Origin of the sequence: Halomonas borealis (assembly GCF_004798905.1) — a bacterium.
Lineage (GTDB): Bacteria > Pseudomonadota > Gammaproteobacteria > Pseudomonadales > Halomonadaceae > Halomonas > Halomonas borealis.
On sequence record NZ_SDMO01000006.1, the window covers coordinates 57,672 to 109,970 of the forward strand.

The 52,299-nt window shown below is 63.9% G+C and carries 69 protein-coding genes and 2 tRNA genes (1 of these 71 cut by a window edge); 26 read left to right on the forward strand and 45 right to left on the reverse strand.

Annotated elements, in window-relative coordinates; genetic code table 11:
- The 4 genes in view from ETC07_RS16055 to ETC07_RS07695 are tightly spaced (at most 21 nt apart) and all read right to left on the reverse strand, a layout consistent with a single transcriptional unit that may run on beyond the window.
- Positions 1-39, reverse strand: the 5' portion of a protein-coding gene (locus tag ETC07_RS16055) for a DUF2335 domain-containing protein (RefSeq protein WP_368733076.1). The gene continues 330 nt to the left of window position 1, outside the view; 39 of the gene's 369 nt are visible here — the first part of the coding sequence; it begins with the start codon at positions 37-39; its stop codon lies off the left edge, out of view.
- A gap of 21 nt (positions 40-60) precedes the next feature.
- Positions 61-1,350, reverse strand: coding sequence for an ISL3-like element ISPpu12 family transposase (locus ETC07_RS07685; RefSeq protein WP_004574636.1), 1,290 nt, complete (start codon positions 1,348-1,350; stop codon positions 61-63).
- A gap of 21 nt (positions 1,351-1,371) precedes the next feature.
- Positions 1,372-1,884, reverse strand: a complete 513-nt coding sequence (gene lspA / locus ETC07_RS07690) for a signal peptidase II (RefSeq protein ID WP_004863699.1) — start codon at positions 1,882-1,884, stop codon at positions 1,372-1,374.
- Positions 1,885-1,887: 3 nt separating this feature from the next.
- On the reverse strand, positions 1,888-2,784 hold the full coding sequence (locus tag ETC07_RS07695; protein ID WP_136247921.1) for a cation efflux transmembrane domain-containing protein: 897 nt from the start codon (positions 2,782-2,784) through the stop codon (positions 1,888-1,890).
- 95 nt (positions 2,785-2,879) lie between these two features.
- On the opposite strand from ETC07_RS07695, the gene cadR reads away from it, so the two are divergent.
- Complete coding sequence (gene cadR, locus ETC07_RS07700; RefSeq protein ID WP_004364961.1) at positions 2,880-3,287, forward strand: Cd(II)/Pb(II)-responsive transcriptional regulator; 408 nt, start codon at positions 2,880-2,882, stop codon at positions 3,285-3,287.
- A gap of 81 nt (positions 3,288-3,368) precedes the next feature.
- On the opposite strand, the gene ETC07_RS07705 is transcribed toward cadR, so the two are convergent.
- Positions 3,369-3,686 (reverse strand): hypothetical protein, encoded by a 318-nt coding sequence (locus ETC07_RS07705; protein WP_136247922.1) that lies wholly within the window; start codon positions 3,684-3,686, stop codon positions 3,369-3,371.
- A 678-nt stretch (positions 3,687-4,364) separates the two neighbouring features.
- Here ETC07_RS07705 and ETC07_RS07710 point away from each other — a divergent pair.
- Positions 4,365-4,586: a DUF1654 domain-containing protein gene (locus tag ETC07_RS07710; protein WP_136247923.1), complete on the forward strand. Its 222-nt coding sequence runs from the start codon at positions 4,365-4,367 to the stop codon at positions 4,584-4,586.
- Between the two features lie 117 nt (positions 4,587-4,703).
- Here the strand turns inward: ETC07_RS07710 and ETC07_RS07715 are convergent, their stop codons facing one another.
- Positions 4,704-6,044 carry a hypothetical protein gene (locus ETC07_RS07715; RefSeq protein ID WP_136247924.1) on the reverse strand — a complete coding sequence of 447 codons (1,341 nt, stop codon included), beginning with the start codon at positions 6,042-6,044 and terminating at the stop codon, positions 4,704-4,706.
- 39 nt (positions 6,045-6,083) lie between these two features.
- Here ETC07_RS07715 and ETC07_RS15985 point away from each other — a divergent pair, with 39 nt between their 5' ends.
- Entirely contained in the window at positions 6,084-6,218 is a 135-nt protein-coding gene (locus ETC07_RS15985; protein WP_276605502.1) for a hypothetical protein, read from the forward strand.
- A gap of 73 nt (positions 6,219-6,291) precedes the next feature.
- Here ETC07_RS15985 and ETC07_RS07720 read toward each other — a convergent pair whose 3' ends face one another.
- From ETC07_RS07720 to ETC07_RS07890, 36 genes are all read right to left on the reverse strand, one after another.
- Entirely contained in the window at positions 6,292-7,008 is a 717-nt protein-coding gene (locus ETC07_RS07720) for a hypothetical protein (protein ID WP_136247925.1), read from the reverse strand.
- Position 7,009: 1 nt separating this feature from the next.
- Positions 7,010-8,653 carry a hypothetical protein gene (locus ETC07_RS15650; protein ID WP_168709197.1) on the reverse strand — a complete coding sequence of 548 codons (1,644 nt, stop codon included), beginning with the start codon at positions 8,651-8,653 and terminating at the stop codon, positions 7,010-7,012.
- Between the two features lie 70 nt (positions 8,654-8,723).
- Positions 8,724-9,071, reverse strand: a complete 348-nt coding sequence (locus ETC07_RS07740) for a hypothetical protein (protein WP_136247929.1) — start codon at positions 9,069-9,071, stop codon at positions 8,724-8,726.
- Between the two features lie 20 nt (positions 9,072-9,091).
- On the reverse strand, positions 9,092-9,601 hold the full coding sequence (locus ETC07_RS07745) for a hypothetical protein (protein WP_136247930.1): 510 nt from the start codon (positions 9,599-9,601) through the stop codon (positions 9,092-9,094).
- Positions 9,602-9,673: 72 nt separating this feature from the next.
- Positions 9,674-12,469 (reverse strand): phage tail tape measure protein, encoded by a 2,796-nt coding sequence (locus ETC07_RS07750; RefSeq protein WP_136247931.1) that lies wholly within the window; start codon positions 12,467-12,469, stop codon positions 9,674-9,676.
- Positions 12,470-12,659: 190 nt separating this feature from the next.
- Entirely contained in the window at positions 12,660-13,175 is a 516-nt protein-coding gene (locus tag ETC07_RS07755) for a hypothetical protein (RefSeq protein WP_136247932.1), read from the reverse strand.
- Positions 13,176-13,253: 78 nt separating this feature from the next.
- Complete coding sequence (locus ETC07_RS07760) at positions 13,254-14,246, reverse strand: hypothetical protein (RefSeq protein ID WP_136247933.1); 993 nt, start codon at positions 14,244-14,246, stop codon at positions 13,254-13,256.
- Positions 14,247-14,369: 123 nt separating this feature from the next.
- Positions 14,370-15,254, reverse strand: a complete 885-nt coding sequence (locus ETC07_RS07765; RefSeq protein WP_136247934.1) for an Lcl C-terminal domain-containing protein — start codon at positions 15,252-15,254, stop codon at positions 14,370-14,372.
- Positions 15,251-15,577 (reverse strand): hypothetical protein, encoded by a 327-nt coding sequence (locus ETC07_RS07770; RefSeq protein ID WP_136247935.1) that lies wholly within the window; start codon positions 15,575-15,577, stop codon positions 15,251-15,253. The genes ETC07_RS07765 and ETC07_RS07770 overlap by 4 nt, the downstream gene beginning before the upstream one ends.
- A gap of 18 nt (positions 15,578-15,595) precedes the next feature.
- A complete protein-coding gene (locus ETC07_RS07775) occupies positions 15,596-16,054 on the reverse strand; it encodes a hypothetical protein (RefSeq protein ID WP_240724592.1) in 459 nt (152 codons plus the stop codon).
- A gap of 29 nt (positions 16,055-16,083) precedes the next feature.
- A complete protein-coding gene (locus ETC07_RS07780; RefSeq protein WP_136247937.1) occupies positions 16,084-16,653 on the reverse strand; it encodes a phage tail protein in 570 nt (189 codons plus the stop codon).
- A 27-nt stretch (positions 16,654-16,680) separates the two neighbouring features.
- The gene (locus ETC07_RS07785) at positions 16,681-17,001 is read right to left on the reverse strand and encodes a head-tail joining protein (protein ID WP_136247938.1); all 321 of its coding nucleotides are present in this window, start codon (positions 16,999-17,001) and stop codon (positions 16,681-16,683) included.
- A gap of 11 nt (positions 17,002-17,012) precedes the next feature.
- The gene (locus ETC07_RS07790; RefSeq protein ID WP_136247939.1) at positions 17,013-18,005 is read right to left on the reverse strand and encodes a major capsid protein; all 993 of its coding nucleotides are present in this window, start codon (positions 18,003-18,005) and stop codon (positions 17,013-17,015) included.
- A gap of 65 nt (positions 18,006-18,070) precedes the next feature.
- Positions 18,071-18,430, reverse strand: a complete 360-nt coding sequence (locus ETC07_RS07795) for a head decoration protein (RefSeq protein WP_136247940.1) — start codon at positions 18,428-18,430, stop codon at positions 18,071-18,073.
- Positions 18,431-18,497: 67 nt separating this feature from the next.
- Entirely contained in the window at positions 18,498-19,700 is a 1,203-nt protein-coding gene (locus ETC07_RS07800; RefSeq protein WP_136247941.1) for a head maturation protease, ClpP-related, read from the reverse strand.
- Positions 19,701-19,703: 3 nt separating this feature from the next.
- On the reverse strand, positions 19,704-21,185 hold the full coding sequence (locus ETC07_RS07805; RefSeq protein WP_136247942.1) for a phage portal protein: 1,482 nt from the start codon (positions 21,183-21,185) through the stop codon (positions 19,704-19,706).
- 1 nt (position 21,186) lies between these two features.
- The gene (gpW, locus tag ETC07_RS07810; RefSeq protein ID WP_136247943.1) at positions 21,187-21,417 is read right to left on the reverse strand and encodes a gpW family head-tail joining protein; all 231 of its coding nucleotides are present in this window, start codon (positions 21,415-21,417) and stop codon (positions 21,187-21,189) included.
- A 9-nt stretch (positions 21,418-21,426) separates the two neighbouring features.
- Positions 21,427-23,505, reverse strand: coding sequence for a phage terminase large subunit family protein (locus tag ETC07_RS07815; protein ID WP_136247944.1), 2,079 nt, complete (start codon positions 23,503-23,505; stop codon positions 21,427-21,429).
- Positions 23,498-24,004, reverse strand: coding sequence for a DUF1441 family protein (locus ETC07_RS07820; protein ID WP_136247945.1), 507 nt, complete (start codon positions 24,002-24,004; stop codon positions 23,498-23,500). Before ETC07_RS07820 ends, ETC07_RS07815 begins: the two co-directional genes overlap by 8 nt.
- A 416-nt stretch (positions 24,005-24,420) precedes the next feature.
- Entirely contained in the window at positions 24,421-24,543 is a 123-nt protein-coding gene (locus tag ETC07_RS15990; RefSeq protein WP_276605503.1) for a hypothetical protein, read from the reverse strand.
- Positions 24,506-24,988, reverse strand: coding sequence for a DUF4200 domain-containing protein (locus tag ETC07_RS07825; protein WP_136247946.1), 483 nt, complete (start codon positions 24,986-24,988; stop codon positions 24,506-24,508). Before ETC07_RS07825 ends, ETC07_RS15990 begins: the two co-directional genes overlap by 38 nt.
- Positions 24,989-25,030: 42 nt before the next feature.
- Positions 25,031-25,528, reverse strand: coding sequence for a lysozyme (locus ETC07_RS07830; protein WP_240724593.1), 498 nt, complete (start codon positions 25,526-25,528; stop codon positions 25,031-25,033).
- A gap of 5 nt (positions 25,529-25,533) precedes the next feature.
- On the reverse strand, positions 25,534-25,806 hold the full coding sequence (locus ETC07_RS07835; RefSeq protein WP_136247948.1) for a hypothetical protein: 273 nt from the start codon (positions 25,804-25,806) through the stop codon (positions 25,534-25,536).
- Positions 25,807-25,935: 129 nt separating this feature from the next.
- A tRNA-Ile gene (locus ETC07_RS15655) sits at positions 25,936-26,010 on the reverse strand.
- 93 nt (positions 26,011-26,103) lie between these two features.
- On the reverse strand, positions 26,104-26,658 hold the full coding sequence (locus ETC07_RS07840) for a hypothetical protein (protein ID WP_136247949.1): 555 nt from the start codon (positions 26,656-26,658) through the stop codon (positions 26,104-26,106).
- Positions 26,648-27,229, reverse strand: coding sequence for a VRR-NUC domain-containing protein (locus tag ETC07_RS07845; RefSeq protein WP_136247950.1), 582 nt, complete (start codon positions 27,227-27,229; stop codon positions 26,648-26,650). The genes ETC07_RS07840 and ETC07_RS07845 overlap by 11 nt, the downstream gene beginning before the upstream one ends.
- Positions 27,226-27,351, reverse strand: a complete 126-nt coding sequence (locus tag ETC07_RS15995; protein WP_276605504.1) for a hypothetical protein — start codon at positions 27,349-27,351, stop codon at positions 27,226-27,228. Before ETC07_RS15995 ends, ETC07_RS07845 begins: the two co-directional genes overlap by 4 nt.
- 19 nt (positions 27,352-27,370) lie before the next feature.
- Positions 27,371-27,661 carry a hypothetical protein gene (locus ETC07_RS07850; protein ID WP_136247951.1) on the reverse strand — a complete coding sequence of 97 codons (291 nt, stop codon included), beginning with the start codon at positions 27,659-27,661 and terminating at the stop codon, positions 27,371-27,373.
- A complete protein-coding gene (locus ETC07_RS07855; protein ID WP_136247952.1) occupies positions 27,658-27,987 on the reverse strand; it encodes a hypothetical protein in 330 nt (109 codons plus the stop codon). Before ETC07_RS07855 ends, ETC07_RS07850 begins: the two co-directional genes overlap by 4 nt.
- The gene (locus ETC07_RS07860; RefSeq protein WP_136247953.1) at positions 27,984-28,187 is read right to left on the reverse strand and encodes a hypothetical protein; all 204 of its coding nucleotides are present in this window, start codon (positions 28,185-28,187) and stop codon (positions 27,984-27,986) included. The genes ETC07_RS07855 and ETC07_RS07860 overlap by 4 nt, the downstream gene beginning before the upstream one ends.
- Complete coding sequence (locus tag ETC07_RS15775) at positions 28,184-28,915, reverse strand: dATP/dGTP diphosphohydrolase domain-containing protein (RefSeq protein WP_205742520.1); 732 nt, start codon at positions 28,913-28,915, stop codon at positions 28,184-28,186. Before ETC07_RS15775 ends, ETC07_RS07860 begins: the two co-directional genes overlap by 4 nt.
- Positions 28,899-29,222: a hypothetical protein gene (locus ETC07_RS07870; protein ID WP_136247954.1), complete on the reverse strand. Its 324-nt coding sequence runs from the start codon at positions 29,220-29,222 to the stop codon at positions 28,899-28,901. The genes ETC07_RS15775 and ETC07_RS07870 overlap by 17 nt, the downstream gene beginning before the upstream one ends.
- Positions 29,215-29,553, reverse strand: coding sequence for a hypothetical protein (locus tag ETC07_RS07875; RefSeq protein WP_136247955.1), 339 nt, complete (start codon positions 29,551-29,553; stop codon positions 29,215-29,217). The genes ETC07_RS07870 and ETC07_RS07875 overlap by 8 nt, the downstream gene beginning before the upstream one ends.
- A gap of 2 nt (positions 29,554-29,555) precedes the next feature.
- Entirely contained in the window at positions 29,556-30,200 is a 645-nt protein-coding gene (locus ETC07_RS07880; protein ID WP_168709198.1) for a replication protein P, read from the reverse strand.
- Positions 30,187-31,365 (reverse strand): phage replication protein O, encoded by a 1,179-nt coding sequence (locus ETC07_RS15660; protein ID WP_168709199.1) that lies wholly within the window; start codon positions 31,363-31,365, stop codon positions 30,187-30,189. The genes ETC07_RS07880 and ETC07_RS15660 overlap by 14 nt, the downstream gene beginning before the upstream one ends.
- A 46-nt stretch (positions 31,366-31,411) precedes the next feature.
- Positions 31,412-31,711 carry a hypothetical protein gene (locus ETC07_RS07890; RefSeq protein WP_136247957.1) on the reverse strand — a complete coding sequence of 100 codons (300 nt, stop codon included), beginning with the start codon at positions 31,709-31,711 and terminating at the stop codon, positions 31,412-31,414.
- A 101-nt stretch (positions 31,712-31,812) separates the two neighbouring features.
- Between ETC07_RS07890 and ETC07_RS15780 the strand changes: the two genes are divergently transcribed.
- The 17 genes from ETC07_RS15780 to ETC07_RS07980 all read left to right on the forward strand — a co-directional run bounded on the left by ETC07_RS15780 (position 31,813) and on the right by ETC07_RS07980 (position 43,154).
- Positions 31,813-32,592 (forward strand): helix-turn-helix domain-containing protein, encoded by a 780-nt coding sequence (locus tag ETC07_RS15780; protein ID WP_205742521.1) that lies wholly within the window; start codon positions 31,813-31,815, stop codon positions 32,590-32,592.
- Between the two features lie 19 nt (positions 32,593-32,611).
- Complete coding sequence (locus ETC07_RS07905; protein WP_136247960.1) at positions 32,612-33,421, forward strand: HipA family kinase; 810 nt, start codon at positions 32,612-32,614, stop codon at positions 33,419-33,421.
- A gap of 11 nt (positions 33,422-33,432) precedes the next feature.
- Positions 33,433-34,281: a hypothetical protein gene (locus ETC07_RS07910; RefSeq protein ID WP_136247961.1), complete on the forward strand. Its 849-nt coding sequence runs from the start codon at positions 33,433-33,435 to the stop codon at positions 34,279-34,281.
- 463 nt (positions 34,282-34,744) lie between these two features.
- A complete protein-coding gene (locus ETC07_RS07915) occupies positions 34,745-34,975 on the forward strand; it encodes a CCDC90 family protein (RefSeq protein WP_136247962.1) in 231 nt (76 codons plus the stop codon).
- Between the two features lie 687 nt (positions 34,976-35,662).
- On the forward strand, positions 35,663-35,809 hold the full coding sequence (locus ETC07_RS15665; protein ID WP_168709200.1) for a hypothetical protein: 147 nt from the start codon (positions 35,663-35,665) through the stop codon (positions 35,807-35,809).
- 367 nt (positions 35,810-36,176) lie between these two features.
- Entirely contained in the window at positions 36,177-36,581 is a 405-nt protein-coding gene (locus ETC07_RS07920) for a LuxR C-terminal-related transcriptional regulator (protein WP_168709201.1), read from the forward strand.
- The gene (locus tag ETC07_RS07925) at positions 36,578-36,943 is read left to right on the forward strand and encodes a hypothetical protein (protein WP_136247964.1); all 366 of its coding nucleotides are present in this window, start codon (positions 36,578-36,580) and stop codon (positions 36,941-36,943) included. Before ETC07_RS07920 ends, ETC07_RS07925 begins: the two co-directional genes overlap by 4 nt.
- Positions 36,934-37,236, forward strand: coding sequence for a hypothetical protein (locus tag ETC07_RS07930; protein WP_136247965.1), 303 nt, complete (start codon positions 36,934-36,936; stop codon positions 37,234-37,236). The genes ETC07_RS07925 and ETC07_RS07930 overlap by 10 nt, the downstream gene beginning before the upstream one ends.
- Before the next feature lie 62 nt (positions 37,237-37,298).
- On the forward strand, positions 37,299-37,571 hold the full coding sequence (locus ETC07_RS07935; RefSeq protein WP_136247966.1) for a hypothetical protein: 273 nt from the start codon (positions 37,299-37,301) through the stop codon (positions 37,569-37,571).
- Positions 37,572-37,745: 174 nt separating this feature from the next.
- On the forward strand, positions 37,746-37,928 hold the full coding sequence (locus ETC07_RS07940; RefSeq protein WP_168709202.1) for a hypothetical protein: 183 nt from the start codon (positions 37,746-37,748) through the stop codon (positions 37,926-37,928).
- A 1-nt stretch (position 37,929) separates the two neighbouring features.
- The gene (locus tag ETC07_RS07945; RefSeq protein ID WP_136247968.1) at positions 37,930-38,865 is read left to right on the forward strand and encodes a recombination-associated protein RdgC; all 936 of its coding nucleotides are present in this window, start codon (positions 37,930-37,932) and stop codon (positions 38,863-38,865) included.
- Positions 38,866-39,099: 234 nt separating this feature from the next.
- Positions 39,100-39,528, forward strand: a complete 429-nt coding sequence (locus ETC07_RS07950; RefSeq protein WP_136247969.1) for a hypothetical protein — start codon at positions 39,100-39,102, stop codon at positions 39,526-39,528.
- The gene (locus ETC07_RS07955) at positions 39,515-40,120 is read left to right on the forward strand and encodes an HNH endonuclease signature motif containing protein (RefSeq protein ID WP_136247970.1); all 606 of its coding nucleotides are present in this window, start codon (positions 39,515-39,517) and stop codon (positions 40,118-40,120) included. The genes ETC07_RS07950 and ETC07_RS07955 overlap by 14 nt, the downstream gene beginning before the upstream one ends.
- Positions 40,121-40,380: 260 nt before the next feature.
- Positions 40,381-40,608 carry a hypothetical protein gene (locus ETC07_RS07965; protein WP_136247971.1) on the forward strand — a complete coding sequence of 76 codons (228 nt, stop codon included), beginning with the start codon at positions 40,381-40,383 and terminating at the stop codon, positions 40,606-40,608.
- Between the two features lie 2 nt (positions 40,609-40,610).
- Positions 40,611-41,438 carry a hypothetical protein gene (locus ETC07_RS07970; RefSeq protein WP_136247972.1) on the forward strand — a complete coding sequence of 276 codons (828 nt, stop codon included), beginning with the start codon at positions 40,611-40,613 and terminating at the stop codon, positions 41,436-41,438.
- Complete coding sequence (locus ETC07_RS07975) at positions 41,435-41,953, forward strand: hypothetical protein (RefSeq protein ID WP_136247973.1); 519 nt, start codon at positions 41,435-41,437, stop codon at positions 41,951-41,953. Before ETC07_RS07970 ends, ETC07_RS07975 begins: the two co-directional genes overlap by 4 nt.
- Positions 41,954-42,137: 184 nt before the next feature.
- Positions 42,138-43,154 carry a tyrosine-type recombinase/integrase gene (locus ETC07_RS07980; RefSeq protein ID WP_136247974.1) on the forward strand — a complete coding sequence of 339 codons (1,017 nt, stop codon included), beginning with the start codon at positions 42,138-42,140 and terminating at the stop codon, positions 43,152-43,154.
- 53 nt (positions 43,155-43,207) lie between these two features.
- Here ETC07_RS07980 and ETC07_RS07985 read toward each other — a convergent pair.
- A tRNA-Leu gene (locus tag ETC07_RS07985) sits at positions 43,208-43,294 on the reverse strand.
- Positions 43,295-43,450: 156 nt separating this feature from the next.
- Here ETC07_RS07985 and queA point away from each other — a divergent pair.
- From queA to secF, 5 genes are all read left to right on the forward strand, one after another.
- Entirely contained in the window at positions 43,451-44,491 is a 1,041-nt protein-coding gene (gene queA / locus ETC07_RS07990; RefSeq protein ID WP_136247975.1) for a tRNA preQ1(34) S-adenosylmethionine ribosyltransferase-isomerase QueA, read from the forward strand.
- A gap of 127 nt (positions 44,492-44,618) precedes the next feature.
- The gene (tgt, locus tag ETC07_RS07995; RefSeq protein WP_205742524.1) at positions 44,619-45,737 is read left to right on the forward strand and encodes a tRNA guanosine(34) transglycosylase Tgt; all 1,119 of its coding nucleotides are present in this window, start codon (positions 44,619-44,621) and stop codon (positions 45,735-45,737) included.
- Between the two features lie 81 nt (positions 45,738-45,818).
- Positions 45,819-46,154: a preprotein translocase subunit YajC gene (gene yajC / locus ETC07_RS08000; protein WP_136247977.1), complete on the forward strand. Its 336-nt coding sequence runs from the start codon at positions 45,819-45,821 to the stop codon at positions 46,152-46,154.
- A gap of 145 nt (positions 46,155-46,299) precedes the next feature.
- Positions 46,300-48,147 (forward strand): protein translocase subunit SecD, encoded by a 1,848-nt coding sequence (gene secD, locus ETC07_RS08005; protein WP_136247978.1) that lies wholly within the window; start codon positions 46,300-46,302, stop codon positions 48,145-48,147.
- 9 nt (positions 48,148-48,156) lie between these two features.
- Positions 48,157-49,080, forward strand: coding sequence for a protein translocase subunit SecF (gene secF, locus ETC07_RS08010; protein ID WP_136247979.1), 924 nt, complete (start codon positions 48,157-48,159; stop codon positions 49,078-49,080).
- An 80-nt stretch (positions 49,081-49,160) separates the two neighbouring features.
- On the opposite strand, the gene trpA is transcribed toward secF, so the two are convergent.
- Both trpA and trpB read right to left on the reverse strand, forming a co-directional pair.
- Complete coding sequence (gene trpA / locus ETC07_RS08015) at positions 49,161-50,000, reverse strand: tryptophan synthase subunit alpha (RefSeq protein ID WP_136247980.1); 840 nt, start codon at positions 49,998-50,000, stop codon at positions 49,161-49,163.
- Between the two features lie 13 nt (positions 50,001-50,013).
- Entirely contained in the window at positions 50,014-51,234 is a 1,221-nt protein-coding gene (gene trpB, locus ETC07_RS08020) for a tryptophan synthase subunit beta (protein WP_136247981.1), read from the reverse strand.
- Between the two features lie 115 nt (positions 51,235-51,349).
- Between trpB and ETC07_RS08025 the strand changes: the two genes are divergently transcribed.
- Positions 51,350-52,234: a LysR family transcriptional regulator gene (locus ETC07_RS08025; RefSeq protein ID WP_136247982.1), complete on the forward strand. Its 885-nt coding sequence runs from the start codon at positions 51,350-51,352 to the stop codon at positions 52,232-52,234.
- The last annotated feature ends 65 nt before the right edge of the window (positions 52,235-52,299 follow it).

The following is a 52,299-nucleotide window of genomic DNA, read 5'->3' on the forward strand; positions in this document are numbered from 1 at the left end:
GTGGGTATACGGATTTAATGGTTGATGGGGCACCTTCACCCCATCAATCTGATACCACCCTCAGATGGTTGATAGATCGACTCCGTAGTTGAGTTCCTCTGCGAAGTCCGGCAGTCCGTAACCGATGGTTTTCTTGTAGAAAGGAGAGACCTTCGCAGTCGGTGCCTTCTTCTTGTGCTTCGTGGTGTAGAGCATTCGTGCCCGCATCACCTCGAAGGAGTAACCGCGCCCTTCACGGTTCTTGTCCTTGGCCAGTCGGTTGATGGACTCCGTGTAAGCGTTGGTGACGGGCATGTCCGTCTCGAAGTAGGTCATGGTCTCTTCGCGCCAGTTTCCCACTGCCCTGACCAGATCGCTCCAGACTTCCTTTTGGCCCTTCGGGATGGTGGCTATCCACTCGTCCAGGGCGGCTTCTGCCTGGAGCCGTGTGGTGGCGTCCCAGATGCCGTAGAAGCGCTCCTTGTGCTCGTAGGCGGCCAGCAGTTGCGGGAACGCGCCTGTCCAGGTCTCCATGATGAGGCGCTCCCGGTCTGAGACTTCGTGAGCGCGTTTCAGCAGGATTTTCCGGTCTCCCTTGAGAGTCCGGCTCTGGGACGGTTTCAGCTCCTTTCTGAGGCCCTTGCGCACTCTCTCTAGGGCATCGTTGGCCATGCGCACCACATGGAACTTATCGACCACGATACGGGCCTGGGGCAGCACAGCCTTGACCGCTGCCCGGTAGGGGTTCCACATGTCCATGCTGACGATCTCGACCTTCTGCCGGTCTTTCAGCTTCATCAGGTAGTTGGTCACCACGTCCTGGCGGCGGGTGGCCAGCAGGTCGAGCAGGGTTCGCTCCTCAATGTTGGTCAGAATGCAGCGGTAGCGCTTGTTCAGGTATAGCTCGTCAATGCCCAGGATGCGGGGCGTCTCGAAGCGGTGCCAGCGCCCCAGGAACTCGGCGCGGGCGTTGAAGATGTCGCGCACCGTCTTCTCGTCCAGGCCGGTCTGTGCCGCCACAAAGGTGTAGGGGTGGTTGAAGGATTCCTTCTCCACGTACTCATGCAGCCGCAGTGTCATACGGAATCCGTCCACCATCTCCGGTAGCTGGGGCCTGAATGTTGTCTTGCAGGCCCGGCAGGTGTATCGGCGGCGGACCACCCAGAGAGTGACCCGCTTGCCGTGGATGGGCAGATCACGATAGGGAACGTCACGCTTGCCGAACCGTACGAACTCACCCTGCACGCCGCATTCCTCGCAGGCGATGGGATCGGGCACGTCCACCTGGAAGTGCATTTCGTCGTCGGTTGATTTGCAGCCCAGTACTTGGTATTGCGGCAGGTGAAGGATGTTGTCGGGAAGTTCGGTCATGGTGTTGTATAGGCGTAGGTGTCAGTCAGATCCATCCGGCTCGGCATTGGTGTTTGCTTTTTTACCCAACAAGCTGCTGGAAACGAAAAGTAAGGCACCGAGGACAATTGCAATATCAGCCAGGTTGAAGGCCGGCCAATGCCAGTCTCGCCAATAGAAATCAAAGGAATCCACAACATAGCCGCGAAAGACCCGGTCAATCAGGTTGCCCATGGCGCCACCGAGGATAAGACTGTAAGCGATGGCTTCTCCTTTATGACGATTTTCAAGGATCAGCTTGATCAGAAAAATCGAGACCACTACCGCGATTCCGATAAAAAAGTAGCGCTGCCAGCCTCCACCATTCGCAAAAAGACTGAATGCGGCACCGGTGTTCCATAGGTGCACCCAGTTAAAGAACGGGGTCACCGAAACATACTCGCCATAGGCCATTGATTGCTGCACCAGCCACTTTACAGCCTGATCAGACGCTGCCAGCAGGCCCGATATGGACAATAGGGCATACGGCGAGAGCTTTTTGCCAATAATGAGCATTATTTAACCCTTCAACGCCAAAATGCGTCTGGCACCGTTAAGTACAATGCCCCCCGCGATGGTGCCGATAATCAGATCCGGATAATTGGAACCGGTCCACGCGACCAGGGCGCCGGCGGTGATGACCCCCAGGTTGATCACCACGTCGTTGGCCGAGAATATCCAGCTTGCCTTCATGTGCGCCCCGCCTTCCCGATGTTTGGATATGAGCAGCAGACAACTGGTATTGGCAATCAATGCGACGAATGCGATAGCCATCATCACCAGCGATTCAGGCTCACTACCGAATACAAAGCGTCTCACCACCTCTACGAGCACGCCCACAGCCAAGATCAGTTGCAGTACACCAGCAAGATGCGCGGCACGTACCTGCATTTTCACGCTATGTCCAACCGCATAAAGGGCAAGCCCGTACACCGCCGCATCGGCAAAATTGTCCAGGGATTCTCCAATCAGGCCGGTGGACTGGGCGATCAGACCGGCAGTCATTTCCACCACGAACAGAAGTGCATTGATGCCGAGCAACCAGCGCAGGGTCCCGGATTCTTGCTTAGCAGAAGCTGCCGAAAACTCGGCGGCCTTGATGGTCTCCGGATTTGCAGCGACGGTTTCCTGAAGCGAGGCGCCTAGCCCCAAGGTCTTCAGTTTCGAGGTGACGGGCTCGACCTCGCCGTCATGCACGACCTTCAGCCGGCGGTTCGGCAAGTCGAAGGACAGCGCCCGAATCTCCTCAAAGCCGTTCAGGGCTAGGCGAATCATTCGTTCTTCTGATGGACAGTCCATCTTCGGCACGGCATAAACACTGACCCATCTCCCTGGCGCCTCGGAGGAGGCCTGTATATCGGTATCCGCTGCGGACGTTGCATCACCGCCACAGGCGCCACCACAGGATTTGCTCATGATACGACTCCACTTGAACAATGTTGTGGTACCATTTAAAACTATAAAGCTACTATAAGGTCAATAGAGTAAAGAATCCGTTGGGGAGGAGGCTGATGCGCATTGGTCAGTTGGCGCAGTTGGTAGGGGTCGAAACACAGACGATCCGCTTCTATGAACAGCAGGGCTTGTTGCCGCCGCCTGATCGGCAGGACAACGGTTACCGTGTCTATACCGAGAAGCATGGTGAGGGGCTGGCCTTCATCCGTCGCTGCAGAATCCTGGGCCTGTCACTGGCTGAGATTCACGAACTACAGAGCTATCAGGACGACCCTCATCAGCCTTGTACCGCCGTCAACGCCTTGCTCGATGATCACATCTCTCATGTGCGGTCGCAGATAACCGCTCTGCAAGCGCTTGAGAAACAACTCGTTTCACTGAGAGCGAGTTGCAACGATGACCGGGAAGTTGAGGCGTGTGGGGTTCTTGCTGGAATTAGCGAAGGAAACATGCACCAGCAGTAGGTGAAGCATCAACCAGATAATCCGATGAGATGCCGGTCTGTCTCACTCTCATGCAAAGGTAAGATCAACCATTTAATCCGCTTACCCATCATAGTTTGCCATGACCCCAGGAGGCGGCAGAGGGCCGCTGAACTGGGACACCTCTACACGTTCGATTCCCTGCTTCACATCGGAGCGATATTTTTCAAGCAGCTCATTTCGCAGTTCGATCTCGTCTGCTGTAAGCTCAGAGGCCTCTCTGTCCAACAGAGACTCTAGCTGCTCAAGGTCTCGGACCTTTTGTTCCTGCGCTTCCTGCCTTGTCTCTAGCTCCCCAGCTTCCTGTTCATCATTTTGCTGAGCCCCCTCACCTTCTGAGGGCTGTTCCGTGGTATCAGGTGCTACATCTTGCCTGGTCATCCCCATAGCTCCTCATGGCACGCTGAAGCTCTTCTCCTACACACTTCCAGTCCGCCTGCAGTTGCTCAGCATCCCTGCTGGATGCAGCTCTACGTGCACGGACACGCAGGAAGTGCGCGCGCATGGCTTTCTGGCGCCTGGGGTAAACCTCAAGAACGCTACCAGCCCCTAATAGGAGGTCTTGTTTACTGAATTTAGTGCGGATTCGCATATCTTGCCTCCCTAACACACTGATTTTGATAAATTTTTTTATCATGCTGTACATCACGTAACAGCCATCCAGCTCATGGTAGGAATTAGTCTCTTTGCTGCCCGTACTTTGCGGGCTTTGCTCTCCCTCCCCCCTGTGGATAGCCAGTGGACAGGGAGTACCTTGTAGGGTACCAGACAGTATAGACGAGTGACGGGGCCGTCAATACTCTGTCAAACAATGTGTGACCTCCAGCATGGCACTCCGAGCCAATGGCTGTAGCTCAATGGTAGAGCCACATCCGGGCCACAATCCCTTCCCATTCAGGGCTCTGCCCTACCCCCTGTCTCACTTTTCTGCCTCTGTCTCACGCTTCGGCTTGTTCGCGTTGAGTATCCCTGCGCGATTGTGGGGGTCATCACGGCCTTGCACCAAAGCGCCTACACCTCTATTACTGTCCATACATACAGTTATTGAGAGGCGCGACCATGGCTCAGGCATCCGACCATGACGAACTGGCCCAACGTATCCAGATCGAGATCCAAGCAGCGAATCGACGCCAGTCGCGACAGGTGCACCTGCGCCCACAGGAAGGCGATGACCTCGACGCCTGGGAGCAGATCATCGGCGAGATCGACGAGAATGAGAACGTCGACATCACGAGAACCCCGGAGGGCTGGCTTGTCAGCTGGGTGCCCGCGGAGGTCTGACGATCTGGATAGGTATCGTTGTCGGGGCAGGTCCATGCGCAAGACAGCACCTTCGAAACCAGTGCCGTGATTCCTTGGGCCGAGCTGTCCCAATCATGGTCCGTATATCTGGCAGTTTCACTTTTCACGATATGCAACGAATACATACTGTGACTCAAAATCGCCGGGTATTGCAATATCAGAAAAGGCAATCGGCTCCATGACTCTCGCACCACCAATGGCACCGTTAGGAAGGTCCGATAACGAAATGGTCATCTCCCCAGCAAGATTGAACTCTGATGCCTCATAACTGAAAATGAACTGGGCCTCCCCTTCCCTCGTATCATAATACCCATACCACACAGAATAGGCATACTCCGTTCTGACGTTAAGCTTCTTAAAAAAACCTGCCGGCTGCTTATTAAGAACATAATTATCCACCGCCCCCACCCCGTCAGGGAGAATCCTAATATTGTGGTTAATAATTGGCGAAGATGTATCGATTGGGCCCGCATAACCGACAAGATGATTCATTTCATTATAAATCCCCGAATAATTCGGAAATGCGTCTTGCAGACCTTCGTCCGGGGCAGGAAACTCTAAGCTCGAAGCAGAAAATGGCAACTCGACCGCTTCCATCAACTCTTCCGTTCGATCCAGAGGATAAAAAGTAGTAGTTAGCAAATATTGCTCAAACCTCCCTTTGAAAGCAAGGGCAGGCGGAGTCCCGAACCCAGGTGCTGCAGAAATAGCGTGGGTGGCGTAATTCTCACCGGGGGGTGGAGGATAATCCCCCGACACCGCTCCCCCGCCTACTACTACCCCCCCCAACAGGAAGGTTGCAATATTGAAGGGCACCAATACGATCTTCTGGCACGTCCGTGGGGCCTGTTCAAAGCCCACCACCACCGGCCGGTCCGCGTTGCCAGAAAACGCCACCAGCACTCGATCACCGTCCGCAAAGGCGTCGCCGTTGCAGTCCATGTACATGATGGGAACGCCGCTGTAACTCGACTGTGAGTTGACGCCGAGCCCCTGTTGGCTACTGGCCGACATGTCGAGGGATATGTCGCACAGGTCGTTGTTGACGTTGCTGACTGTTGCAATGCGAAACGTCGGGCGCCACTTCTGCCAGCCAGGCAGCATGGCTAGGTTGTAAAAAACGCTGGCCGGTGTGCCGGACAGTGCTGGCTGGATGACCCCGTCCGTAGTGGCAGACCACTGATTCCCCCCCTCGAATCCCGGGCTGATAACCACCTGGCCAACCTCACCCGGCACTTCCGCGGTCGCCACCTCGCCAGCAAGATCTTCAGTGTAATCCGCACACCAGGCATCAATCTGCCTCAGCGGCGGCAATGCATTGATGTGGTCGATGCGCGACTGAGCCGCAAGGCAATCCGCCCTCTTCTGCTGAAGGAGGATTCGCGCCCGGTCCCGCTCGGAAGCGGCTTCCATTACTGCAACGGCATAGGCTGCCAAGTCAATGTCGCTATCGCCGCCCTCGGCGCGATCCTGTTGGTGCTGTGCGATAGCCTGATCCTGTTCATCAGCTGCATCTTCTACGGCCTGCTGCAGAGCCGGCAATTGCTGCTCAATATCGGCAATATCCTGCCCGAGTCGCGCTACTCGCTGGATGGCAAGCGCTCGCGTTGACTCGGCGCGGGATCGATCCTCGACGATCTCCAACGTGTATCGCCCCTCGCCATGGGCAGTGAGAATGCGCCCCTTACCCACGTTCGACCACCTCCATCCATTCGTTGCGCGCATTGATGAAATACTGGATCTCGCCGACGATGAAAGTGGCGCCGTCGTTGTCCGTGGCCACATGCCCAGGGCGTAGCAACAGGTCGGTACTGCACCTCACCCTCCGCCGCCCTTGAGTAACGCTGCGGTAAGAAACTCCCTCGAGAGTTCGGGCCAGGCTTCCAGCTCCCGCCAGCTTCCCATATCCCGATACCGTCAATGTGTCGCCCGTGCCCCCTAGGTCGTGACGGATCGTCTGAGCCGGGGCAGACGCGATCTCTTCCAGAGCCGTCAGCGTGTCATCGGGGGCGAGATAGCCCATCAGCACGCGCAGCGCACCCTCCACGGCAACGTTAGCCACATGGGCTGAGCCGTCGGGGATGACCGCCTGGACGAACGACAGACCCTCCTCGCGTACCGTCGCCTGAAAGGACGACATGGGAATGCGTATCCCCTCGATCTCGAGCAGATAGACGCTGCGAAGCTCGAACTGGGGGACGATGATCTCGGCCTTGCCCGGCACATAAACCCGCTGGACCCTCGTGCCGTTGAGCGAGCGCGTATTGAGCGCCGCGCGGCCCAGCGCGCCAGGGCCAGGGCGCGTCACCCATGTGCCGTCGGCAGCGCCGCTGCTGTCTGTCTCCGGCGGTGGCGCCCCGTTGAGCGCCAGCGCGTTGAGGGGCTGGGCGTTGAGCGACATATCACAGCTCCATCACATAGCCACGCACCACCACCTTGGCCTGGTAGGCCGTACCGCTCCCGGCTGTGACCACCTCGGCGCGCACTGTTGTCACACCGTCAGAGATCAGCGGGGCGTGCGTCTCGCGGCTGCCCACTGCAGTCTTCCCCACGACGGTGGCAGCCAGAAGGTCCGCCGGCGTACCAGAATCGGTGCCGACTTGGATCTCGGGCGAGCCTCCTGCGGCATCACTGCCGGCGATCACGACGTCGACCGAGTCGATGAATAGCATCGCGCCGCTTGGGAGGTCGACGACTGCCGTGTCGCTCACAGTCGTGAGGTCAATGGGCGCCGATGCGATAACCACTTGTGAAGCCGATTGGCGCGTGGAATTTGCTGCCGAAAGATCGAGGCCATCCGGGTTGCTGGGGGATGTTTCAACGCTGGCCGAAGCGTATTCAGACGGCACATAACTCAGGGCGTTGATTTGCAAACCGCCCTCAACATTAGCCTCGGCCATAACCCCCAGGGCAACCCCCTCTTTGGCCGAAGTAGCAGCGCCGTACCCAAGAGAGGTTCCGTAGTCAGCATATGCATGGCCATCAACACCTACAGCGGTACCGCCATAGTTGTCGGTGGAGGACCACCCACCAATCGCAATTCCTCCGAACACCAGCTGCACGCCTGCATCGGATCCCACACAAACGGAGTGATTTCCCCAGGCACCCGAGTTGGCCCCTACACAAACAGCATTCGGGGCAGAGTGCGCAGGGGGGTCGTAACTGCCGGCCTGAGACTGGTAGCCGATCGCAATGCAGTTGGTCTCGGTGGCCGCCACCGTATTACCAACCGCCACAGCATTGTCTGCGATGGCTTTTGCCATCGAGCCGGTCGCAGTCGCCCCCTCTGCCAACGATTCAGCCTTGTTACCAAGTGCGACCGAGGATTTCGCCCCTCCGACAGCTTCTGCGCCAATGGCTACGCTCCTCAAAAACTTGGCTTCCGCGTAGTACCCCATCGAAACGGTATTTGAATCGTGTGAGCTAGTGCCGTACCCAACTGCAACAGAATAGGAGTTGAACCCGTCTACATTGTTGCTACCCCCTGCATATGCACCAGACCCGATGATAACCAACCCGTCGAAGTCGTATTCCTTGAATTCCTCAGAGGTAGAGGTGGATGAGTCGATATAAGCATTGTACCCAATGACAACACCGGCAGATCCGCTTCCCTCTGCCTCTCGCCCCACCGCCACAGTATTGCTCCACTCGGGATCAAAAGTGCTGGCGCCGTCCCCAATCGCAACGGCTTTGGCGTTCGACAAGACATATGGATCCAGATCCCCTGGCACCAAGAACCCTTCAGAAAGCACCCCCGCCGTCAGCCGATGGCTCACCCCATCGCCCGCCGCCCACGCCTGGGCGGTTGTGCCTTCCTGAGCCCGCGCCACGGTCAGCGTATCCCCGCTCACACCGGTGACATGAACGACTTCGCGGTCGGTCTCGTTGCCGTTGTTGTCGGTGCGGAACAGCGTCAGCACATAGACGAGATCGACGGCGGCATCGCCTATCTGGCTGCCGCCGCCATCCAGGGTGATCTCGATGGCAGTATCGCTCGCCGCGCCAGCGAGGATCTGCTCGAAGTTGTTGATGAAGCCGTATCGCATGGGAGTTTCCTTCGGGCATCAAAAAGCCCGCCGGATGGCGGGCTGGGTGGCAGTCGACTCGTATGAGGCGTCAGGCGGTGCCGCTGATCAGCACGGTCAGTTCCTGCCGCCGGTCGTTGTAATCGCTGAGCGTGGCGACATAGCAACCGTCGCGCAGCGACACCGTGACCTGGCCATGCAGGCGCAAAAGACGGCGGGCGCGCTCGATGACCCCTAATGGCTGGCCCTCGAGCGATAGCGTCACCGTGCGGTCGCCCGGGGCGTGACCGCGGTTTGTTATCGCCACCCCGCCATCAAGGGTCGCAGTACGCGTCACGCGACGGGAAAGGCTGGCATCTTCCGTTCCCTCGCGCCACGGCACCTGGAGTGCTCCCTGGGGATCGTAAGTGCGGGCCGCCAGGCCGATCAGATAATTCATAGGGTGCCCCTTTCAGGCGCTCAGTATATGAAGTCGGCAGGATTGCGCATCGCATCGGCCTGCTGATCCAGGCACATCTTCAGCAACGCATAGGAGCCGCCCACGCCCGTGCGGGCCAGATCCAAACAGCTCGAGCGAACAGGGACGGGGAAGCCGCTATACGTTCGCTTCAGCTGATCAAATGCCGCCTGCTGCTGATCCATGCACATATTGAAGAGCTTGGGGCTATACCCTGTCGCTACCGCGGCCAGGCCCCGGCAGCCATCCTCAACATTCAACCGTGGTATCGCAGCAGGCGGAGGCGAGCGGTCATTCGAGGCAACAGCAGTCGGCGGGGGTTCATCAGGAAGGGGGCGGCTACCCTCGGTGGGCTCCAGGTTATAGGCCTTCACGAACGAACCTTCAGGGCAGCCCGATCTCTGCCACACCTCATGGCCATCAACGCGACAGTGATAAATCACCCCCGGATCATCGGTAATCTCGGGCGTGCTATAGGCGACACCCACCATAGGCAGCAACGCGAATAGCACAGGAGCAACTCTCCTCATCCCCCCTCCCTTCCCTCTGGATTCGTCCCTGAACAGCAGATTAGCTCATCCTTTTTACAGACCCACGAGGAATTCAGCACCCTCGGCGTTGGCCCTAAGCTGCACTTTCTCCAACACTTCCCACATGATCATCTCGAGCGCCGGCTCAAGCCCAGAGGAATCGATCTTGATCAATCCATCGCCACTGCGTAGCGCCTCAGTCTTGGCTTTCAGGTTGGCAGTAGTCGCGTCCAGGTACTTGGACTGAGATTCGATCAGCTTGTCACGACGCTGGGACTCCTTCTCGGCCAGCTCATAGAGCTCACGGAAGCCACTGGATGTCGCCGAGTCGAACTGCCCCAGAATCCCGAACATCTCCGTCAACGACTCCCCGGTAGACTGAACGGCCACCCCGATGCTCTCGAATACCGCTTCCACCTTGCGCGCGCCGGCTTCTGCCTCGGCCACCTTGATGCTGGCCGTGAACTCCATGTTCTTGATGCGCTCGTTGCTGGCCAGCTCTTCCAGCGCCAGCTCCTGATCGAGCACCGCATCGCGCGCCTTGAGGATCGCCTCCTCACTGGTCAGCGCGGCGTCGGCCACCTTCTGCTGCGCTCGCTCCCCTGCATCGGCGCCACTCTTCATAGCGTCGTAGTACTCAGTCAGCTCATCGAACTGTGCCTGGGTAATCAGGCCTTTCTCGAAAGCTGCCCTCACCCGGCCATAAGCGTCCTCCAGCTCGCCCAGGTTGGAGACGTTCTCGTAAACGCCATCGCCCACTGCCTTCCAGGCATCCTCTACCGGGCCAATGGCCTCGAGCATATCCTGAAGACTCTCAGTGGTGGCCTCCTGCTCTTGACGAAACGACTCGCTGGAACGATAGGCCTGATCGACCACACTATCCCAGTCGGTGTACTGGGCAGCCGCCGAAGCCAGTGCGCGCTCCTGCCGCTCGGTGGCCGTCGATGTCTCGCCCAGTCCGCGAACCCACTCGGCTAACGCGGCCTGGCTGGCTGCCATTGCATCCTGCAAGGTCTCCTGGGCCTCACCGGCATCGACGTAGTCACCAATGGCATAGTCCCAGACCTTGCGGCCATCCTCTACGGCATGGGCCAGGTCGGCGTGGGCCTGGCGGCTCGAACTAATCGCCCGATTGGTCTCGAGCATCTGCTCGCCGGCCTTGAATACCGCAGTGCCCACAGCGCCCGCCGCCGCGACCAACCCCAGCGGTCCGGTCAGCGCGCCGACCATGCCCTTCAAGATTGGCGACGCCTTGGCTACCACGCCGCCGGAACCGGCCAACCCCCGCACTGCACCACTAGCGGCCAGCGAGGCGGTGGCTAGGGTATTAATCGCGATCGACAGGCCGCCGATGGTGCCGGCCACCTCGAAAACCGCCGGATCCAGCTCGAGGAACCACCCGGTGAGATCGGCTAGTTGCTCGAGGAACGGGCCGATACCCTCGATAGCACCGCCCACGTACTCGGAAAGCGCGCGAAAGCCCATCCCCAGGGTCTCGATCACCGATACCAGTCCATCGGTACTGGTCAGATCGGCACCATCGAAGAGGTTGCTCACCGCCTGTTCGATGGTCTCGATGCCTTCGAAGAAATCCGAGAAGTCGGCGGATTCCAGCGCTTCGGGCAGGTTCTGAGCCACGTCGCTCAACGTCTGCTCCATACCCTGGAACATGCTCTCGAGCTGATCGACGAACGCCTCGAGCTGACCGCCCTCCACCGACACCCCGATGGCGTTGAAGATGGCGGCGATGGCTTCCTGAATCCCTCCGAACTCATCGAGTATCGGCGTACCCACGCCCACAAACGCCGCTTCGAGAGCATTACGAATGCCTTGGCTGCCGTTCTCCACGGTGCCGCGCATCTTCTCGAATGCGTCTTCCGTGGCCCCGGCACTCTCGCCCATGGCGCCGATGGTCTCGGCGAACTTCTCGGCACCCAGGCCGGTCAACGTCAGCGAGCCATTCAAGGCCTCGACGTCACCGAACAGCAGCGACATCTGCTCGGTGCTTCCACCGGTGGCATCGCCCACATCGCGCATGAACTCGGCGAACCCCTTGGATTCCAACGCTGAGGCGTTGAACTCCAGACCCAACTCGTTCGCTAGGTCTCGGGCCTGGGACGTAGGCTTGAGGATATTGGAAATCGCCCCGCGTACCTGGGTGACCGCCTCAGCGGTGCCGGAACCGGTAGCGGTCAGCGTGGACACCGCGGCCAACAGCTCATCGAAACTGACGCCGGCCGTCGCCGCCAGACCAGTGACGGCCGCCAGCGAGTTACCCAGTTCGGGCAGCGTGGTCTGGCCGCTGCGCACGGTCTGAAATAGCAGGTCGGAGAAGCGCTCGGCATCCTCCATGCCCACACCATAGGCATTGAGAGACGACACCAGCACCGTCAGCGACTGGCCAAGATCAGCCTGGCCGGCGACGGCCAGTTTCTCCGCTTGACGCACCGCCTCGAGGGAGTCGGTGTACTCGACACCCGCTGAAATGGCGCTATACACCGACTGGTTGATCTGACCGAGCGACTGCGTGGAATCGCGACCGTAAGCCTGAATCTCCGCACGGAAGTCGCCCAGCGCCTCCACGGGTTGGTCGATGAGCGTGGCAATCTCGCGGAACTGGGCGTCGAAGTCACCCGCCAATTTCACCGCGAACGCCGTGGCCGTTGCACCACCGGCGATCAGTGCCGCCTCAAACTTGAACGCCGCCGATGTGGCGGCGGCCAGGGGCTGGGTAGCTCCCTCTACACTGCCGGCCAGGCTGTCAATCTTGCGGGTCGCCGAGTCCACGCCGGACCCCATGCGATCGACACCCTCGAAAATGATGGCGACGGTCTTATCGAGATCGGCCACGGCCACCTCCGGTCATCGGATACAGGAAAGCTCGACGCCTGACGACGAGCGAGGATGGATCAGGTGTTGGGCTGGCAGTCTTGGCGAGCCTTCTGTTCGTCAAAGAACAGTGACCACAGCTCGCATTCCAGCGGGGTCAGCATGGGCAGTGGAATCAAATCGGGCCGCACCCGAAACAGAAACTCGCCCTTCAGGTGGCAGAGGGTGAGCGCGAGCCGGACTTCTTCGTCCCTGAAGAGCGCTTGGGCTTTCCCGGCTCACCACCCAGGCCGGTCAACTGCATGATCTTGTTGGTCAGCTGGGTGAACTCGATGGGGAACGCCTCGGCGAGCTTCACCGCCAGCTGCCCCGTGCACCCGGGCGACACACTGCCGATGGTCAGCATCTCGATTCGCTTGGCCGTGTCATCCGGCACGGCGTCACCGTTGCCGATCAGCTCGCGCAGCGCCTCAGTGAGCTGCTGGTCCTTGCCGGCGGCCAATGCCTCGGCAATGGCCACGCGGTTGCGGTTCATCTGCACCGCTTCATTGGCCTTCGCCAGCTCGGCACCAGTCAGACCGCGTACTCGCCACAGCGGCGGCTTGGCGTTGCCGCTTTCGTCTTTCTCCGGCGTGCCGCTGAAGAAAGCGGCCAGGTCCGGCACCGGCACATCTTCTTCGCGTGGTGTGAACGAAGTGCTGGTGAACTTGCTGATGTCGAATTCCATGCCAGCTCCTGCCCGCATGTGGAAAAAGAGCGGCCCCGGATATTCCGGGGCCGAAGATTGGTCTAGTGCCGGCGAGCGTCAGCCGTCGAAGTCCTCGGTAGCCTGCTCGGCAGACACCGTCACCGGAATGTTTACGTGATCGCCGGCCGGGTAGGTGCGGCTGATGCCGACGATGCCCTGGGTCAGCGAGAACGGCGCCTTATTACGGTCCTGGTACCAGCGGAACCAAAGCCGCTGCCCCTTCTGCTTGATGATCGCGTCGGTGATGCCGTCTTTGCCGTAATAGGTGAATGAGGCCTGCCCGAGCGATGTGCTAACCGAGCCCAGGGTGCCGCCATAGATTTGCGTCGAGTTTACCGAGTTGGATTCGTCCGCCGGCACGAAGTCGGAGACGCTAGGAAGCTCGGCGAAAATAGGCACATACCCGCGCACATGAACCTGCTTGGGAACGTCGCCGGCATGGATGGCTGGTAGCGCAGTAGCAAAGATGACCTCGCCTGCGGTCGGATCCTCGGACCACACCGGCGAGTCATACCGCTCGGTATGCGTGCCCACTACCTGAAAGATTTCGGTGCTGCCCACCATTGCGGATCCTTGGCTGGAAAGCCGCACCTGACCGATCTCCACCGAATCAACGGGGATCAGCGGCGGCCCGCCGGAGTCGTCACGCGTCTCACTGAACGCAGTGCCCTCACCGCCGGCCACGGCCACCAGGGTGCCCGAGGCATCCACAGTGATGGAATGGACGATGTGCGTATCGCTCGCCGCGCGTGTCACGCTCACGGTGCCGCTGGCCACGCTGGCCTGGCCGTCAGAATCGGCAGCCATGGTTCCCGGCATGTAAGCAGTTAGCGCCGCCACATCGACCTCGTCGGCACTCGTCCCGGGGGTGATCGCGCCGCCAGTCGCCAGGCCGAACGGCAGCACGCTGGCTTCGAAGCCCGAGCGCCCGGACCACGGCGCGAACGATGCCTCGTATACGGTGGCATCGCCCGTGCTATTCATCTGCTCAAAGGCCTGAAACGCCTGACCAGACTCGTACTCGAGCTTCGGGTTGTTGGTGATGGCCATCAGGCATCTCCTCTGGTGTGACTGATGTGATGAGAGCCCGGCGGCCGGGCATGAAAAACCCGCCTAGCGGCGGGCTGAGATCGTGATGATGTAACCGGCAGCGCCTTCGGCGACGGATGAGAGTTAAACCGCGACCCTGCGGACGGGGCGGGCCCATACATCGCGTTCGTCCTTTCTGGTGCCGCCAAGGTCCCCGTTGGAGAGCCTTCGTGCCCAGGCGTTGCTCTGGGTGGCCTCCGTGGACGTCCAGGTCTGGTCGCCTGAACTGACGTTGTCTGCGAACTCGGCGTGCCCGGCCAGGTTGCTGTACATCAGCGTGAGCTGACTGCGTGCCGGTACGTGCCAGTCACTGTGCCCGCCACCCGTATAGCTGACGCAGTGCTCCGCCGCCGGGTGCTCCGCGACGCCGGCAGCGACCATGGCGTTGGTGTTGGCCAGGCCGTCGGTGTCGCTGCCCGTGCCCGCCGTGGTCGTTGCCGAGGTCTTCCACTCCAGCCCGTATGCCTCCGAAGCCGCATCGCCTGCGACGATGTGGTAGTCCGTGCCGTCGATGGTGTCGACGCCCGCATAGATACCGCCGCCGATCTCGTCGCCGATCTGGGCGGTGGAGAAGTCGGGCCCGGCAGGTTTCTCCACCACTGCCACCGAAACCTCGGCACTCAGGCGCATCAGGCTGCCGGTCACGCTGGCCAATCGATAGTAATAGGTGGCGCCGCCGGTCACGGCGGCATCGTCATCGGAGGCGGTGGCCGGCGTCAGCGTCGCCAGCGGCGCGGGCAGCGCGGCGGCATCGAGGGGCGAGGTGCTGCGGTAGACGCGCAGATCCTGGGCGTCGGCGGCCGGGTCGGTGATCTCGAGCGTCACCACCGGATCGTCGTCGGCACCCACGTAGCCCAGCGTCGCGGTGATGGTGGGAATATGTTGATCCCCGGTGACCACCACCTCGCCGGAGGTTCCGCCGCCGACACCGCCCCGCTGGCTCGCCCACAGGGGACGGCTGATCGTCATAGCGCCACCTCCCACTCGCTTGCCCCGGTGCTGAGCAGACGCAGGGCGCTGGCCGAGCCGGCGATGCCGTCCACGGTGGCCTCGGTGACCGAACCCGCGGGCCAGTCATGCCAGGTAGCGGTGACGTTTATCACGTCGGCATAGCTCGACAGGGTGTACTGCACGGTGGCGCCGGTTCCGGGTGTAACGGACACGGCGGCGTCACGCCCCAGGCTGGGCAGGATCAGTGGATCGCTGGTGGCATCCGTCACGGTCTCGGAGTGAAACCAGCGCACGTCGGTGCGGTGGGGGAGCGCGCGGCTCTGCATTTCGTTGTAGGCCATATCGTCGATCTCCGGGGATCAGCCCATGGAATTGGTAAAGGGGTCACCCAGGTCGTGGCGCCAGCGCACCTCGAGCACGAGGTCGATGCCGAGAATGTCGCTGCCGGGCTCCGGGTAATAAAGGGTGGTGCCGGCGTAACGCACGTCATCAGCCAGCCCGTCGAGCGTGCGATCGCCGCCGGTAGCGGCGCTGATCAGTTCGGCCAGCACTGTGTTCGCCTGGGCCGACCACGTCGCATAGTCAACGTTGGCCTGGTGGACGGTCTCGACGCCGACCTGGGTCGTCACCACCGCTTGACCGTATCGCTGGTCGGTCTCGACGCTGGCGTCACTGCCGTCCCACAGCGAAATCGCCGGCAGCTCGGTGATGTCGAGTTCACTGTTGGCCCGCTGGGCGGCGTGGCCGCTGAATGCCGGCTGCCCGCTGAGCTTGGCGACCAGCGCCTCGAGGATCTGTTCACGTATTGGGGCCGCCATGGGCATTCCTCTGCTTGGCTTCGGAAGGGCTACTGCTTGGCCATCAGGCGGCCGGCTTCGTAGTCCAAGCGCTGCATCAGGCGGTTACCGCTGGTCGCCTGTAGATCGTCCTTCACGTCGGTAAACACCTGGGAGACCGACGGCCCATAGAGCACCTTAAGCCCTTCGGAGCGGCCGAGGCCGGGGCCGCGCTTCGTGCGGATGGCAACAGCCTGGTTGCCGTTGGCGAAGCGGATGAAGAAGGCGCCGGGCATCTTCTGCTTTCCGCCGGTCGGCTTGACCTGCACACCGATGCCGCCCTTCTTGTACTGGCGGTTCGGATAGCGGGTCAGCAGGGTGCCGCGGGTTGGCGTCTGGATCGCACCCTGGGGCTTGCTGGTAGTGGCACGGCGGACCTTGAGCTTGTCGCGCACATAGCCGGCCTTGAGCTTGACCTGCTTGCGGACCTCTTTGCTCGCCTCGGTGCGGGTGACGCCGAGCGTGTGGTTGATCGCCCGAGACATCGCCTTGGGCGCGCCGTCCTTGATGTGGGCGAGATCATCATAGATCTCGCGCACGGCCTGTCGGTCGACGCGGATCTTGATCGGCTCGAGGGCCATGGCGGCCTCCTGTCTGTGCGATGCGGCTCAGCGGTCGGGTTTGACGATCCAGGTAACGAAGGCGCCGTCATCGGATTCCTTGGTGACAAGGCGCCAGGCCTCGTCCCCTACGGTCACCATCTCGCCGCGTTTGGCGCCAGCGAGATCAGTGGCGTAGGCGGCAAGTTCGGTGCGCCGTTCCATCACGACGCCCTGCATGCCAGGCACCGTGCGTTCGACGTCACGATCCACCATCACGGGGATCGTGGCCGGGTCGCCGGTGGCGGGGGTATAGGTGGCCGACTGGGTGTCGGCCAAGTGACCCATGACCGCCTCATCGAGGCGGTCGGCGTGGTCGGAAAAGCTCATGGGTCACCCCGTTATGCGGCAGTGTTCTCATAGAGCTTGATGTTGGCCTTGGGCCGGGTGCTGAGGTGCGCCGGGTTGGACTGCGCCTCGATACTCACGCCCTTGCCGTGCGGCAGCTCCTCGGAGGAGGCATAGAACGGCAGGCCGAGGGTGTTCACCGCGTCCATGTAGTCCGCAGGGGCAAATCGAGTGATGTGCAGATCCATCACGCCCTCGGGGGTGGCGTAGGCCTCGGCGTCCGGCACCTTGACCGTGCCGCCGCCGCGATAGCGCTCCCAGAAGATGCCGCCGAAGGGGAAGCCGTCACGCGGGTCGTCGCGCAGGCGCGCGCCGTCCTGGTATCGCTGGTATGCCTCCCTCACGGCCTTGTGGCTGATCAGCTTGCGCCAGAAGGTCTTGCCGCAGCGCACGGTGATACCGGTGTAGGAGAGCCCACCGAGGGCGTCTTCCACCGCCTCATGGATGTCCAGACAGATCGACTGTACGTCGGTGTTGGCGGTGTCGAGCTTCATCTCGACCGTCTTCTGGGTCATCCCGAAGGTGGAGAACAGGTCATAGAGCACGCTGGTGCCGTTGCTGTTCATTACCTTGCCCATGATGGCGCCGAGGCGGTGGTGCTCGTGAGTCATGTCAATGACGCGAGCCATCTTGGCAAGGCGACGGTTGACCACTTCCTGCACCGCCTGCTCATTGTCCTCGCTGCCGAAGGCGCGGACGTTCTGCACCTCATCGGCCAGCACGGTGGCGGTGGTCGGCAGGTGTGCAGCCTGGAAGCTGACGCCAGTGCGCTTGTTGGCGCCGACTACGGTGCCGGGGGCGCCGCGCGGCTTGGACTCGACCAGCCCCAGGGTCTCGCCGTCCGATTCGATGACGAGGCTAGTGGTGGAGATCCCCTCGGCGTCGAACAGGCCGGCGTCGCCGATCTGGCTCGGCGTGTAAGTCACTTGGTTGATGGAAGCGGTCAGGGACGACATGGTGAAGATGTCGGAATCGAAGATGCCCATGAAAAGGCTCCTATTCGAGATGAGTCAGTCGCCCGTCAGCGGGCACTCGGTGGGAGGTGAAGCGATCAGCGCGGGATGATACCGACGCCGATCAGGTCATTCAGGGCCGCGGTGGTCTGAGGCTCGGTTATGCCATCCGGCAGCGTCAGTGCGTCTTCCTGCACCTCGCAGGCGCGCACATGCACTGCGCAGGGCTGCGGACCGTCCGTGGCATCCACGGCGCCATACAGCACCGCCTTGGCGGCCTCGGTGCCGTCGGCGGCGCCCGGCGCCAGTTGGACGTAGTCGCCGTCGCCGTTCAGCGCCAGCACCGCGCCGGCCGGCAGGTTGCCGGCGGCCAAGGTGCCCTGCTCGCGGGAGCGCGCGCCATTGGTTTCGGAAACGATGTGCTCGCCGGTGTGCCGGCCTTCGGTGGAACTCGCCATGGTGGTTCTCCTTCAGTGGCGTGTCAGAGTGCCGAGCCAGAGGCGCGGCGGGGTGCAGGCCGGCCGGTCAGGCGGTGGCCTTGGTGCGGTTCTGGCGGGCATAGATGTCGGCGTAGTCGATGCCGGGCTTGTGCCCGCCTTCAGGGGAGTGGCTGTTGTGGATGCTGTGGCGATTGCCGCTGGCGGCGGCGACGTCGTAGATGTACTCGCTGGCCTGCTCTTCGCCCATGCCGTTGTCGATCAGCTTGTCGAGCAACTGTGTTTGGCCGGTGGTCTGGCAGGCCTTGACGATGGCGGTCACGCGCGAACGCTCGCGCCCGACTTCGGCGGTCAGGTCGTCCGCCGAGAAACTGCCGTTCTTGCGCAGATCCTGGAGGGTGTCGATCACCTGCTGAGGATTCGCACGCATCTCGGCCGGATCGAGCATCATGGCATTAGCCACTAGCGTGAGAGGCTCCAGGTCATCATCGACCGGAGTCCGCTTCTGCAATGCGATGATCCGGTCGCCCAGGTCGGCGGCCTGGGCCTCGGCCTCTTCGGAGGTGAGGTCGAAAGCCAGCGCCAGGGCGTCGGCGGCGGTCATGGTGGCGCCCTGCCCGCCCTGGCCATCAATCTGCGCCCGCAGCTTGGCGATCTCGCCATGCTGCTCGAGCTGCCTCATGAACAGCTTGGGATCAGCGCAGGCCACCGCGCGTAGCTCAGCATCGGCCTCGGTAGCGAAGCCCCACTCGATGGCCTCGTCGGCGCCGAGGAAGGTGTCTCCCTGGTCGAGCAGCGCAGTGATCTCGTCAGCGCTCTTTCCGGTGGCGCTGGTGTAGATGCTGACCAGCGAGGTGTCGATCGACTTGAGGTTGCGGGCGGTCTCCTCCATCTCGGTGGCATTGAAGAAGCCGACCATTAGACCGCTGGCCCGGTGGGTCATCATGGTGCTGCCGATGGCCATGGAGCGGGTGTCGCCGGCCATCATGATCACCGTGGCGATGCTGGCGGCGGTGCCGGTCACACGGGTATGCACCTTGGCCGAGTGGTCGCGCAGATAGTTGAAGATGCGCACGCCGGAGGCGACATCGCCGCCGGGGCTGTTGAGCTCGACGGTGATCTCATCCAGCTCGCCCAGGGCATCCACGGCGGCGATGAACTCGCGAGCTGGCTGCTCGCCGGTGAAATCGGCGATCCAGTCCGGTGCCCAGTCGGAGCCGATGGGTTTGTCGATCACGACGTGGGCGCGGCGCGGATCGTCCGCGAGGGCCTTAGCGGTAAACCATGTCATGGGTCAGTCCTCTTCGTCGGTGGCAGCCAGGGCCGCGAGGGCCTGGTGGAGGGTGCCGTTCTTGGCCATGTGGCGCGGATCGGAGTCGAGAAACAGACCGTTCTCGTCGGCGCTGGCGTGGCCCTTGGCGATCTCGGCGTCGAGCTGCTCGATCGACCACCCGCGTTCACCGGCGGCCTCGCTGCGCGGCTTGAAGCCGGCCCGCACCTCGAGAAGATCGGCGGTGCTTTCCTTGAGCGGGTCCACCCAGGCCCATTTCGGCGCGATCCATTCGACGGCCAGGGCGCGCTCGCGCTCGCCCTGCCAATACCCGGGGATCGTCAGGGCGCCGGAGGTGACCGCCACATCGAGCCACTTGGCTGCGATACGGCGGCACCACTGATGCACGAGCAACATGGCCTGCAAGGCCTCGGCGCGGCGGCGGAATTCGATCACCCCGGCACGGATGCTGGAGTAGTTGACGCCCTTGAGGTCGCCGGTGAGCTGCTCGTAGGTGATGCCGGCGCCAGCGGCCACGGCCAGCAGCTCGGAACGCAGCCACTCGGTGTACTGACCCTGGATGTCCGGCGGGTTGGAGAACTGCACCTCTTCGTCGTCTTCGAGGTAGTGGATGCCGCCGGGGGTGAACTCATCGAGCGGCTCGGCGTCGCCGGGCATGCTGACGAGATCGCCGAAGGTCGGGCCATCATCCTCGGGGTCGTGGGCGGTCTTGCGCTTGACGAACACGCCGAACAGCTGGGCTAGCTTCTGCCGGGCCAGGGTGGCGTCCTGCATCTCGTCAATCTCGTAGAGCCGCACGATGACGCTGGTCAGCTCGGGCACGCCGCGCAGCTGGCCGGGCCGACCGCGCCGGTACATATGGACGACGCTGTCGGCGGGCACCGGCACTCGCTCGTTGACCGCGCTGGTCAGCCGCTCTTGAGGGTGGTAGCGCCACAGGTGATAGGCCCGGCGCTGGCCGATGCCGTCGAACTCGATCCCCATCTTGATCAGCCGGCTGCCGAAGGCGCGGGAGAAGGTTGGGTCGAGGTGCTCGGGCTCGATCACCTGCAACTGCATCGGCACCGCCAAGCCGTCGCTGGCCCGACGGTAGCGGATGCGCGCCAGCGCCTCACCGGCCTCGAACTGGCTTCCGGCGGCCAGCGATTGCAGGCCATAGAAGTTGTCGACGCCATCGGCGTCGCACTCGCCGACCCAACGATCCCACAGCGCCTGAATGCGCTGATCGCCCCACTGAGGCTTGATGCCGGTGCCGACTAGGTTGGCGATGTATGACTCTTTAGCTTTGGCGGCGTAGGCGTTGTTACGCACGGCGTTGTGGCTGCGTGCCACCAGGGTCGGCAGGTGACGCTCGATCGGTGCGTTGGGCCCGCTGATCGTCGTGCCCTTGCCGGCCATGCGCCGCTTGGTGCTCGCGCCTTCGTACTGGGCGCGCACGACGGTGTTGCCCCGATAGCGCAGGCGGGGCTTCATCGATACGGTCATCTCAGAGCCCCTTGGATGTCACGGCGTAGCGAGTGCGGCTGCGCCGCCTGGTGCCGTCCTGCGACTGCAACTCGGCGGCGATGGTGCGCTCGAGGTCGCGCAGTTTGTCGATGTCGGCGCGGGCGTACTGCACCGTGCGGCCGTCCTTGGTGACCATGGTCGCGCGGTTGCCCGTGGCCAGGTCGAGAATGGCCTGGCGCACCTGAGCCAGCTCGGCGGTGGTGTAGGCCATGCGGATCTCCTAGATTCGGGGCTTGGCCACCTTGCGGCGGCGCGTCTTGGGGGCCTGTTCGCGCTGCTTGTAGGCCGGCTCAGCAGGGTGTTGATCGGCGTGAGGATCGAAGACCAGCGGGTTATCGTCCCATTCGCCAGCCCAGGCCGGTGGCGCCGCCCAATCGATCTTCTCGGCGCCCAGGATGATCCCCAGGGCGCTGTCGTAGACCAGCAGGTCGAAGGCCTCATTGGGGCGCTTGCCGGGGCGCGACCACTTGCCGGTGGCGGGGTCGCGCACCTCGTAGGTCAGCTCGTCGTACCACCAGCGTCCTAGCCAGCGCGGCACGTGCATGTAGCCGGCGCCGGGATTGTCGCGATCCATCATCGCGGCCACGGCGTCCTTGAGGAGGTCGGTACCAAGGCTGTAGAGGGGCACGTCACCGCGGGCGCGACTCTTGCGGCTTTTGCGACCGGTGTTGTCGGGCCAGCTTTTGCTGACGCGGTTGGTGGTCTTGCTGCTGCCGCCCTTAACCAGGTAGGCACGGCTCTGCAGGCCGTCCTTACGCAGGCGGCGGAACCAGTCGTAGGCCTGGCTGGTGACCGATTCACCGTCATCGCCCTTCTCGCCGCCGGTGTCGACGGCGACGGCAAGGATCGGCATGCGCCGCCCGCTGCCATCGGCGAGGCGGTAGGATCGCCGGAGTACGTCGCGAGTCAGCAGGTCCCAGTCTTCGGGTTGAGTGGCCGGGCTGACCTGGCGCGGCGGCTGGTCGTTCTCGGGGCCTCGGTCTTCCTTGATATTGAAGCGGTCGATGACCCATTTCTCGCGGTTCACGCCGGTGCCATGGATCTGCACGACGAAGCGTCGATGCTTGCCGCCCTGAACGTCGACGGTGGCGGTCAGGAAGCGCACGCCGTGGGGCACGGTGCGTCGCTCGGTCTCTTCAGCGCGGTCCATCAACTGCTGGCTGGAGCGCTGCACCTCGCTGCGGCGATGCAGGTAGGGCCTGCCCCAGTCGGTGTTGATGATGCTTTTGAGGGTGTCCTGGCTGCCGGTCTGCTGGTAGCTCTCTTCAGCGCGTGCCAGCTTTTCAGCCAGGCTCGCCCAGCTCTGAAACGCGGCGGCGGGCCCCTCCATCCAGAACGAAGCAATACGCGTCTGGCGTGGCGTGCCGACCAGTTCGCCATCGAGAGTCAGCTCACAGCCCTCGGGCACCCAGCGGCCAGCCAGGTTCAAGTCGCGCTTCGCCTTGGGGTTGATCTCGCTCGCACAGTGCGGGCAGAACAGGCGAGCGCTGGCCTGGCTGAAATGATCCATGGTCGGCGTGAACCATCGCCGACAGACGGCCTCGGGGCACTGCCAGTAGAGCAGGCGACGGTCACCCTGGTTGTAACGGTCGAGGATGCCGGTGGTCGGCGGCGCCATGTGCGGCGCGTCGGCCGGCTGCTCCCAGTCGGCATCGGTGATCTCGCGGCCCGGCGAGCTCTCGGCGAGCGTCATGCCGGTAGACCCGAAGGTCTGGGTGCGCTTGCTGGCGAGGGTGAAGGGGTCGCCCTCGCCATCGATGTCGTCACCCATCCGCTCGTAGTCGGTGAGCAGCACGAACTGATAGTCGGAACTGGCCATCACGTTCTTCGACGGCCACTTGATGCCCAGGTAGTTGCCGGCGCGAAACGTCTTGTCGTGGACGTTGTTGTCGTGGCCGCGCGGGCTGAGCCGGGCAGACAGCGCGGGCGAATGCTGCAGCATGCGATCGATGCGCTTCTTCGAGAACTCGCGGGCCTTGTCCTCGCTGATCTGCACGATCAGACCATCGCCGGGGTCGCAGTCGATCTTGTAGGCCACGAAGCCGTCGACCAGGGCGTTGGTCTTACCGGTCCGCGCGGGGCCAACGAAGATCACCGCGTCGTAGCGGCGGCTACCCATGCAATCGAGCGGCTCGACCATGTAGGGCGTGGCCTCGGGGCTCCAGTCACGCACTGTGCCGTCGCCGCCTACCACCTTCATACGTTCGGCAGCGGCCTGGCTGGCCCGAATCCGGCGCGGCGGACGGATCAGCTCGGCGACGTCGCGGCGGATGGCGGAGGCGCTGGCGGTGCTACCCATCGGCCAACTCCCCCTCGCCATCGTCTTCGATGATCGCCTGATACATCTGTTCGCGTAACGCGTCTGTGGTTGTCTCCACCAGCTCGATGGCCTCTGGCGGCAGGCCGGCGTCACGCTCGAGCATATCGGCCAAGCTATCCAGTCCGCTCGCCACCGCCTTGGACAGACGGCTCATCTCGCGGTGCGCCTCCTCGACCGGCACCAGCAAGCGCATCTCCTTCTCAAGCTTCACGCGGGAGAGCTCGGACTGGTACCACGCCTGACGATCGGTCGGGTGCAGCTGGTCGGGGTTCTCGCCCCAGCCGCCCTGGGTATCCCCAAACAGTGCCGGACCGGCGTCCTTGAGGGCGTAGACATTGGCGCCGTTACGGGTGGCCGCCGGCACCACGCCCGCCGCCTTCAGCCGCTTGCGGACCGTGTCGCGGTGCAACCCGAAGGCATCGCCGAGGCGGCTGATATTCCACTGGTAGGCCTCCTCGAGGCGATTGATCTCGGCCACACGCTGGTCATCCTATGTTCGGCACCTCACCCCTCTGCGCGTCGGCACCTTCGGCACCACGAAAACCAGCAGCCATGCGGGATAGACCTCGGTGCTGCTGCCGACCGGGAAAACCCGAAAAAATGTCGAAATCCGGGACTCTGCGCCCTCGTGGCTCCCGGTTGGGGCCCCGGAAGGACCCGCGTTTTCCGTGCTGGCGGCCACAGAAAGCACCCCAGCTGGAGTCATCCAGCGCCCTCGTCGCGGCTATCGTCACTGCCGGATCGAGCAGGATCATTCACTGACGTGGTCGGGTGGTACAGCGACGGCGGCGGAACTCCCCGCGTAGAGCGCCGAGCATCCAACACAGCACCAAGGCCAAGACACCAAGAGCAGCGAGCGCATTGCGGCAACGCTGCACGACAGGGCCCCGCCGCTCACTCATCGTCGCCAGCATCATGGGCCAGGATCTCCACCACCGCGGCCCGATCGGCGTTGGCACGACGGCGCAACGACTCGTAGTCAGCCAGCAGACCGAGCAGGTTGCGATGCTGACTCACCCTCCCCTCGGGAGCTGGCAGCGGATCCGTCAGCGTCGCCGGCACCGCTGGTGTCACCAGGATCGGCATCGTGCGGACCTCGGAGCTGGCGCACCCAGTCAGCCACGCCACCAGGAACAGGATCAGACAGCCAGTCACGGACCTCTGCATCATCATCCTCCAACCGGTCGAGCGCCTCGCGGTGCCCCCGGATCGTTTCGCGCGCCGCGGTCAGCGCCTGTTCACGCTGTTCGAGAGCTGCCATCAGACGGCGGGCGTTCTCGCGCCGCCACTCCAGCCCGCTCTCCAGGGCGGCGATCTCTCCTCGAGTGCTGTTCAGTTCGGCGAGGGCGGCGTCACGCTGGGCAGTCACCCGCTCCAGCTGCAGCCAGCCCAGCCAGGTGAGGACAATGGCCAGCAAGCCAACCCAAGCCCACCCGGGCACCAGACGCAGCCAGGCAGTCACGACCACCCCACTTGTTGGGGCGGACACAGAACGGCAGCATGATCATTCATCGTCAGACCTCGCCAACTGAGTGGGCGCAGGCTCCATCAGGCACAACTGCCGCTCGGCACGGCGGCGTCGGTCCAGCCCTCGCAGCCACTGACCATCGGCATAGACCCAGCGCAGCAGCTCATCGCAGGCATCACGCCATCGACCGGCATTCAACCGGCGCAACAGGGTCGAACGCTGAAACGCCCCCTCCCCCACATTGAAAACGAACGACGCAAGCGACGCCCGGCGAGTGGCCGGCATTTCAACATCGACATGGTCGTCGACGGCATCGAAGGCATCGCCCAGGTCGCCCGCCAGTAACTCGCTACAAGTCTCGTCACTCAATGACTGCCCGATCCGCGCGGTGGCCGTGTGGCCATAGCAAATGGTCACCACGCCAACCGGATCGCGATAGGCGGCGTTCTCCTTTCCCTCGAAGTGGCTCACCACGCCGAGTGCTAAGGACATCGCCGAGGCGCTGCCGATGGCGGCCACGCCCGCCTTTTTCATGAAGCTCATGCCCCACCCCCGCCCCGGATTTCCTTATCAACGTCGACACCCTGCTGGGCTAACTGGGCGAGATGCTCGCGCTTTATCATCGCCAGCTTCTCGTCCTCGATGCGCGCACGGCGCCAGATCCACCACAGCTGACCCACCATGTAGAGGCAGGTCAGTACCCCGGCAGCAATGCCCACCTGGGTCGCCGGGTCGGCATTCATGATGGTGGCCCAGCCGATGCCCACAGGGGCGATCCGGGCACCCTCTTCAAAGGCAATGCGTGAAGACATAAGGCTCATCGTCTGGGCATGGAGAAAAAAAGGCCCGGCATGCCGGGCAGCGCTATCAGGTGGCGTCATCGCGAATAGGGAGCCGCCCTCGGGGGTGGCGCGACAGGGAGGACGCCGGGCGGCATAAACTGGTAGCAGGCCCTGGAGTCGAACCAGGTCTCTCCGGGTTATGAGCCCGGCGACTTGCCGTCTGTCTCGCCTGCTGTAAACGCAAACGCCCCGCCGGGTAACCGGCAGGGCGTCGATAGAGGGTGGCTTTCAGCGCATAGCGCGATCAGCCTACTACATAAAGTAGCGCTAACCGGACACCGCGTCAATATGTTGTTTGTGAGTCTCGTCGGCCAACCATTCACGAAGCCGGTTTCGGGCTCGCTGAGCCGCCTTTTGAAGATCCTCAACACTGGCGAATGGCGTCGGCACCAACTCCGCCATGCCCAAATCACGCAGTAACAGCACCTGACGATCGACCATCTGAGATGCCGTCACCGCCCACATCGATGAGCCCAACTTTTCCGGACGCACCCGAGCCGCCTGCATCATCATCGCCGCCGCCTGGCGCCGAGGCAGCATCCCGAGCAACCACGAGCAGGCGTGGTGCCACTCACTTTCGGGCCGATAGCGCTCGGCGGCCAACATGGCCTGATCGATATTCCGACCAGATCCAGGCATCGGCACATTGCCAGTCACCGAAAACGGCTGATAGCCCACGCTGTCATGCCGCCGCACCAGCTGCTGCTCGAGGCAGGTGTCGATGATACGGATCACTGCCGCATCCCGGGCCGCTTCATCGGTGGCGGCTGCTGCGAGAACCCGCCAGGGATTTTCCACCCGCTGCCAGTCGTCACGCTCCATCATCACACTCCGTACCTGTGTTCTCAGTGCCAGTGCTGCCATCGCTGCCATCATCGCCTCCCCGTTTCCATTCCGAACTACTCTCCAGCACCACGCACTCGCCGCGGTGAAACTGCGTGGGCTGCAAGGCCGCATATTCCGTCAGCACCCGCCTCGCCTCCTCGAAGCCCAGCGCCAGCCCAGCGCAGTAGCCCCGGGCCTCCGCCAGCGACAGCCAATCCCGCTGGCTCTTGGCAAGATCGGCGTCCCGGGGCGGCGTGGCCTTGAACTCGAGATAGAGCCCAAACCAGCCACCCCGCGCATCCATCACCACCAGATCGCTAACCCCGGCTTTCACGCCCTGCTGCTTCATCCGCCCCGCTTCCTTCCCGAGCCTGTAGCCGCCGTTCGGCACGTGATAGGTGGCGTCGTAGAGCTCCCCCACCGCGGTGCCGCGCATCTTTTCGCCCAGCAGCCAGCGCATCACCACCGCCTGCTCTTGCCCTTCCCAGTCCACCGGTTTGCGCCGTGGCTTGCCGGAGGCCGTGGGTTTGCGCCGGGCGGGGCCTCGACCATAGGTGCGTGAGCTCATCCGCATGTCCCCCAGTTACCCAGCGCCAGCGTCCACATGTCGATCACCAGAAGCAGCCACAGTGGCGCCACAGCCAGGAAGATCAGCAGCCACCAGAGATTCGCCTTCAGCCATTTCTTCATGCCATCACCCTCCCTCGCGCTACGCATCTCGCTCCATTTTTCCCTTCCACTTCATGAAGTCAGCGACGATCCGACGGAGCATCGCCGCGGCCTGCTCGTCGTGATCGATCTCGGCGCGGCTGACGATCCCGCAGGCCTCGCGTATCGCGTCGGCGGCATCCGTCGAGGTGTGGGTGCCGTCCGGCAGTTGGGCCTCGGTCATGCCATGCTGGCGCCGACGGCGGGCATCCAGATAGCGGCCAAACAGCGGAAGTTCGCCGAGCATCGCCGCTTCCCGCGCCAGCCGGCCGCCTTTCATCTCGGCCGTCATGCCGGCACCTCGCCAGGCTGGGTGACGGCGCTGGGCATCCAGCCGGTGGACTCGCTCAACCGGTGCCAATCGGCATCGTCGCCCTCATCGAGCTTGCGCCAGAGCCGAGGCTTGCCATAGGCGACCCCGTTGGGGTTCTCCACACGAATGGCACCCTCAAAAACGCTCGACATCCCCAGCACGACACCCGGGCACGCGGCGTCTTCATCGACCCTTTCCGGCGAGATGCCGGGCTCGACCCGATCACCCTTGCGCAGCGGCTTGCCCAGGCAGTCGCGACCCAACACCCCGGTCAGGCGGTCGCAGATTCGACGGATAGCGTTCATGCGCCCTCCCCAAACAGGTCGAATTGATCCTCACGGGCCGGACGCTCAATCTCGCCATTCATCCAGCGCTCCCAGGTTGCCCCGTCGATCAGCTGGCCCTCGTATTCGTGGCCTTTGCAGGCGTGACAAAAGGTGTGCGGGTGGCCCTTCTGGCCGAATCCGCTGGTGTTACCCGAGCCGCAGAGCTTGCAGCCGCTCATGCCGCACCGCCTTGGCCATCCCGCAAGGCCAGCTCGAGCCGAAATAGATCACAGCAGATGCTGTGCGCGAGGTGGTGGCAGTTCGTCTCTGCATCGCGCTGCTGCCCCTGGGCCAATGCCAGCTCATGGCGCAGCGTGGCGGCGAGGTAACAGCGCGAGGCATCGGGCACCTGCTGCCAATTACCTGCCGCATACTTGCGAGCGCCCTGGGTCAACACGTCGACGACCTCGCCCAGCGCCAGCGGCATGTCCATGAACAACAGATCCATGCGCGGCTTCTCACCGTCGTCCTTGCGCCCCGCCACATCACCAGAGGCGGGCTCCCGAGAAGGCGCCGGGTCAGCGACAGGCGTCGCCGTGCTGGCGCCAGGTCTCGTCACCGGCTTGGGCGCACCCCCAGGGCGGGGGCTCAGGGTGTCACGGCGCTGGGGGCGCACCGACGGCACCGGCGCGTTGGCGGCGGCGCTGCCCCGCTCATCGCGGGTGGCCGGAGGCGTCGGCGCCTTGATGGCCTGACTCGTCGGCACCCAGGCATCGCCATGCTGTTCGATCAGCTGCTGGCGCTTCAGCTCCGCCAGGATCACCACCACCATGGCGCGATCACGGGCACTGCTCGCATTCAATGCGGCCTGCACGATCAGGGTCGCCACAGGACGATGGCTCTCTCTATGCTGATCGACCAGCGCCAGCAACACCTCGCCCTCCTGATCCTTATGCACGTTCGCCATGGCGGAACTCCTCAAGGCCCATCGGGCGCCGCTGTTGGGATTGATGGGCCAGCGCACGACCGGCACCGGTGAGCGAGAACAGCGGGTGGCAGTCCTCGCTCACCTGCTCGTCGACCAGGGTCTCGATATAGCCCTGCCGCTCCAGCCGGGTGACGGTGTTGGCCACCTGGCGCCAGCTCGGCCCGGCGCCGCCGGCATTGGTCAGCCGCCGCCACAGGTAGTTGACGGTCAGCGCGGTGTGCGGGCCGCCGGCACGCGCCAGCGTCAGCAGAATCGCGCGGTCCAGCGTGATGGCCAGATCATTCATCGCCACGCCCTCCCCGACTCTTCACGTAGGCGGCCACCTCGGCACAACCGTTCTCGCTCAGCGCCAGCACCTGCCGGCTCGGCGTTCCACGGGTGCCCACTACCTCGAGAAGCTGGACGTCGAGCAGTTCGGAACAACGGCCACACACGCTCGACAGCGCCAGCCCAGTGCGCTCGGCCAGCTCATGGCGGGTATAACCCTGGTCCTCGGCCAGCCAGTACAGCTGGAGCAGGATCACCTGCTGCTGAGACCCGGACCGCCCAGAGCGGCGGACATCATCCAGCCCCTCGCGGGAGACCTCGTTGCCGGTAGGCTGCATCAATGCGCTCATGGTCATGCCCTCCCCAGTGCTGCCCGCAGGGACTTGAGCCCCTGGTCGGCGTTCATGGCATGCGGCAGGCCATCGGCCTCCGCCTGCTGCTGCGCGGCCTCGCGCCCAGCACGCTCGGCGATCTCGGCGCGGGTGCGCTGGCCGTCGTGCTCGAGTAGGTGGCGCGGCGTCAGGTCCTCGCCGGCCATCACCCGATTGATCAGGGCCTGGTACTCACGACCGAAGCGGCGCTCCAGGCGGTCCACCCGGCTCGGCAGCACGTGTGTCAGTTCCCACCAGCCCACGGCACTGCCGGCCATATGCACCGCCTCGTGGCTCCAGCGGTGCTGGCGCGGATCGTGCGCGTTCGCCGTGGCCTCACGCCAAGCCTCGGCCACGGCCGGCAGGCCGACATCCTCGGGGCGGGGCTCGCACAGCGCGGCGAACGCCACCGGCTGTGGCGGCCAAGCCTCGTCGCCGGCCCGGGCCGCCTCGCGCACCTGCTGGCGCAGACGGCCGATGCCCAGCTCCAGGTGGCGAACGCTCAGGTGGGCCAGCTCGGCCAGCCAGCGCTCACCCTCGTCGTAGGCGCCCCACTGGCTGCTGAACTTGTAGCCATAGAGCTCGGTCAACGCGTTGAACACGTGGTCGATCTCACTCTCCGTCACGCGGGGTGTATTCGCCGTCGATGACGTTGCCGGATCCACCTGACTGCTGTGCTCGGGCTTGAGCACGCGCTTCCTGTGCGGACATACGGCGGTGGCCAGCACCTGGGCGGCCGTTTGACTGTTGGGCATGACGAGCCTCCTGCGCCTTGGCGCGTTCACGTTCCTGGTTGCGTTTGATCGCCAGCGGCTTCCACTGGGCGCGTAGCTTGCGGGGTGAGCGGATGTTGGCCTGCCAGAAGTCATCGGCGTTGGCCCAGGCGAACAGCGCCCGGATGTGGCGCAGCTCCCGGCCATCGCGTTCGCGCATCAGACGGATCTGGTCAGCCCAAGCAGCCATCGAGCGGCTCTCGGCGCCGCCAGGCAGGTCGTCGACCCGGGCAGCCATCCACTCGGCCAGTTCCAGGTCCTCGGCGGTGCCCCATTGCGAGCCGCTGCGGTTCTGGATCGCGGCATCGGGGCGGTGCTTCAACGTGGGGGGCTGGGTGGAAGCAACGCTGGAAGAATCTTCCACGGTTGCCTGAGTGTCAGAGCCCTCTCGCGCGTCTTTCCTCGTAGGTACGTCAGTACCTACACCGGAGGTACCGGAAGGGTGGCGCACCTCCCGTGGCGGACATGTGGCGGACTGTCCTGCGTCAGAGGCTCTAGAACGCGGGTTTTGCCGTGGCGCACCTCCCGTGGCGCTCCCATGGCGCACCCCCTGCGGATTTTCTGCACCCTGCGTGGCGGGCTGACCGGCGCGAGCCCCGTCACCATGCGGCTTCTTCCGTGGCGGGCTATTTTCTTCACCCCCCTGCGGATTTTCTGCACCCTGCATGGCAGCCACCTCCTCCGGCACACCGTCGGCATCGGCCAACGGCAGGTAGAATTCCATCGGCGCCACACCGCGAGAGGTGTCGTGCAGCCGCATCAGCAGGCCGGCGGCCACCAGGCGCTGGATCAGACGTTTGATCTGGTCACGGGAGTACGTCACCGCTTCCTCGCGACTGCCAGCCGGTGGGCGGTACTCCAAGCGCTCCTGGATCTGCCGATAGTCGATCTTGCGCGCACGACCGACGATGCCGGTGGCATAGTCCATGTGGCGCCGCATCACGCGCAGGTAGATCACCTGGCATTCCTGCGGCAGCGCATCGAGGGATTCGTCCTCATCGGCATTCCACGACGTCACCTGCTGCGACCTCCGGGGCCTAGCCTGGTAAGGGAAAGAGAGAACATCAGCCGGCATGATCGCCCTCCAGCTTCGCCAGCTCGGCCAGGTAGTCCTCCACCAGCTGCTCATGGCGGACCCACTGCGCCACGACCCGGTCCCGGTCTGTGACGTCTTCCTGCTCGGCTTCCACCAGCGCCAGCAGCATGGCCATGGCATGATGGAAGCGAGCCCGGGTGGCGGCCTCTTCAACCGGGCCGGCATGGTGAGCTGCTCCCTCGACGGCCAGCCCCAGACGGGCGACCTCAAGGACCAAATCAGTGCGGGCGTAGTCGGCGTAGCTCGGCCGTATCAGTGCGGTAGTCATCTCGTCCCCTCGTCCTGTCCCTGTATGCGTGTCCACCCCGGTCAGGCGGTCGCCGAAGTGTCCCGGCCGGGGGTAAGCTTTGGGGTAGAGCGAGGGCCGGCATGCTCCAGCAGCCAGGCCTCGGTGAAGGCGCCGCCACTGGCCGCGGCCATACGACGGGCATGCTGGGTTTCACCAGTAAATTCGGTGCGAGGAAGGAAGCCCCGGTGGAGCCACTTGTAGATACCGCGGGTGCTGATGCCGCAGATGCGGGCGCATTCGGTGACGCCGCCCAGCTTGTCGATGGCTTGGCGCAAAGCGCTCATGGGGCTGAACCTCTCTATAATGTACTTTGGGTACATAATAGATGGGTACTGAAAGTACAATCAAGGATTGAGATCATTGAACCCATGGTTCACGACACCGACTCAAGAGCTGAATTCGTCGCTCGCCTCAAGACTGCACTGCGCCAAACCGGCCGCAGCGGGCGCGGCGAAGGCGCGTTCCTGAAATCCATCACAGGCGTCACACCCAAGGCTGCCAGCAAGTGGCTCAACGGCGAAACTCGCCCCGGGCACGACAACCTAGTCAAGATTGCAGAGCGTCTCGGTGTCCGAGAGGAATGGCTGATTTACGGGCACGGCCCCATGGAGTCTTCCTCAGATGCGCATTCTAGCGATGGCTCTGACGATCGAGTGCGTGAACAGTGGCAAGACAATCAAGCGCCGGGCAGCGGATTGCTCGACTCTTTGATGCGTCTCAAGGGTGCGATAACCCCCCGCTCGAGATCCGCCATTTTTCGCATCGCCAAGGCAGCAGAGGAAGGAAAGATCTCGGAGAAGGACATGGAACTACTGGAAAGGATCGCCGCCCGCTTTGAGCACAACGACAACCCCTCTTGAGTCGATCGAGCTCGCCCGCATGACCACCGCCCTGGGTACGGTGGGCGAAGGCCGCGACAACGAGACCTACAAGGCCGAGCTGATCACCGAGTCCGGCAACACCGTAACCGGCTACGTGAAGCTCTCCGACCGCTCCTATCAGCTGGTCTCCGAGCTGGCTGCGGCGCAGCTCGGCCGCGCGCTGGGGCTTCCGGTCCCCACGCCCTACCTCACCATCGTCGATACCGCATTACTCGAGGAGCGCTTCGAAACCGGATTCGCCGGACACGGACTGATGTACGCCTTTGCCAGTCGCCAGGCCGGCAACGAGAGCTACAGCCTGGAGCGTCTGCTGAACCGCGAGGTGGCCAATGCCGTGAGCTACCTGCAGGATCTCGAGGGCGGTTTCGACTACAGCGGCGCGGCGGCCTTCGATGAGTTGATCGCCAACGACGACCGCAACCTGGGCAACATCGTCTTCACTCCAGCCAACCGCCGTGCCTGGCTGATCGACCACGGCCGAGCGCTCACCGGTGAGCTATGGCCCCTGTTCGGGCTGGACGATCCCACGGTATCCGTCACCAACCATCTTGCCGATGATGCCGCTAAGGGCTGGTCAGAGCCTGGCCGGCGGGAGATGGAACACCGCACCCAGGAACTCTGCCGGGATTGCGCCAAGGTGTCGCTTGAGGAACTGGACCGTGACGGTCATTATCAACGCATCGACAGCGCCATCGACGCGGCCGACATCATCGCATTCCTGCGCCAACGCACCTTCAGGACCGTCGAACTGATATGCAGCCGACTGCAACTCGACCAGCTCCACCTGCCCCCTCCGCAGACACCCTGAGCCGCATCGCCATGCCAGCCGTGAAGGCGCGCTGGATGGCGGTGCAGGCCGAGCCGATCACCTTCTCGGGGGAGCGCATCACCATCGCCGTGGCGATAGTGATGGAGGATGGCGGGTACCAGGTGGTACGGGCTATCGATCTCGAGCCGCTGGAATGCGCGTTCGGCCGCTTTGGCGCGCAGTTCCTCGCGCTGGCCGATCAGGTCGTCGCCAACCTCCAGGGGCATCTGGCCACCGGTGGCCGGCTGGAAGAGTGGCGCCCGATCTTCGAAGGCATCTACACCGGTCAGGCCGTCACCACGCACAACACCAGCGTGGAGAAGATCACCGCCTCGGCTCTGCGTCACACCTCGCTGTTCAGTGCCAAGACGCGGAACCGGCGCGAGAACCAGCCCGGCCAGCGCCAACTCGTTCGTTTCCAGAAGCAGATCAAGGACATCGTAACGGCCACCCGCGAAGGCTACGGCCCGCGTTTCAACCGCGGGATGTCCGTATTCAAGAACACGAAGACCCAGTACAGCTACATCGGCGACCACCTGGCCATGAACCTGGCGATAATGGATGCTACCGGCACCGGCCACTCCCAGCAGCGTGATGCGGCTATTCGCAAGCTGAATCAGCTCGCCGCCCTGCGCGACCATGCGCCCCAGTTCAGCCACCAGCTCAAGTCGCTGGTCATGGGCATCTGGGTGCCGAGCCATCAGCTCGACGAGCGCCAGCAGGATCTACTGGACAGCTATCTCGACGAGCTCGCCGTCGACGCCAAGCGGCTGGAGGTACGCTTCGAGCCCACCGACGGCCGGCGGGCCATGGCCGACGCCGCCCAGCCGTTCGCCAGGATGATCCTCGCCGACGTTTGAAGCATTCTGCTACTATTTCGTCTCTTCAAGGTTGATTCCATAATGAGCACTAGAGACTCGGGAGGCGAGACGCAAGTGAAACGCGACCCCGACAGCTTCGACATGACGGGGCATGAGTTCGCCAACTACCTTGCCGTTCATTGCCAAAATGCGAAATGCCCTGCTTGCGGCACTCTGGATCCGCCCATAATGGCAGCAGATTCGGCAGATGGAGTGGTACACCTTTCCACTGCGCCGATCGCTCAGCCTTCAGGGTATGGTGCCAAAGGATATTGCACAGCAATATGCAAACACTGCGCCTATGTCTGGCATTTCGATGCCAGCATGGTCTTGGACTGGGTACTTGATCAACGCAAGAAGGCCCCCGACAATGAATCGTCTTAGAGTCGTAGGCGAAACCTACAGCGGCCCTCCACCCAAGACCCCCTACGGTGGTGATGGCAGCGGAGGAGGAGAGCCCCCCATGAGCGGCCTAGAATCACGTGTGGAACATCTTGAGCGCGATGTCAGCGACATCAAGTCAACACTGGCACGGATGGAAGGTCAGTTCGAGGCCATGAATACCAAGCTGGACAACTTCGCCACGAAAACCGAGCTTGCCCATACCGAAACCCGCATCATCAAGTGGAGCGTGGGAACGATCTTGGCAGCAGGTGGCCTCGTCTTCGCCATCATGCGGTTCCTTCCTACCTGAAGAAAACTCGCTTTCAACTGCGTAGACCAAGAACCCGCCCACCGTGGCGGGTTTTTCATGTGGCATATGCCAAGCCTACTGATGACTCCAGGCGCTTGGCGATGCTTTAGAAAATAACTCTCTGCTGAATTAAAAAGGCAGTGTTTTCAACCGCCTAATCCTTCGTGATGGAGCGTGACTTCCCACCTCCTCTCTCGACCGCTCAAGCGAAGAACTTCTAGGTAGATACTCCTTCGCTAACCGATTGGAACGGTTCAGGAACTTTCGGGACAGATCGCCTCAAAGGCCACAACTCATCCACAGGTTATCCACTTGATGAGCGGCAAAAAGCACACTATCTTGTGCCCGTTGGCTGCCTGAACCACAGGTTCATGTATCCAGCAAAAAGAAAAAGGCCCTCCTCTCGGAGAGCCTTTGTCGATCACCAACGATAGGAATCGCTAATGGGAAAGGTATCTCAAGACACAACCAAGCGGGCATGCAAAGGCGTTGGCGCGCCACATGCTCCGTTGCGTTTTGAGGGGGTATTACCTTCGTGTGTAACTCTAGTGCCGGGAGGTTTGGCTGTAAACCACAATCTGACACGTTTTCGCACGTTCGTCAGTTGGGTTAGCCGTAGCGGATCACAGATTTCGCACCATATCAACAGCGCTTCCTCATCGTTGCCTCTCCAGACAGGTGACAACAATGAGCAAGTACGAAGAGGCTCGTCGTAAGGCGAGCGAAGCAGGCCGCACCATGCGGGAATGGCAGATGAAGGCAGACACCCTGAAGAAACAGGATGAGGCCCAAAGCAAGAAGCAGCAGGATCTCGTCCTCGATGACGATTCGTAATCCTGACTGACGCACGAGCACAGTAACCCGCCTTCCGAGGCGGGTTTTTTGTGCCCACCTCACACAAAAGCGCCCCAGCCATCCATGGCCGGGGCACTTGCCTCATGACGCGGCGTTGATTCCAGGGCGGCCCTCGGGTCGCATGCGGCGTGCGTCACACCCCCAGCATGTCCCACGCCCCACCATCCCGCCGTAGCCGAAACACCTCGTCACGTATCAGACATCGCCCACAGCCGCTGTCATCCTCCGCCCACCGAGGCGAGTTTTTGTGCCTGCCCGATAAAAGTGAACTTATGGTACTTGACCTAATATGTACCCTTGGTACATATTGTGTTCACAAGATCACAGCACGGATGGGGAACCTCTCATGGCACACACACCGCAGACTCTCGAATTCGCCGGATTCCGCTGCCACTACGGCCCGCGTGGTAGCAACCTGCCCACCGCCAAGCAGGTGATGGTGCTCGCCGGCCTGGCCGCCGGCATGACGCAGAAAGAGATCGCCAAGGCACGCGGTATCAGCCCGGCCACCGTGAAGAGCACCGCCGAGGCGCTCTACTACCGGCTCCACGCCATCCGCGCCGCCGACGCCATCGTGAAGGGCCTGCGTCGCACGTGGATCGCCCCGCTCGCCATCCTGCTGATGTGCGCCGACCTCCACGGCCAATCGCTGCGTGCCCGAACCCCGGTGCGCACCCGTCAGCAGACCACCGTCACCGCCCGCGCCAGCTCAGGCGGCCGCGGCCTCGACCTCGGGGAGCTGGCCGCATGATGAGCACACCCGCCCAGGGCGCCCAGCGAATCGCCCACGTCTTCCAGCGCCACGGCATTCACATCGGCATCGCCGCGCCGCTGATGCAGATCCACGAGATCGCCATGGCCATCAACCTCGCCGGCGGCCACGACGTTCACGTCAGCTACGAACGCAACCGCGCTGCCCCCGGCGGCCACGCCCTGGTGATCGGCACCAAGGCCGAGGCGGCCGAGTGGACCGACGGCAGCGGCCTTCGCGACCTGATCTACCTGCCCAACCGCCACGCCGACGACGCCCAGCGCCACGCCTGCATCCAGCGCCTCGGCGACATCGCCGCGGCCCTGCACCAACTGCTCGAGGACGCCGCGCCATGCGCATGACACCCAACGACCGCCGCGCCATGGGGCTCGTCGCCGCGTTCACCGGGCTGGTAGTGGGCGCCGCCCTGCTGCTCGCCATCGCCGCGATCACCCGGATGGACACCCAGGTCGCCAACGCCGCGCACCGCCAGTACTGCGACGACGTGGCGCTGTGGCAGGCCGAGGTCGAGCGCGGCATCCCGCTTAACCGACGCGCCGGACAACCCGACTATCGCGACATCGCCGACGAACAGTGTCCTGCCCGCCTGCGCCCGGACGCCCCGACCCACGAGCGCCAGCTGGCGCAGTTCTGAGGAGAGCCGAAATGCGACTGATAGACCAGCTGACAAACCACCCGCTCCTCGAGGAGCGGCCCGTGAAGTTCATCTTCGAGCCGATGGGGTTCGAGGTTCACGTCGAGATCGCCGAGGAGCCCGATCCCGATGAGCAGCCGGAAGAGAGCGAACGCTTCCTGGCGGACATCGAAGCCTACATGGATGCGCTGCCGTTCAGCGTGCCCGAAGGCTTCACCGAGCTGGACCGCTGGAGCAACGAAGACTCCGAGATCGTGATGCTGGCGGTGAAGCCGACCACGGCGCTGGCTCGCGCCCTGATGGCCGAGGTCGATGAAGCGGAGGTGCAGGCATGAATCACCGCCCTACCACCCCCAAAACACAGCATCGACGCGATCTCGGTTTGGCTCGATAAACAGGCCGTTCAGCAAGCATTCACCACCTTGGTCGCTCCGATTATCGAGGCCGCCGCCACGGCTAATGCCTATGGCGAAGATGTCGCCGGCCAGCTCCATGGCGATGACGGCCGCATGTATCCCAAGGCCGGCGAGGCGGTGATCGGCCGTCCCGGCAGCCTGATCGTCAAGCTGGTCATCGAGCCTGACGTAAACGGCTGGATGGGCGAGAGCCTTACCCATGACGAGGTCAATGCCATCGGTATCAGCAACATTGTCGTCGACGGAAAACAACTGAAAAGCCGCCAGGAGCCCTGACATGTGGTTCAAAAACCTGCACCTCTACCGCCTGCACGACGCGCCCGATCTGGACGCCGCCACCCTCGAGGCCGCCCTGGGCGAACAGGCCTTCCGCCCGCTCGGCGGTAGTGAGGCCCGCCGCTTGGGGTGGTGCTCGCCCGCCGGCCGCGCCAGCACCCTGCTGTGCCACGAACTCCAAGGCCACCGACTGATCAGCGCCCTGCGTCAGGAACGCATCCTGCCAAGCGGTGTGGTCCGCGAAGAAGTCGACGAACGTGTCGAGGCCATCGAGACCGCCGAGAGCCGCAAGCTGCCCCGGCAGGAGAGGCTTGCGATCAAGGAGCAGGCCTATGAGGAACTGCTGCCCCAGGCCTTCGTGCGCAGCCAGAAGATCGACCTGTGGTGGGATACCCGCCGCGGCCTGATCGGCATCAACACCGGCAGCCGCAAGCGCGCCGAGGAGCTGCTCGACCTGCTGCGCGAGACCCTGGGCTCACTCAAGGTCACGCCGCTGGCCACCCAGACCCTGCCGATGCGCGCCATGACCACCTGGCTCGGCGAGCCCGCTTCACGGCCCACCGACCTGGTGCTCGGTGATCAGGTCGAGCTCAAGGCCAAGGGTGACGACGGCGTGGTGCGCGGCCGGCAGGTGGATCTCGACAGCGACGAGATGCAGCAGCTGCTCGAATCAGGCCGCCAGGCCAGCAAGCTCGCCGTCGGCATCGAGGGTCTCGTCCGGTTCGTGCTCCACGACGACCTCGCGATCAAGTCGCTGCGCTTCGACGACGCGCTGATCGACGAGGCCAGCCAGACCGACGACGGCGACGACGCCATCGTGCGCCTTGAGACCGACTTCCTGCTGATGGCTCAAGCCCTGGCCGACAGCATCAACCGGCTGATCGGGTGGCTGGGTGGCGAGGCTCAGGCCGGCGCCACCACGCCTCACCCCGCCTGACATCGACGATCGCCCTGGTCACACCAGGGTCTCGCCCCAGGCATCGCCGGCCAGTGCCACGGGGATCGCGAGCAAAACGCCGGCAGCTGGCGACGAGTTCCCCCATCGCTCGGGCGCCAGCACCCCAACTGTTCCCTGCGTTTCCCGGCCTACGGGTCGGGCTTTTTCAGGGCAGTGGTGAGGCAGTCATCAAGGGTTTCTTGACCACTGGCTTGGCAACACGAGGAGGTCGTAATGCGCACCTGGAAGGAATGGACCACGCGCCAGCTCGCCATCTTGGACCGGGACTATCCCGATGGCGTGGCGCTGGGCGTCATCGCCCAACGCACCGGGCACAGCATCTATGCCGTGAAGACTCGCGCCGCCCTGCGGGGCTTGGTGCACCCCAATCGCCGCAGCCAAGCGCGCATCACGCGCTTCGAGCGCCAGCACGGGCGCACCCTCGCGCGGATCGCCCTCTGGTACCGCGAGCGGCGTTTGTCACGCAGAACCCTCGCCCACGACATCGGCATCGAGATCAAGGCGCTCCGCAACGCCCTGGGCGAAGAGCTGTGGCAGTCATGGCCGCGCATGACGATCGGCCGCATCGATGCCGCCCGCAAGCGGCGCCATTCCCACAGCCGTCAGCGCCCCGCCCGGGAGGTCAGCCATGCCGAGAAATGACGGCAAGCCGTGGAGCGACACCGACGAGCGCCTGTTGCACCAGCTCTACCCGAACGACAGCAACGCCACCCTGGGCAAGATCTTCGGTCGCCGCCCGAGGAATGTGCAGCAGAAAGCCCTGGCGCTAGGGCTCAGGAAATCAGAGGCCTATATGGCCACGGGCCCGGGGCAATTCCCGCCCGGTAACCAGCCGTGGTGCAAGGGGCTGACCGGTCTGAAGCTCGGCAGCGAGGACACCCACTTCAAGAAAGGGCAGAAATCCCACAACTGGGTCCCGCTGGGCAGTGAGCGACTGGCAAAGGACGGCTACCGCCAGCGCAAGGTGACCGACACCGGTTACCCACCCCGCGATTGGCGCATGGTGCACCACCTGGTGTGGGAGGAGCACAACGGCCGACCGGTACCCGAGGGCCACATCGTGGCCTTCCGTGACGGTGACAAGGCCAACGTCACACCCGAAAACCTGATGTGCATCACCACGGCCGAGAACATGCGCCGTAACAGCATTCACCGCCTGCCGCCGGAGCTATCTGACCTCTGTCGGCTCCGCGGCTCACTCACCCGCAAGATCAACCGGAGAGCCCGCTCATGAGGAACAAAATCCACGACCTGCGCAACCACCTGTTCGCCGAACTCGAGCGGCTAGGCGACGATTTTTTTTTCGCGCCCGCGCCATCAGCGGCGTCGCCGGCAGCCTGATCGACAGCGCCAAGGTCGAGGTCGACTACCTCAAGGTGACCGGGCGGGAACAGGGTAGCGACTTCCTGCCCCACGACGGCGCGAAGCGCATAGGAGGTGACGAGTGAGCATGGAGCCGCTTTATGCCGGCGCAGCAACCGAGAGGGCCGTGGCATGAGCCGAGCGCTACGCCTTCACGAGCGCTACACCCGCGCCGAGCTCGCCGAGCAGGTGCGCCAGCTCCAGGACGATCCAGCCGCCCAGCAGGCCGGCGAAATACACCTGCTAACCCGGGCCGCCCGGCGCAAGCTCGACGACCTTCTGCTGGCGATCTACTGGCACGACCGACCGCAAGGCAACACCCGGCAGCAGCCGGCCCAGCCCGACATGAAATGGTGGTGAACATGACAACTAAGCAAAATACCGTACAGCCAGCCAGCGATGGTGAGCAGCATGGTGCACATACTGGCGAACTGAGCTCCGGCATCACCCTCGACAAGCTGGAGAAGCTGGCCCGCATGGCCAGCGTGGGGCCGTGGCATGTCCGCGAGATGGGCGGCGACTGTTTTGTGGAAGCGCCGGGGTCGCCCGACATGGCTTACCGGCTGGACGTATGCGGTGACGACTACACCGGCCACGGTGACGAGGAACAGCGACACCACAATATGCAGTACATCGCCGCCGGCGATCCCGACGCCGTTATCGCCCTGATCGAACGGCTGCGCGGGTCCCTCGCCCTTGAGCAGGCCCTGGCGGCGCGATGCGATGGGGCCGAGCGGCTGCGCGACCGCTACCGCGCCGAAAGCCGCGACCTCCGTCGGCAAGCCTCTAATGCCGCGAGCGCCAGAGACAACGCCCTCGCTGAGCGGGACACGGCCGAGGAAGAGCGCGATGCCCTGGCGGCGCATGTGGAGCGGCTAATTCGCGGTGGCAGATACCTCCATCGCGAGCTTCAGCAGTGGTCGCTCACAGAGCGAGACCCCGAGACGAGCGCTGCGATGTCCACATGGGACGTGATCGTTGACGGAACGCCCACCACCTCCCTCGCCCGCCGGGATGCCGAGAAGGAGTGTTACGGGATGCAGGAGGCGCTGGAGGCCCTTGAGTACATGGATCGAGAGGTTGGCAGCGATCGAGGGGCCTTAGACGCCACCCGAGACGAGCTGCGCGCCCGCGTCGCCGACTACCGCCGCCAAGCCGAGCAGGCCGGCATGAACGGGGGAGAGACATGACCCAGCCCACCCACACCCACCGGCAGCATGGCGGCCGGTTCGCGATGGTCGCGCACTACAACGGCGACACCGCCCTCGAGGCGCAGATGATCGTCATCTACCGCGACCTGGATCGCGAGATCGAGACCGCCACCACGGCGAAGGACTGGGAGCAGCACTGGAAGCCGATCGCCGCCGACGACTGCACCCTATGCCTGGGCACCGGCACCGACGCCATCAAGGGCAACAAGGCCAACCCCTGCGGCGGGTGCTACGGGCTGGGCAAAGTGATGCAGAACGGTAAACGCCCTGAAGACTGCTGGCATGTGGCCGAGGTCGCCCTGGGCGTCATACAGCGCCAGCAGCGGATCATCGAGCAGCGGGATCAGGTGCTTGCGCTCCCCGAGATACAGGAAGCGTTGCAAGCAAGGAATGCGAAGAAAGGGAAAGAGCCGCCGGACTGGGTCCAGCGCGAACAGGAATGGCGAGAAGGCGGTGGCCGTGGCCACGGCGGACGCCGGCACACAGGAGACTGATGATGGCTTTGCTCACACCGGAAGAAGTGGCCCAGCGGCTCGCCATGAGCCTGAGTTGGGTCTACTCGAACAAGCACCGCATCGGCTACCACCAAATTGGTGCTGCGATCCGGTTTGAGGCGGGCGACGTCGCGGCATACTCTGAGGGCTGCAAGCGCGGCCCTCAGCCAGGGGGACGCAACACATGGGAATCACTGTCCGATACAGGGAGAAGCGCGACCGGTGGGTGGTCACGGAAACGCACCACGGTCAGCGACATCAACAAACGTTTGCAGGGACTCGAGAAGGGGAGCGCCAGGCGTACGAGTACGCGGCCAAGCGCGAAGCAGCACTGAACGAGGCCGAATTCCACGGCGAGGTGATGGGGCGCCAGCCACGGCGCACCTTCATCGAAGGCCTCGAGCGCTGGATCGATGAGTACGACGTAGCCAGCCAGGTGAAGGCTATCCGCCCGGTCGCGGCCTACATGGGCGACCGGGTGATGCTCGGCCAGGAGTCGCTCGACAAGGCCAGAGAGATGGCCCGGGATTTGCGCAAGAAGGGCCGCGCACAGAGCACGATCAATAACCACCTCCAGGTGGTGAAACGGGTGCTCAACCTGGCCTATCGCGAGTGGGGATGGCTCGAGCAGCCGCTGGGAGACAAGCTCAGGAAGAAATCGCCGAAGAACGAGCGGCATGTCTACCTGACGACCGAGGACCTCGGCGAGCTGCTACAGGCCATACCCGACCGCAACATGGTCGAGAAGAAGGTCATCGCTTTGGCAGCGCTCACAGGTTTGCGCCAGGGGGAACTACTCAGCCTGGATGCCTCGAACGTCCACGGTGGTCGCATCCTACTGCGACCAGACCAGACGAAGAGCGGCAAGGCTCGAGTGGTACCGGTACCGGAAGACGCGCGCCCGTGGCTGGTGGATCTGCCGTTCGCCACTACGTATTCGCGCCTACGCCATGCCTGGGAGACTGCCCGCGCAGCCGTCGGCCGCAAGGAACTGCGTTTCCATGACCTGCGCCACAGCTATGCGAGCATGCTGGCCCAGGCCGGCGAGAGCATGACCACGGTGCGGGATCTTCTAGGGCACTCGAGCCTGATCGTGACCAGTCGATACAGCCACATGTTCGACGCTGGACTCGATGATATTGGCGCGCGGCTGCCGTCGCTGAATGCGGCCATCTGCGACCAAACTGCGACCAAGCACTGAGGAGGGGTGCTACGAAGAGGGAGGGAAATGCTGCTAAGCATTTGATTCTGCAATGGTGCCGGTGGTCGGACTCGAACCGACACACCCGTGAAGGCGGCGGATTTTGAATCCGCTGCGTCTACCAATTCCGCCACACCGGCAACGGCGCTGTATTATACGCAGGCGAGACGGAAGGTCAATCACAACCCCCTGACTTCGCGGCGGCGACAGGGTATCCTTGGCGGCTTGTCACGGCTCGCTCGAGCCCGTCGACGCTTTCTTCCTTCTGTCATCCCATTATCCGGACGTTTCACCTCATGCAGCGCGCCGACTTTCATTACGAGCTTCCCGAGGCGCTGATCGCCCGTTATCCCTCCGAGCGCCGCAGCGACTGCCGGCTGCTGAGCGTCGACGGCGAGAGCGGCGCGCTCACGCATCGTCGTTTCCCCGACCTGCTCGAGACCCTCGCGCCGGGCGACCTGCTGGTGTTCAACGACACTCGTGTGATCCCGGCACGCCTGCACGGCCACAAGGCCAGCGGCGGACGCGTCGAGATGCTGCTGGAACGCCCGCTGGACGCCCACCGCGGCCTGGCCCACCTGCGCTCGAGCAAGTCGCCGAAGCCCGGCACCGAGCTGGAGTTCGAGGGCGGCATCCGCGCCGTGGTCGAGGGCCGCCGCGAGGCGCTGTTCGAGCTGCGTTTCCACGGCGAGACGCCGCTGGTGGAGCTGCTCGAGCGTCACGGCCATATGCCGCTGCCGCCCTACATCACCCGCGAGGACGAGCTCTCGGACCGCGAGCGTTATCAGACCGTCTACGCCCGCCGCGACGGTGCGGTAGCCGCACCGACCGCCGGGCTGCACTTCGATGAAGCGCTGCTCCAACGGCTCGCCGAGAAGGGCGTGGAGAGCGCCTTCGTGACACTGCATGTGGGCGCCGGCACCTTCCAGCCGGTACGCGCCGACCATATCCAGGACCACGAGATGCACAGCGAATGGATCGAGGTCTCCGACACGGTTTGCGAGCAGGTTCGCGCCGCCCGCGCCCGGGGCAACCGCGTGATCGCGGTGGGCACCACCGGCGTGCGCTGCCTGGAAAGCGCCTGCATGAAGAGCGCCGACGGCGAGATCGCGCCCTATAGCGGCGAGACCGATATCTTCATCTATCCCGGCTATGAATGGCGGGTGGTCGATGCCCTGATCACCAACTTCCACCTGCCGGAGTCGACGCTGCTGATGCTGGTCGCCTCCTTCGCCGGTTACGAGTCCGTGATGAATGCCTACCGAGAAGCGGTACGCGAGGGCTATGCCTTCTTCAGCTATGGCGATGCCATGTTCCTGACCCGCAAGACCCCCTGATTCCCCCTGCGGCCGGTAGCGCTGCCTCGAAGGCACCTTCAGGCCATGGGGATCGAAAGCGCCAACCTGGCTGTCTTCAGGGCATCTTGTCCCAGTATTGAGATCTTCCATGCGAGACGAATGTTTCATGAACTTCGAGCACCTGGCCAGTGATGGCCGGGCGCGCCGCGGCCGCCTGAGCTTCCCGCGAGGCACCGTGGAAACACCGGCGTTCATGCCGGTCGGCACCTATGGCACCGTCAAGGGCATGACGCCAGAGTCGGTGGAAGGCATCGGCGCCGAGATCATCCTCGGCAATACCTTCCACCTGTGGCTGCGCCCGGGCGTTGAGGTGATCGAGGGTCACGGCGACCTGCACGACTTCGCCCAGTGGGACAAGCCGATCCTCACCGACTCCGGCGGCTTCCAGGTCTTCTCGCTCGGCGAGACCCGCAAGATCACCGAACAAGGCGTGCACTTCCGCTCGCCGGTGGACGGCTCCAAGGTATTCATGGGCCCCGAGGAGTCGATGGCCGTGCAGCGCTCGCTGGGCTCGGACATCGTGATGATCTTCGACGAGTGCACGCCCTACCCGGCCACCGAGGACGAGGCCAGGCGCTCCATGGAGATGTCACTGCGCTGGGCGCAGCGCTCCCGTGACGCCCATGGCGACTCCTCCTCGGCGCTGTTCGGCATCATCCAGGGCGGCATGTATCCCGAGCTGCGCGAGACGTCACTCGAGGGCCTCGAGAAGATCGGCTTCGACGGCTATGCCATCGGCGGCCTGTCGGTGGGCGAGCCCAAGGAAGAGATGATCAAGGTGCTCGACTACCTGCCCGAGTGGATGCCGGCCGACAAGCCGCGCTATCTGATGGGGGTCGGCAAGCCCGAGGACCTGGTGGAAGGCGTGCGCCGCGGCGTCGACATGTTCGATTGTGTGATGCCGACCCGCAATGCGCGAAACGGCCACCTGTTCACCGAACAAGGCACGGTCAAGATCCGCAACGCCAAGCATCGCCATGACACACGTCCGCTGGACGACGCGTGCGACTGCTACACCTGCCAGAATTTCTCGCGCGCCTATCTGCACCACCTGGACCGCTGCGGAGAGATGCTCGGATCGATGCTCAACACCATCCATAATCTGCGCCATTATCAACGCTTGATGGCTGGTTTGCGCGGTGCTATCGAAGCGGGTACATTGGCCAACTTCGTGGAAGGGTTCTATGCGCAGCGCGGTCTGCCGGTTCCCCCCGCCCCCGATTAACCGGCGGCCGGCGCTCACGGCCGGCCACCGAGCGCCGATGGACGGCGCCTTGTTTTCCCGCGACTCAGGAGATTGTCGTACATGCTGGACTTCCTCATTTCCCCGGCCATGGCCCAAGACGCCGGCGCCACAGGTGGAGGCATCGCTCAGATCGTGATGCTGGGCGGCTTCGTGCTGATCTTCTACTTCCTGCTGTGGCGTCCCCAGGCCAAGCGAGCCAAGCAGCACAAGCAGCTGATCGCCGGCCTGTCCAAGGGTGACGAGATCGTCATCGGCGGTGGCATGATGGGGCGCATCACCAAGGTCAGCGAAGATAGCGAGTTCCTGTCCATGGAAATCGCCGAAGGCACCGAGGTCAGCGTCCAGAAGACCGCCGTGGCTTCCGTTCTGCCCAAGGGCACGCTCAAGTCCATCTGATCGGATGCCCTCGCGCCCGCACCGCCGCCCGGCCGTGCGGGCCGCCCTGCGACCACCGAGGCGGGGCCCGGCCGACCGGCTCCGCCCGGTGCTCGTGATGGCATAGTGTCCGAACCATCATCAGCAACCTGAGGGCAGGGCCCCCATGCTCAACCGTTACCCCCTGTGGAAGTATCTGCTGATACTTCTCGTGCTTCTCGTCGGCCTGATCTACTCCCTCCCCAACCTCTTCCCCGAGGATCCGGCGGTACAGATCAGCAGTGACGGGGGCGACTTCAGCCTCGACGAACGCCGCCTGAATAGCCTCGAGAGCTCCCTGACCGATGCCGATATCGACATCCAGTCCATCGAGCGCGACGCCAAGAGCGTACTCATCCGCCTGCACAATGCCGACGATCAGATCCTGGCTCGCGACATGCTCAGCGAGACCCTCGGAGACGACTATGTCGTGGCACTGAACCTGGCCGAGTCCACGCCGGGCTGGCTGAAATCGCTGTCTGCTTCCCCCATGACCCTCGGCCTGGACCTGCGCGGTGGCGTGCACTTCCTGCTCGAGGTCGACATGAAGGCCGCCCTGACCCAGCGTCTCGAGGTCAACGCCAGCGCCATGCGCGAGACCCTGCGCGACGAGCGGATCCGCTACCGCAACACCGAGGTCCAGGAACGCTCGATCCACATGGACTTCATGAACGCCGAGGACCGCGACGAGGCCCGCAGCCTGATCCGCCGCGACTTCCCCGATCTGGATTACCGCGACCTCGAGCGTGAGCGTGGTGCCGGCCTGGCCATGACGCTGACCGATACCGCCGTGCAGGAGATCCAGGACTACGCGGTCAACCAGAACCTGACCACGCTGCGCAACCGCGTCAACGAGTTGGGCGTGGCCGAGCCACTGGTCCAGCGTCAGGGCCCGGCACGCATCGTCGTCGAGCTGCCCGGCGTGCAGGACACCGCCGCCGCCAAGCGCATCGTCGGTGCCACCGCCAACCTGGAGTTCCGTCTCGAGGCCCGCCCGGATACCCCGCAGGCCGAGACCGAGAGCTACGACTTCCGCAATACCGAACGCACCGCCACCCTGATGCGCGACGTCATCATCACCGGCGACAGCGTGTCCAACGCCAACCGTAGCTTCGACGAGAACGGCCGTCCCCAGGTCAACATCAATCTCGATGGTACCGGCGGCACGCTGATGAACCGCTCGACGCGCACCAACATCGGCCGCAACATGGCGGTGTTGTTCATCGAGCACAAGACCCGCGATCGCACGGTGATGGAGGACGGCAAGGAGACCACCGTCCGCACGCCCTATACCGAGCGCAGCATCATCAGCCTGGCCACCATCCAGAGTGCGCTGGGCAACAGCTTCCGCATCACCGGGCTCGAATCGCCCACCGAGGCGGCCGACCTGGCACTGCTGCTGCGCTCCGGTTCGCTGGCCGCGCCGATCTACTTCGCCCAGGAACGCACCATCGGGCCGAGCCTCGGCGAGAAGAACATCGAGCGCGGCATCCTCTCGGTGCAGATCGGCCTGCTGCTGGTGGTGGCCTTCATGCTGATCCGCTACAAGGTATTCGGCGTGATCGCCAACCTGGCCCTGGGCTTCAACCTGGTGTTGCTGGTGGCCGCCATGTCACTGCTCGGCGCCACGCTCACGCTGCCCGGCATCGCCGGCATCGTGCTGACGCTGGGCATGGCGGTGGACGCCAACGTGCTGATCTTCGAGCGAATACGCGAGGAGATGCGCACCGGGCTCTCCGCCCAGCAGGCGATCCACGCCGGCTATGAGCGAGCCTTCACCTCGATCGTCGACGCCAACATCACGACCCTGCTGGTGGCGCTGATCCTGTTCTCGATCGGCACCGGCCCGGTCAAGGGCTTCGCCGTGACGCTGTCGCTGGGCATCCTGACCTCGCTGTTCACCTCGCTGATGGTGACGCGGTCCATGGTCAACCTGTGCTATGGCAGAAAGCCCGTGAAGAAGCTCTGGATCTAGGAGAAGGTCATGCAAGCGTTTATCAATCGACAGCTCGACTTCATGGGCAAGCGCCGGCTGGCCTTCATCGCCTCCGGGGCAATGCTGCTGGTGTCGGTCGTCGCCCTGCTGGTCAACGGGCTGAGCCTCGGCCTCGACTTCACCGGCGGCACCCTGGTCGAGGTGCGCTATCCATCGGCACCGGCACTGGCCAGCGTGCGTGACGCCCTGGAGGCCGCCGGCTTCCAGGACGTGGCCGTGCAGACCTTCGGCGCCTCCACCGAGGTGCTGATCCGCCTGCAACAGGTCTTCGAGGCCGGCGTCGGCGACCGCGTCGTCGATGTGCTGAACCAGGGCGGCGCCAGCGTCGACCTGGTCCGCGCCGAGTTCGTCGGCGCCCAGGTCGGCGACCAGCTGCGCGACCAGAGCGGCATGGGCATGCTGGTGGCACTGGGCATCGTGATGCTCTACGTGGCGGCCCGCTTCCAGTACAAGTTCGCCCTCGGCGCCCTGATGGCCCTGGTCCACGACGTGATCATCGTGGTCGGCGCCTTCGCGCTGTTCGGCCTGGAGTTCGACCTGACGGTGCTGGCCGCGGTACTCGCGGTGATCGGCTACTCGCTCAACGACACCATCGTGGTCTATGACCGCATCCGCGAGAACATTCGCAAGTCGCGTATCGACGACATGCCGACGATCTTCAACGAGGCGATCAACCAGACCCTGTCACGCACCCTGGCCACCTCCGGCACCACCCTGCTGGTGCTGCTCGCCCTGTTGATCCTGGGCGGCGACATGATCCATCACTTCGCCGTGGCGTTGCTCATCGGCATCGTGGTCGGCACCTTCTCGTCCATCTACGTGGCCGCGGCGCTGTTGCTGCCGCTCAAGCTCAGCCGCGAAGACCTGATCCCGGCCAAGAAGGAAGACACGGACGACGAGGAGCTGCCCTGACGGAAAGCCTCCTCCCGCCCACTAAAAAGCCACCCCACGGGGTGGCTTTTTACGTCGCATCACCGTGCCTCAGCGTCGGATCAAGTCGCCACGGTGCGCGCCTTCCGGGCGCCGCGCACCGCCTCGGCCAGGCCCCGCGTCAGCTCGACGACCCGGCGCACCCCCGCCTGCGGCCGGTCCGCCTCGCCGACGGCATCGGTCAGCACGGAGCCGACCACCACCGCATCGGCGAAGCGGGCGATGCGCTCGGCCTGCTCGGGAGTGCGAATACCGAAGCCGACGCCGATCGGCAACGCCGTATGGCGACGGATCGCCGCCAGCTCGGCTTCCACCCCGGCGACGCTCGGCGCCGCGCCACCGGTGACGCCATTGCTCGACACGTAATACAGGAACCCCGAGGCATTATGCAGTACCCGCGGCAGGCGTCGCGCATCGGTGGTCGGCGTCGCCAGGCGGATGACATCGATGCCGTGCGTGCGGGCCGGCACGGCGAACTCCTCGTCGTGCTCCGGCGGCAGGTCGACCACGATCAACCCATCCACCCCGGCCTCGACCGCCTCTTCCAGGAAACGCTCGCTCCCCATGCGGTGGATCGGGTTGTAGTAGCCCATCAGGATCAGCGGCGTCGTGGCGTCGTGCTGGCGCAGCGCACGCACCATATCGAGTGTCCTGGCCAGGGTCTGGCCGGCCTTCAGGGCACGCAGCGAGGCGGCCTGCACCGAGGGGCCATCGGCCACCGGATCGGTGAACGGCATGCCCAGCTCGATCAGGTCTGCGCCCGCCTCGGGCAGGGCCAGCAGGGTCTCTAGGCTGGCCTCGTAGCCGGGGTCACCGGCACTGATGAAGGGGATGAGGCCGGCGCGGCCGGCGGCCTTGAGCTCGGCGAAGCGGCGCGCGATGCGGTGGTGGGGCTGGGTCATCGTCTCGTCTCCCTCAGTCTGCGAGTTCATCGGCCAGGTGCCGGGTCACGGTATCCATGTCCTTGTCGCCCCGCCCGCTCAGGTTGATCACCATCAGATGGTCATCCGGCAGGCTCGGCGCCCACCGGATGGCATGGGCGATGGCGTGGGAGGACTCCAGCGCCGGGATGATGCCTTCCAGGCGACACAGGGCCTGGAACGCCGCCAGCGCCTCAGCGTCATCGATGGCCACATACTCGCCGCGCCCGGACTCGTGCAGCCAGGCATGCTCGGGGCCGATGCCCGGGTAGTCGAGGCCGGCCGAGATGGAGTGGGCGTCCTGGATCTGGCCGTCGCTCGACTGCAGCAGGAAGGTCCGGTTGCCGTGCAGGACCCCGGGACTGCCGCCCTGGAGACTGGCGGCATGCTTGCCGGTATTAAGCCCCTCGCCGGCGGCCTCCACGCCGATCAACCGCACGCTCTGATCCTCGAGGAAGGGATGGAACAGGCCCATGGCGTTGGAGCCGCCACCGATGCAGGCCACCAAAGAATCGGGCAGCCGCCCCTCCTTGGCCTGCAGCTGCTCGCGCGCCTCGCGGCCGATCACCGACTGGAAGTCACGCACCATCGCCGGGTATGGGTGGGGGCCGGCGACGGTGCCGATGATGTAGAAGGTGTTATCCACATGGGTGACCCAGTCGCGCATGGCATCGTTCATCGCGTCCTTCAGCGTGCCGGCGCCGCTGGTAACCGGGATGACCCTGGCCCCCAGCAGCCGCATGCGATGCACATTGGCCTGCTGGCGGTCGATGTCCACCGAGCCCATGTAGATGATGCACTCCATGCCGAAGCGGGCGGCCACGGTGGCGGTGGCCACGCCGTGCATGCCGGCGCCGGTCTCGGCGATGATGCGCCGCTTGCCCATGCGCCGGGCCAGCAACACCTGGCCGATGCAGTTATTGATCTTGTGCGCGCCGGTATGCATCAGGTCTTCGCGCTTGAGATAGATCCGCGCGCCGCCCAGGTGGTCGCTCAGGCGTTCGGCATGATAGAGCGGACTCTCGCGTCCGATGTAGTCGCGGCGCAGCGTGTCCAGCTCGGCGTGAAAGGCGGGGTCCCGCTTCGCCGCCTCATAGGCCTCCTGGAGATCGAGGATCAACGGCATCAAGGTTTCGGCAACGAAGCGGCCACCGAAGCGGCCGAAGAAGCCATCGGCATCGGGGGCGGTATCGGCGAGCGGGTGCGACAGACCCATGGCAACGACTCCATGACGGGGGGAATGACGCTCAGGATAAAGCGCGCCAGCGGCCTGTGATAATCGATCATTACTCGCTAATCTGTGAGAAAAGCTGACGTATCAGGAGCCCGCCGTGAGCGACCGCCTACCCTCGCTGAATGCCCTGCGCGCCTTCGATGAAACGGCCCGCACGCTGAGTGTCACCCGCGCGGCACACGCCCTTCATGTCACCCATGGCGCGGTCAGCCGGCAGCTCAAGCAGCTCGAACAGCAACTCGGGGTGGCCCTATTCCGCCGCCAGGGCCGCGGCCTCACGCTGACCCGGGAGGGCGAGCAGCTGAGGGCCTCGACCTCACCGTCCTTCGACCGGCTCACCCAGGCCTGCACCCAGCTGCGCCGGCGCGCCTCGGACGCACCGCTGGTGCTCGGCTGCCCCGGCAGTTTCCTCGCCCGCTGGTTCATCCCCCGCCTGGATCGGCTGAAGGCTCAATGCCCGGAGCTGAACCTGCACCTGACCGCCGATGAGTCGATGGCCGACCGGCTCGGTGGCGACGTCGACGCCGTGCTGCGCTTCGCCGAGCCGCCCTGGCCCGACGACGTTCGCGTCGTGGAGCTGGCGCCGGAACGCATGGGCCCGGTGCTGGCGCCGGAGTGGCTCGCCACGCCTCACCCCGAGGCCTGCGACCTGACCGCGCTACCGATGCTGCATACCCAATCGCGCCCCCAGGCCTGGTCGCAGTGGTTCGACGCCCGGGGGCTCGCCCCCACCACGATGCGTCATGATCAGTCGTTCGAGCACCTGCATTACATGCTCGAAGCGGCGTTGGTCGGCCTGGGCGTCGCCATCGCGCCGTCCTACCTGGTCGAGGAGGACCTGCGCACAGGGCGGTTGATCGCGCCCTGGGGCTTCATCGAGACGCCGGCCCGGCTCGGGCTGTGGTTGCCGGCGGGGCCGCCGCGACGCGATATCGAACGGCTGGCCGACTGGCTACGACACGAACTGGATCACCCTGCCTGAGCGACGCGCAGCAAAAAGCCCCCGGGATCGCCGGAGGCTTCTCGTGGCCGCGTATCGCCGGATCA

What these genes read in the sequence shown, in the direction of transcription:
- ETC07_RS07685 (WP_004574636.1), bottom strand. Translation starts at nt 1,350, where the DNA reads ATGACCGAACTTCCCGACAACATCCTTCACCTGCCGCAATACCAAGTA.
- lspA (WP_004863699.1), bottom strand. Translation starts at nt 1,884, where the DNA reads ATGCTCATTATTGGCAAAAAGCTCTCGCCGTATGCCCTATTGTCCATA.
- ETC07_RS07695 (WP_136247921.1), bottom strand. Translation starts at nt 2,784, where the DNA reads ATGAGCAAATCCTGTGGTGGCGCCTGTGGCGGTGATGCAACGTCCGCA.
- cadR (WP_004364961.1), top strand. Translation starts at nt 2,880, where the DNA reads ATGCGCATTGGTCAGTTGGCGCAGTTGGTAGGGGTCGAAACACAGACG.
- ETC07_RS07705 (WP_136247922.1), bottom strand. Translation starts at nt 3,686, where the DNA reads ATGACCAGGCAAGATGTAGCACCTGATACCACGGAACAGCCCTCAGAA.
- ETC07_RS07710 (WP_136247923.1), top strand. Translation starts at nt 4,365, where the DNA reads ATGGCTCAGGCATCCGACCATGACGAACTGGCCCAACGTATCCAGATC.
- ETC07_RS07720 (WP_136247925.1), bottom strand. Translation starts at nt 7,008, where the DNA reads ATGTCGCTCAACGCCCAGCCCCTCAACGCGCTGGCGCTCAACGGGGCG.
- ETC07_RS15650 (WP_168709197.1), bottom strand. Translation starts at nt 8,653, where the DNA reads ATGCGATACGGCTTCATCAACAACTTCGAGCAGATCCTCGCTGGCGCG.
- ETC07_RS07740 (WP_136247929.1), bottom strand. Translation starts at nt 9,071, where the DNA reads ATGAATTATCTGATCGGCCTGGCGGCCCGCACTTACGATCCCCAGGGA.
- ETC07_RS07755 (WP_136247932.1), bottom strand. Translation starts at nt 13,175, where the DNA reads ATGGAATTCGACATCAGCAAGTTCACCAGCACTTCGTTCACACCACGC.
- ETC07_RS07760 (WP_136247933.1), bottom strand. Translation starts at nt 14,246, where the DNA reads ATGGCCATCACCAACAACCCGAAGCTCGAGTACGAGTCTGGTCAGGCG.
- ETC07_RS07765 (WP_136247934.1), bottom strand. Translation starts at nt 15,254, where the DNA reads ATGACGATCAGCCGTCCCCTGTGGGCGAGCCAGCGGGGCGGTGTCGGC.
- ETC07_RS07770 (WP_136247935.1), bottom strand. Translation starts at nt 15,577, where the DNA reads ATGGCCTACAACGAAATGCAGAGCCGCGCGCTCCCCCACCGCACCGAC.
- ETC07_RS07775 (WP_240724592.1), bottom strand. Translation starts at nt 16,054, where the DNA reads ATGGCGGCCCCAATACGTGAACAGATCCTCGAGGCGCTGGTCGCCAAG.
- ETC07_RS07780 (WP_136247937.1), bottom strand. Translation starts at nt 16,653, where the DNA reads ATGGCCCTCGAGCCGATCAAGATCCGCGTCGACCGACAGGCCGTGCGC.
- ETC07_RS07785 (WP_136247938.1), bottom strand. Translation starts at nt 17,001, where the DNA reads ATGAGCTTTTCCGACCACGCCGACCGCCTCGATGAGGCGGTCATGGGT.
- ETC07_RS07790 (WP_136247939.1), bottom strand. Translation starts at nt 18,005, where the DNA reads ATGGGCATCTTCGATTCCGACATCTTCACCATGTCGTCCCTGACCGCT.
- ETC07_RS07795 (WP_136247940.1), bottom strand. Translation starts at nt 18,430, where the DNA reads ATGGCGAGTTCCACCGAAGGCCGGCACACCGGCGAGCACATCGTTTCC.
- ETC07_RS07800 (WP_136247941.1), bottom strand. Translation starts at nt 19,700, where the DNA reads ATGACATGGTTTACCGCTAAGGCCCTCGCGGACGATCCGCGCCGCGCC.
- ETC07_RS07805 (WP_136247942.1), bottom strand. Translation starts at nt 21,185, where the DNA reads ATGACCGTATCGATGAAGCCCCGCCTGCGCTATCGGGGCAACACCGTC.
- gpW (WP_136247943.1), bottom strand. Translation starts at nt 21,417, where the DNA reads ATGGCCTACACCACCGCCGAGCTGGCTCAGGTGCGCCAGGCCATTCTC.
- ETC07_RS07815 (WP_136247944.1), bottom strand. Translation starts at nt 23,505, where the DNA reads ATGGGTAGCACCGCCAGCGCCTCCGCCATCCGCCGCGACGTCGCCGAG.
- ETC07_RS07830 (WP_240724593.1), bottom strand. Translation starts at nt 25,528, where the DNA reads ATGAAAAAGGCGGGCGTGGCCGCCATCGGCAGCGCCTCGGCGATGTCC.
- ETC07_RS07835 (WP_136247948.1), bottom strand. Translation starts at nt 25,806, where the DNA reads ATGTCTTCACGCATTGCCTTTGAAGAGGGTGCCCGGATCGCCCCTGTG.
- ETC07_RS07840 (WP_136247949.1), bottom strand. Translation starts at nt 26,658, where the DNA reads ATGGAGCGTGACGACTGGCAGCGGGTGGAAAATCCCTGGCGGGTTCTC.
- ETC07_RS07845 (WP_136247950.1), bottom strand. Translation starts at nt 27,229, where the DNA reads ATGAGCTCACGCACCTATGGTCGAGGCCCCGCCCGGCGCAAACCCACG.
- ETC07_RS15995 (WP_276605504.1), bottom strand. Translation starts at nt 27,351, where the DNA reads ATGAAGAAATGGCTGAAGGCGAATCTCTGGTGGCTGCTGATCTTCCTG.
- ETC07_RS07850 (WP_136247951.1), bottom strand. Translation starts at nt 27,661, where the DNA reads ATGACGGCCGAGATGAAAGGCGGCCGGCTGGCGCGGGAAGCGGCGATG.
- ETC07_RS07855 (WP_136247952.1), bottom strand. Translation starts at nt 27,987, where the DNA reads ATGAACGCTATCCGTCGAATCTGCGACCGCCTGACCGGGGTGTTGGGT.
- ETC07_RS07860 (WP_136247953.1), bottom strand. Translation starts at nt 28,187, where the DNA reads ATGAGCGGCTGCAAGCTCTGCGGCTCGGGTAACACCAGCGGATTCGGC.
- ETC07_RS15775 (WP_205742520.1), bottom strand. Translation starts at nt 28,915, where the DNA reads ATGGCGAACGTGCATAAGGATCAGGAGGGCGAGGTGTTGCTGGCGCTG.
- ETC07_RS07870 (WP_136247954.1), bottom strand. Translation starts at nt 29,222, where the DNA reads ATGAATGATCTGGCCATCACGCTGGACCGCGCGATTCTGCTGACGCTG.
- ETC07_RS07875 (WP_136247955.1), bottom strand. Translation starts at nt 29,553, where the DNA reads ATGAGCGCATTGATGCAGCCTACCGGCAACGAGGTCTCCCGCGAGGGG.
- ETC07_RS07890 (WP_136247957.1), bottom strand. Translation starts at nt 31,711, where the DNA reads ATGACTACCGCACTGATACGGCCGAGCTACGCCGACTACGCCCGCACT.
- ETC07_RS15780 (WP_205742521.1), top strand. Translation starts at nt 31,813, where the DNA reads ATGCTCCAGCAGCCAGGCCTCGGTGAAGGCGCCGCCACTGGCCGCGGC.
- ETC07_RS07905 (WP_136247960.1), top strand. Translation starts at nt 32,612, where the DNA reads ATGACCACCGCCCTGGGTACGGTGGGCGAAGGCCGCGACAACGAGACC.
- ETC07_RS07910 (WP_136247961.1), top strand. Translation starts at nt 33,433, where the DNA reads ATGCCAGCCGTGAAGGCGCGCTGGATGGCGGTGCAGGCCGAGCCGATC.
- ETC07_RS07915 (WP_136247962.1), top strand. Translation starts at nt 34,745, where the DNA reads ATGAGCGGCCTAGAATCACGTGTGGAACATCTTGAGCGCGATGTCAGC.
- ETC07_RS15665 (WP_168709200.1), top strand. Translation starts at nt 35,663, where the DNA reads ATGAGCAAGTACGAAGAGGCTCGTCGTAAGGCGAGCGAAGCAGGCCGC.
- ETC07_RS07920 (WP_168709201.1), top strand. Translation starts at nt 36,177, where the DNA reads ATGGCACACACACCGCAGACTCTCGAATTCGCCGGATTCCGCTGCCAC.
- ETC07_RS07925 (WP_136247964.1), top strand. Translation starts at nt 36,578, where the DNA reads ATGATGAGCACACCCGCCCAGGGCGCCCAGCGAATCGCCCACGTCTTC.
- ETC07_RS07930 (WP_136247965.1), top strand. Translation starts at nt 36,934, where the DNA reads ATGCGCATGACACCCAACGACCGCCGCGCCATGGGGCTCGTCGCCGCG.
- ETC07_RS07940 (WP_168709202.1), top strand. Translation starts at nt 37,746, where the DNA reads ATGTATCCCAAGGCCGGCGAGGCGGTGATCGGCCGTCCCGGCAGCCTG.
- ETC07_RS07945 (WP_136247968.1), top strand. Translation starts at nt 37,930, where the DNA reads ATGTGGTTCAAAAACCTGCACCTCTACCGCCTGCACGACGCGCCCGAT.
- ETC07_RS07950 (WP_136247969.1), top strand. Translation starts at nt 39,100, where the DNA reads ATGCGCACCTGGAAGGAATGGACCACGCGCCAGCTCGCCATCTTGGAC.
- ETC07_RS07955 (WP_136247970.1), top strand. Translation starts at nt 39,515, where the DNA reads ATGCCGAGAAATGACGGCAAGCCGTGGAGCGACACCGACGAGCGCCTG.
- ETC07_RS07965 (WP_136247971.1), top strand. Translation starts at nt 40,381, where the DNA reads ATGAGCCGAGCGCTACGCCTTCACGAGCGCTACACCCGCGCCGAGCTC.
- ETC07_RS07970 (WP_136247972.1), top strand. Translation starts at nt 40,611, where the DNA reads ATGACAACTAAGCAAAATACCGTACAGCCAGCCAGCGATGGTGAGCAG.
- ETC07_RS07975 (WP_136247973.1), top strand. Translation starts at nt 41,435, where the DNA reads ATGACCCAGCCCACCCACACCCACCGGCAGCATGGCGGCCGGTTCGCG.
- ETC07_RS07980 (WP_136247974.1), top strand. Translation starts at nt 42,138, where the DNA reads ATGGGAATCACTGTCCGATACAGGGAGAAGCGCGACCGGTGGGTGGTC.
- queA (WP_136247975.1), top strand. Translation starts at nt 43,451, where the DNA reads ATGCAGCGCGCCGACTTTCATTACGAGCTTCCCGAGGCGCTGATCGCC.
- tgt (WP_205742524.1), top strand. Translation starts at nt 44,619, where the DNA reads ATGAACTTCGAGCACCTGGCCAGTGATGGCCGGGCGCGCCGCGGCCGC.
- yajC (WP_136247977.1), top strand. Translation starts at nt 45,819, where the DNA reads ATGCTGGACTTCCTCATTTCCCCGGCCATGGCCCAAGACGCCGGCGCC.
- secD (WP_136247978.1), top strand. Translation starts at nt 46,300, where the DNA reads ATGCTCAACCGTTACCCCCTGTGGAAGTATCTGCTGATACTTCTCGTG.
- secF (WP_136247979.1), top strand. Translation starts at nt 48,157, where the DNA reads ATGCAAGCGTTTATCAATCGACAGCTCGACTTCATGGGCAAGCGCCGG.
- trpA (WP_136247980.1), bottom strand. Translation starts at nt 50,000, where the DNA reads ATGACCCAGCCCCACCACCGCATCGCGCGCCGCTTCGCCGAGCTCAAG.
- trpB (WP_136247981.1), bottom strand. Translation starts at nt 51,234, where the DNA reads ATGGGTCTGTCGCACCCGCTCGCCGATACCGCCCCCGATGCCGATGGC.